We start from the raw sequence: 57671 nt of genomic DNA on the forward strand, positions 1-57671 counted from the left end.
CCGGAATCGAACCAGGGACACGAGGATTTTCAATCCTCTGCTCTACCAACTGAGCTATCGAGGCACTTAAACAGTGCAAATTAAAAATCTTACCTGATTTTTAATGCAACTCCCACAAGACACTTCTTAGTGAGCTATCTGGGCGTGCGGCGTATTAAACGAGTTTTGCCCTTACAAGTCAACTTTTTTTTTATCCTTTGCAACTGTTTGAACGGTTTTCAAACAACTAGCGACGTTTCTCGTTAATGCAGTGCATTTATTCAACAAAAGACTTTAAAAAACGTAGTGAATTATTTTTTTTAGGTGTTACGATTGGTATATAACTTTCGGTACAGGCTTACCGTTCTAATAATACCACGATAGGAAAATTCATGCAGGGTAAGTTTTCTCCAGCAATCAAAGGCTTACTACCTTTATTTTTAGTTAGTAACCTTATAACTGCCACATTATTTATAGTCGCCTATTCGCTTTACTCACAAAGCAATACTGAGCACAAAGAAGTTAACCCTGTTTCAACCATCAAGGTAACAAAACTTGCTGAGCGTCTTGAGCAACCCATAGTAGAAGCACTAACTATACACGAGCAAGACAAAGTCAAATCACTTCTTGATACCGCAAGCTTACTCAATAATAATTTTAAATATACCCTGCACCGCTTTAATCCGAACAATAAAACCGAGTTGGTTTATAGCAATAATAGTAATTTAATTGAGCCTTTAGCTATTAATGAGTATGTAAAGGAGCAAGGCATATTACATCATGTTATTTCAGTAAATGGGGAGGTAATTGCTGAGCTTATTATTGAGCAAAAACAACCTTTAATTGCATCATCTACACAAAACTTATTTATGAATGCGTACCTTGCCGCTATTGTTGCTCTGATAGTGCTGTTTGCGTTAGCTATTACGTTTAATAAGCATATTAATAAACGATTACATAAAAATACCGACTCTCTCACTCAAGAACTCAAAGCAATTACACAAAATGATAACTATCAAAGCACGCTTAATGAGCGACTCGAAGGCGGATTAGAAACCGTTGCTCAACAAATTAACTTGCTGCTAAAAAAAGTAAGTACGGTTCAAGCTGACGATCAGGCTGCACAAAAAGAATTAAAAAAACTACAAACTAGCCTTGAAACAGAAGTACAAAGCAGAACATTTGAATTAGAAAAGCAAACTCAAAAAGCATTAAAAGCCAGCGAAACTAAAACCACCTTTTTAGCCACTATGAGTCATGAAATAAGAACACCAATGAATGGCGTAATTGGCACTATTGATTTACTTCGTCAAACAGAGCTTGATGGTGCCCAGCAACGTTTAAGTACTATTATTCGTGAATCAGCATTTTCGTTATTAAGTATTTTAGATGATATTTTAGATTTTTCTAAAATTGAGGCTGGAAAGCTCAATATAGATCCAGTTCCGTTTTCCGTTGCCGATACGCTAGAAGAAGTTGCTAAGGTGTTATCGTCGGTTGCTAAAAATCGCCACCTAGAACTCGATTTATCAATTGCCCCCGATATACCCAACAACCTTAAGGGTGACTCTGTTAGAGTGCGCCAAGTGCTATATAACTTATGTAGTAATGCCATCAAGTTTACCAGCACCAATGGTACAACCCAGGGGAAAGTAAGAATATCAGTAGAAGTAGCACATAACACCGCCGATCACTTTACATTGCGTTTTTGCGTAAGTGATAACGGTAAAGGAATGAGTCAATCTCAGTTGAGAAAAATCTTTAACCCGTTCACCCAAGCAGAAAGCTCAATTACGCGAGAGTTCGGTGGTACAGGGCTTGGGCTTTCAATTTGTAAAAGCTTAACTGAGCTAATGCTTGGTACCATTCATGTAACAAGTCATGAAGGGATAGGTAGTGAGTTTACTGTTGAACTGCCCTTTTCAACCGCAGGTAAAATTGAATTTGCCAATAAAAATACACTTAATGGTAAACATGTCATTGTTGTTAGTAACAACGCAGAACGCGGCAAAGTAATTTACCGTTACTTGTCATTTATGGGAGCTAAAATAACCTATGCTCATGAGCAGCAAGATATAGAAGCTCATCAAGAAACCAAGGATATTATTTGGGTTGTTGATGGTATTGATGACATGAGTAGTATTAGTACCCTACTAAGAAGTTTACTTTACTCATTAGAAGATAATAACCAACAAATGGTGGTATTAAGTAAGTTAGATGAAGCGGTTATTAACCATAAAAATATTTTTTATATTAACGCCTCCCCTTTGTGTAAATCTAACTTTATGCTTTCAATTTTAGTGGCTGCCGGCTTACATAAGCCTAAGCAAATTAAAAAAGCCAGAACGATGAATCACTACCTAAGTTCAGAAGAGGCACTCGCTGCAAATAGGCTGGTATTATTGGTAGAAGATAACCGATTGAACCAAGAGGTACTCACCGAACAACTACATATACTAGGTTACAGTGTAGAGGTAGCTAATAACGGTGAAGAAGGTTTAGATATGTGGCGTAAAAATAGCTACTCGCTCATTTTAACCGATTTACATATGCCAAAAATGTCTGGCTACGACATGGTTGAAAAAATTAGAGAAGAAGCTTCATTACTCGAATCAATTGACGCACAACCTTATATTATTGCTGTTACTGCCAATGCTCTAAAGGGAGAGAGAGAGCGATGTTTAGCAGTGGGTATTAACGACTTTATTACTAAACCTATTGAGCTTAATTCACTTGAAGACACATTAAAGCAATGGAGTGATTTATACAGCGAACAACCACAACAGGTGAATTCGGCCGAAAAGTCTGTTATGCCTATAGATATGGAATCAGCGAATAAGTACATAAATGGCGATGATGCTAAAATAATCCGCTTCTTTAAAATGTATTTAGAACAGAGCCAAGAACAAATTAAAGCGATTAACTTTGCTGTGTTGCAAAGTAACAAAGCTGAAATTTTATCTGCCTGCCATCAATTAAAATCTATATCAAAAACAGTAGGAGCTAATATTGTTGCTGATTTAGCGCAGTCATTTGAAGATAAGTGCAAGAGCGATGAAGTAAGTGCTGATGAGTTAATTAAGATGAGAGATGGGCTCGAAATTGAATTCTCAAGAGCAGCGCAGTTCTTAAAAGAGCAAATTAAAAATAATGAGGAACAGAACGAACTTATTTAACTAAATAGTATATGTTACTAAGAACGTTTGCTAACGCAATAAAAAAGGGCTTATAGCCCTTTTTTATTAATTAACCTAAGCACAGTTAATTTATTTTTCTACTGGCTTATAACCTTCAATCTCAACTTCTTTACCTTCAAATAAAAAGCCAACCATTTGCTCTTCTAAAAAAGTACGATGCTCTGGATCCATCATGTTTAAATGCTTTTCATTGATCAGCATAGTTTGTTTATGCTGCCATTGCCCCCAGGCTTCTTTAGAAATATTATTAAAAATTTTCTCACCAAGTTCACCAGGGTATAACTGAAAACCAAGGCCTTCGGCCTCTTTTTGTAACTTTTGACAAAATACTGTACGTGCCATGATTGTTCCCCTTAATGCTAAATATATCGCTATTCTATACTATTGCCGTAATTTGTTTAACCAACTTTTTAGTCGGTGCAGCTAACCCTACTTCTATTGATTGATCGAGTGGATACCATACCAACTGCTTGTCATTAACAACATCAGGAGCTTTTTCAATATTAAGTACATGCGGGTTAATCGTAAGCTCAAAATGTGAAAATACATGAGTAAAAGGCGCTACTTCATTAAGGTCACTTTTAAGCCCTTGTTGCGCTAAAAAAGTTTCGAGCTCGCTGTACTCATTAAATTCAAAAAATCCAAACAATCCGCCCCAGATACCACTGTTTGGGCGTTTTTCCATAAGCACTTTGTCGTTATGTTTAATAATTAACTGGTGGCAACTTTTTTTAGGCACTGCTTTTTTAGGTTTAGAGTGAGGGAACTCCTTAACTTTACCTGCGTTAAACGCACCACAACGACTATTTAACGGGCACGCCTCACAATCAAAGCGGCTGCGCGAACATAAGCTTGCACCTAAATCCATCATAGCTTGATTAAACTCTGTTACATTATTTTTAGGAGTGAGTTGTTCACTTAAATGCCAAAGCTGATTTTCTACCTTTTTGACTCCATACCAACCTTCAACCATGAAAAACCGAGCAAGCACTCTTTTAACATTACCATCAAGAATAGGGTAATGCTGCCCCAAAGATAATGATAAAACAGCACCAGCAGTAGAGCGCCCTATTCCGGGTAAATCCATTACTTCTTCAAGCGTGCTAGGAAACTGACCTTGGTATTTATCTCGAACTATTTTAGCGGTTTTATGTAAATTGCGTGCACGAGCGTAATAACCTAAACCTGTCCAATGATGCAAAACTTGATCTTCATCAGCATTTGCTAAAGCAATAATATCGGGAAAGCTTTGCATAAACTTTTCAAAATAAGGAATAACAGTGACAACCTGAGTTTGCTGTAACATCACCTCAGATACCCACACTTTATAAGGCGTTTTAGCTAATTGCCATGGTAACGTTTTGCGCCCATGAAGGTGATACCAGTCAACTACTTGGTTGGAAAACCAAGCTGACTGCTGTTTTTTTAAATCCAACATATTTAATTTTTTACTAATGCTCAATGGCGGCTCAGTCTATTGTAGTGACTGAAAAGATCAAGCTATAACGCCCTAATGCTTGTCAACCTAGCGCTGGTCAGGGATAATACGCAACCATTTTTAAACACATTGTTTTGTCAGGCCAATAATATGAGTGAATCAAGTAACAACAACCTTGAGCAAGCTAAGCAAGAAGGTAAGTATATCCGCACTATTCGCAGTTTTGTAAAACGCGAAGGCCGATTAACCAAAGGCCAAGCTGCTGCAATCGAAAAATGCTGGCCAACAATGGGGCTTGAACATAAAAACGGCCGACTTGATTTAAGCGAAGTTTTTGGCAATGACAATGATGTAGTGCTAGAAATTGGTTTTGGTATGGGTAAGTCATTAGTTGAAATGGCAAAAAATGCACCACACCTTAACTTTATCGGCATAGAAGTTCATCGCCCAGGCGTTGGCGCATGTTTAATGGATGCTGACGAAGCTGGCGTTACTAATCTGCGCGTATTTGAACACGATGCAGTAGAAGTTCTTGCTGATTGTATAAGCGATGAAAGCTTATCAACCTTGCAGTTATTTTTTCCTGATCCATGGCACAAAAAGCGTCACCACAAGCGTCGCATAGTACAAACTGAGTTTGCTGAAAAACTCCGCTCTAAATTAAAAATCGGTGGCGTATTTCACATGGCAACCGATTGGGAAAACTATGCAGAGCATATGTTAGAAGTAATGCAAGCAGCTCCAGGTTACAAAAACCAATCTGAGACTAACGACTATGTACCTCGTCCTGATTTACGTCCTTTGACTAAATTTGAACAGCGTGGTCAGCGTTTAGGTCATGGCGTATGGGATTTAATGTTCGAACGTACTAAGTAACCGTTAATTAAATAATCAAGTAAGGTAAAGCCATTTATGAGCGTATTAACCAATCCGAGCCTACTATTACTTCGTAACAGTGAAGAGTTAAAAGGTAAATCAATATTGGTGGTCAACTTTGTTCAAGATGGCTTTTTAAATGAGCTAAAAACGCTCAATCCACAAAGTAAAATAACCGCTTTTAGTTATAACCACGCTAATGGTGAATTTGCAAAAAACATATCGGGTATTGACGTAACCATCAGCCACACAATTAATTCGGGCGATTATGATTTGGTAATACTTTATTACCCTAAATCTAAACCTGAGCTATTAATGGCGTTAGACAACATACGTGCTGTGATAAGCAAAGATGCAGAGCTACTCGTTGTTGGCGAAAACAAGAGCGGTGTTAAGTCAATTGAAAAGCAACTCGCCGGTAAGGCTGAATTTAGTAATAAAATAGACTCAGCAAAACACTGTGTTTTATATTCATTTTCAGAGCTCACTATTAATAGCGCGTTTGATATTAGCACTTACCATAAAGAGTTTACGGTATGTGTGAGCGATATTGAGTTTACAGCAGTCAGTATTCCTGGTGTGTTTAACCATGGTGCACTAGATGCTGGAACGAAAATGCTATTAGAGAATGCTCCTAACTTAAAACATGGGAAAGTCCTTGATTTTGGTTGTGGCGCAGGACTTATTGCTACTTTTTTAGGGCTAAAAAATCCAGCACTGACATTTACCTGTAGTGACGTAAGTGCACTTGCAGCCTATGCAACAACGCAAACGCTTAAGCTAAATAATGTAAACGGTGAAGCCATACTCAGTGATGGTTTAAATAATATTACTGGCAAGTTTGATTTAATTATTAGCAACCCGCCATTTCATACCGGGATTGCAACTGACTACAGCGTTGCGGAATCTTTTTTAACCCATGCAAAGCAACATTTGACTAAGGCAGGCAAACTGACCATAGTGGCTAATAGCTTTTTGAAATATCCACCAATTTTAGAAACCCAATTTGATAGCTACCACACAGTGTTCAAAAACAACAAATTTGCCGTATACAGTAGCTAAAATAAGTTATTAATATCCTGTCAAAACATAAATATGGGCTATATTAGCCACATATTTATGTTTCATAAGAAGATTAGCTAAAAATAAAAAGTGTAATTAAGCTAATCTTTTTAATTCACTTTTTTCTGTTTTTGCTAAACTATTATCATTAGACTCACAATTGACACGGATGACCTTCTCGCAATGCCCAAAACTGTAGAGCAAAATAGCATTCGTAGCATATTGTTTAAAACCATCATGCTTATAACAGCTATCTGTTTGTTATTATCGCTTTCAATTTCTACCTATTTAAGTGCGCAAGAGCAAAAAAAACAGCTCATTAGCAAACTTGTGTTGGTATCAGAGATCATTGCATTCGACGCGATGCCCTCATTGCTAAATAAAAATAGGCCTGCAGAAGAAAGGCGCTTAAAGCTGCTTCAACAAGTATCATCCGTCACAAATTTACATATTTACGCCTTAGATGAGCAATCTAACAAGCCAGTCTTTTTTACCAGCTTTAATGCCCGAAAATCACCACCAGTCCCCATTAAAACAGATAATATTAATGATTTTTCTGAACCACAGGTTAGTGACGAGTATATTGAGTACATTACCCCAATACTCAATAATGAACAGCTGCTCGGCTATGTATATATTAGAGGCAGCTTAGATAACTTAAATCAACTAATAACTAAAAAGATTATAATCGATATCGTTATTATGGCTTTAATACTTATTTTTATTTCTTTGATTATTTTAAGGCTACAAAAAAGGATAGCCAGTCCAATAGAAAACTTAAGCTTGTTGTTGCAAAACATAGCTAAAAAACATAATTACTATGCACGTGCGCCTTTAACGAACCTAACTGAAATAACTCGGCTTTCTAATAGCTTAAATGTAATGCTTGCACGTACACAAAGGCAAATAGAACGCCATGAAGAAGATAAACAAGAAATTAAGCAGCTAAACTCAAACCTTGAAGAGAAAGTAAGTCAACGCACTATCGCACTCAGAGAGGCTAATAAAGAGCTGTTATCCACTCTGGAAAAGATGCACCAATACCAAACTCAAATTGTCGAAAACAAAAAAATGGCTTCATTGGGGCAAATGGTGGCAGGGGTTGCCCATGAGGTAAATACACCGATTGGACTTGGTATTACAGGCTCTACTCTATTGCGGGATAAACTCGCGGAACTGCAGGTTAAATTTCATAATAAATCACTAACTGCGAGTCAATTTGAACAATTTACTAACGATGGTATCGAAAACTTAGACTTAATATATAGCAGCTTAAACCGCGTTGCAGAGCTCATTTCTAACTTTAAAAAAGTTGCAGTGATCAAAGATGATGAAATAACCAGCACTGTTAATATACAACAATTAATTAGTGATACTCTAATGTCTATGGGGCAAGAACTAAAAATTAAAAACCCTAAAGTCCTTATAAATTGTCCATCAGATTTAACCGTCGAAAGTAAAAAAGGGCCACTTCAGCAAGTTTTTCATCAGTTAATTTTAAATTCCCTGTTACACGGATTTGTAGCTGGCGGTGACAATGAAGTGCAGATTGATATTGTAGCAACAGAAACAAAAACACAAATTACCTACACAGATAACGGCCTAGGTGTTGAAAGCAATATACGAGCAAAAATATTTGACCCATTTGTAACATCAAAGCGCGGCCAAGGAGCCAGTGGCTTAGGAATGCATTTAGTTTACAATTTAGTGACTCAAGCTTTGGCTGGGGAAATTGTGTTAGATACCGAGTATCAGCAAGGGGCCCGATTTATTATTACACTTTTTTAAAAAGCGAAATAACTCTTATTCCCCTCTTGAATTACAACTTTATGACCATACTAATACATAGCCAACTAAACAGTTGTATCATTAATGCTGTATTTCCACACAATTAATGAACTTAATTGTGTTTAACATATCACATACATTGATGAAAAGTTGGAAAGTGATATAATTCCGTTTTGAATTAGTCTGATTATTTTAAGTATCTTTAGGTGGTTGATGGATGTATCAATTATTAAAGGGAAATGGCTTCGACTCTATAATTCAAATTATACATCCAACGTTAAGTATCAATTAAGCCGCGGTTTTTAATAATACGTCATAGTAGGTTTTGGCGCGCAGCTGTTTATATCTAATCTGTTTTTACTTGTTAACATTTAGATATAATCCTATAATTCTAGTAGTCGGCTCTGATGATCACGCCGATTTTATAAATAAAACACACTCCAAAAAGGTTAATTAAAGATGCAAACGCCAGTCATTCTGATCGTAGAGGATGAAGACGTAACTAGACTAAACCTCGTTAGTTTATTTGAAGCTGAAGGTTACAAAGTTATTGAAGCCATTGATGGCGATGATATGCATGATAAGCTTACAAATAACGATGACGTCAATCTTGTAGTTATGGACATCAACCTGCCAGGTAAAAACGGGCTTATTTTAGCTCGCGAGTTACGCCAAAAACGTAAAGTTGGTCTTATTTTCTTAACAGGCCGTGACAACGATGTAGACCGTATTTTAGGTCTTGAAATTGGTGCTGATGACTATATTACTAAGCCTTTCAACCCACGAGAATTAACTATTCGTGCACGTAACTTAATTACGCGTACTGCATTAGGTGGTGAAGAATCAGCTATTGAAACCAATGGCGTGATCACCTTTAACGGTTGGGAACTTGACGAAAACAGTCGTTGCCTTACTTCTCCCAATGGAGATGCAAAACGCCTACCTAAAGGCGAGTACAGAGCACTGCGTTTAATGCTTGACTCTCCAGGTCGTATATTCAGCCGTGAGCAACTAATTAAGCACATGACTGGCCGTGAGCTTCGCGCTAACGACCGTACAGTTGATGTTACCATTCGTCGTATCCGTAAGCACTTTGAAAGCGACAACTCAACGTCTGAGTTAATCAGCACCATTCATGGTGAAGGTTACCGCTTCATTGGTAAAATCGACAGCTAATTAGTTTTTACTCTAATTGCTGTAAAAATAAATGAAGGGCCTGTTGTCCTTCATTTATTTTGTCTGCTAATTCATCAAGCCAGACTGTTAATACTTCATCACTTTGCTCCAGCGCACCATGTTCCATTTGCTTTGCATGCAACTGCACATCATTCAGACCAACCGACCCAGCGGCACCTTTTAACTTATGCGCAACGGATTTGTACTCTTCTCTGTCTGCTGCTTTTAATGATCCTAATAGTTCTTGTTGATATTGCGGATTTAGCTTTGCAAACAACTGACTACTACGTTTAAATACTTCAACGCCCATCGAGTTTACAAAGTCTTCAATGGTTTCAACATCTAGCAAGTCAGTATTAATTTGATTTAATAACTCTTGATTAACTACTCGTTGAGGAGCCTCAACTTGCGCTTGTTGAATGCCAAAGAGTTCAGCGAGCATATTATCTAACTTACTGGTGTTTATCGGTTTAGCTAACGCCCCTTGAATAGAAATCCCCTCAAGCTCCTCTTCAGCACTGCGAACATTGGCGGTAAGTGCCACAATAGGAAGTGGGTCAAAATGGCTTTGTGCGCGAATTTGTCTTGCTACTTCATCACCATTAATATCAGGCAACTGCATATCAAGTAATACTAAATCTAGGTCATCTTCGGTTTCTACAAACGATAAAGCATCTTCTCCCGTTTCAGCCCACAGTACTTCATGTCCACGTTGTTCTAATAGGTTAGTTGCAATTTCAGCATTAAGTGGCACATCTTCCACTAATAAAATATATAAGCTACGCCCTACATAACTATGTTCGGTAGGAGCACTACATAAATTCAGCGGAATTTGAACGGTAAAGCAACTTCCCTCTCCGGGAGTACTATTAACAGTTATAATGCCTTTCATAGCACTTACTAACGCTTTTGTTACGGCTAAGCCAATACCTGAACCAATCGCATTGGTCCCTTTAAGGTCGGGCGCTTTGTAGTACATATCAAAAATACGGGTAAGTTGTTCTTGCGGGATCCCTTCACCGGTATCGAGTATTTTTATAATAAGCCATGGGCCATCTTCGCGGTTTTCTCTAGCACAATCTAAGGTGACACTACCGTGCTGGGTAAATTTAACCGCATTATTAATTAAGTTCCATACTACTTGGCGTAAACGTGTAGGATCAAGTAAAGCGTATATATCAAGCATTCCAGAGCGTTTTACTTCAAAAGAAAGTTCTTTTTGCTCCGCAATAAGGCCTGCAAAGTTAACCACGTCATTAATAAAGTCAGACACATTAATTTCGTTAGCGGCAATATCGAGTTGCTCACGGTCAATTTTATCTAAATCTATAATATCGTTAAATATATTACCCAGCGTTTCGGCGCTTGAAAACACCGTATTACACCAGCTACGCTGCTGTTTATTAAGTTCAGTATCCAATAGCATTCGGGTTAAACCGACGATACCATTGAGCGGAGTGCGTAATTCATGGCTCAATGTGGCAATAAATTTCCCTTTATCTTTATAAGCAGTTTCCAGTGCCTGCGCGGCTTCTTTACGGCTGGTAATATCACGGCCAAAGGCTAGTAGACCAATGTAATCGCCCTGCTCATTTATAAAGGGGAGTTTTCTGAGTTCAAACCATCTTATTTCACCATTTACAGAATACTCTACATCAATAGTTAAACCTTGATGAGTGCGTTCAACCTGCTCATCGGTTCTTAATACTTCTGATAAAAAGTGGCTTGGAAATATTTCTTCTGCGGCTTTGCCAATTAATTCGCCACTGGTTTTGCCCATCACCTCTTCAAACATTTTATTACAACCGGCAAACACCCCGTTGTTATCGCGGTAATAAAATAAATCTGGTGAGGAGTCTACAATGGAGCGTAATAACATGCCTTGCTGCGCGAGTTCTTGTTGCGTTTTTTTACGCTCTGCAATTTCACGTCTAAGCTCTTCTATTGCTCTATGCTTAGCATGAAAGGCCATTTTACGTTCATCAATTTCAATGTTTAAACGATTAATATTGTCTTTGAGAGTTTGATTTAAAAGCTTTTCTTGTTTTGTGGCACTATCTAAATAGGCATAAGAGGCATCAAGTTGCCGAATAGAGTTAAGCAGTACGCTAATCACCAGAGGGGAAACAACTGAGGTAAAAAATACTACAGCCAATATATCAACTAAGTTCACTTCCCCAATGGCAACATAGTAAAACATACTCGACAAAACCAGCGATACTGTCAGTAATAATGCATAGCAAATAGCTGCAGTTTTAAACTCACCAAAACGAGTTATTGAACTGGAAAGAACTCGAACCCACGGGTTCAAAGAAGAATCTGTCATATATCAGTGTTTCTCTTAGCTAAATGCTTAAGTAAGTATGATTAAAGGCTAATTTTAGCATTTTCTATCAGCGATTTTCATGTTGTGCGATAAAAACAACAAAATTTCATGTTTGGCGTTATTTGCCGCATTTCAGCAACTCTTTATTTAGTGTAAAATGTGACGTTTTAAATATTGCAAATAACGAGTAACGTATCATGCAAACGACTATGCCAGATATTGCTAACACGGCTGCCGCATTACAAACAGGTAAATTAGACTGGGTAGGAATGGGCGATATAGAGCTGCCTTTTATTTTTGAATCTCTTGATTTAGCTCCAGTTACCGTTAATGCAAAAGCACGCGCTTTTGTTAATTTACACCAAGAAGACGCCAAAGGCATCCACATGTCGCGTCTGTTTTTAGCACTTGATCACCTCTCAACTGAGCAGCAGGTCAACCCGCACACCTTAGCACAAGCATTAGATACCTTTATCACCAGCCATGAAGGCTTAAGCGATAAAGCACAAATCGAATTTAAATTTGAATTACCACTGCGCCGTAAATCATTACTTAGTGGCAAAGCCGGCTGGAAAAGCTACCCAGTTGTACTTACCAGTACCATAAATCAAGGCGTCATTAGTTTTGAACTCAGTGTTGATGTTACTTACTCATCAACCTGCCCCTGCTCTGCAGCCCTTGCTCGTCAACTTATCCAAAATGCGTTTAGCGAAAAGTTTGCTCAAGAAACACTAACTCAATCTGAGGTTTTAGAGTGGCTTGGAACAACTCAAGGCATTGTAGCAACCCCGCATTCACAGCGCTCTATTGCTAATGTTAAAGTAAAACTAGATCAAAACATTCAAGAGTTTGATGTGGTTAACTTAATAAACTTACTAGAAGATGAGCTTAAAACACCAGTACAAGCTGCGGTAAAACGTGAAGACGAACAAGAGTTTGCCCGTTTAAATGGTCAAAACCTGATGTTTTGTGAAGACGCAGCACGAAAAATTAAAACGACGTTAGAGTCAAAAGAGTTTAGCGATTACTTCCTGCAAATTAACCATTATGAGTCTTTACATGCTCATGATGCCGTCGCTATTGCCGTAAAAGGTATTGAAGGCGGTTATAAAGCATAATAGCGCTCATCCCCATTCGCTAATAAAATAGCCATAACAACCATTTGGGCACATAAATTGCTTTAGAAAAGCAGTGTCAATTTGTTGTTATGGAGTTACCGTATGGAATTCGCTTTATTATTAATATTAGTGCTAGTTGTTGGGGCATCTGTGGTTGCGTCAAAATTTAATGATGACGGCGGAAACCCTTATCCTTTTACTCGTAAGCAAAGTGTATTTACCCAAGTAGAAGGGGCGTTTCTAGGCTTATTAGAACGCGCTGTTGGCGATCAATATAAAATTGTTAGTCGCGTTAAACTAATCGATGTGATTGACTGTAAACAAGGTCTATCTGTCAAATCTAAACGTGCGGCATTGGCTAAAGCAAAAAATAAACAGCTCGACTTTGTACTAGTCGACAAAGAAAAAATGACCATAGTGGCAGCGGTTGACTTAGTTAATAACGCCAACAAAGATGGTCACAAAGCACAACGTGATTGGTTTGTTAACGGTGCATTAGAAGCCGCTGGCATTCCACATATTCGTATGAAAGTGAAATCAGGCTACCGCCCGAGTGAAGTTCGCGATGCCATTATGTTTAAATTAGGCAAACCTGCTAAATCACAATCTTCGCGCCCGACTCGTACTAGAGTCCATAAGCCTGCGGTATTATCACCTTCTCAAGCAAAAGCACATTCAACTGCCCTTGCTGAAATATAACTACTGAGTTAAAGCAATGTATTAAAGCGAGCATTTTAAATGACTCGCTTTTTTGTTTTTTATAGCAGACTTCACGTATAATCAGCCTATTCAAATTTAGGAATTTAACACTATGAATGTTGGTATTATTGGCGCCATGGAGCCAGAAGTTAAAATTTTGCGCGAAGCGATGCAAAATCCACAGGTTTTAACCAAAGCAGGCTTTACGTTTTATACTGGTGAGCTTGCAGGTAATACTGTTACTTTAGTGCAATCAGGCATTGGTAAAGTCGCTTCAACTATTGCAACCACTTTACTTATCGATAACTTTAAACCTGATTGTGTTATTAACACAGGCTCTGCCGGTGGTTTCGATCCTTCGCTTAACGTTGGCGACGTGGTAATTTCATCAGAGGTTCGTCATCACGATGTAGATGTAACCGCATTTGGTTACGAAATTGGCCAAGTACCACAAATGCCAGCAGGCTTTGCAGCGCACCCTAAACTAGTAGAAGCCGCCGAGCAAACAATTGCACAAATTAGCGAAGTAAAAACGCTTGTTGGTTTAATTTGTACTGGTGACTCATTTATGTGTGACCCTGTTCGCATTGAAAAAGCACGCAATGACTTCCCTACAATGCTAGCAGTAGAAATGGAAGGTGCGTCAATTGCACAAACGTGTTTTGCACTTAACACACCATTTGTTGTTATTCGCTCAATGTCTGATATTGCTGGCAAAGAGTCACCGCAATCATTTGAAGAGTACTTAGAAACAGCCTCTATTAATTCATCAAAAATGGTTGTGGCATTACTAGAAAAGTTAACGGCGGTTACGCTGTAAATGCTCAATAATATTGTTCAAAATCATTTGGACTTTATTGTATTTATTTGTGCGCTCCTAGTTGAGCGCTTTTTACCTTTAGTTAGCTGGTATCACCCTAACCATATACTTTCTGCAATTTTTAACGCAATTGGCCAGCGTGTTTATAAAAAAACAGACAGCAAACAATATCATTATTTAGCCGCTTCATTAGCAAGCACACTTGTTCTAACTGTGATTATGATTATTGTCGTTTTGCTGCTGGAGTTTGCCTTTTACCCTGAACTACTATCCGGTCTTATTTTATACTTATGCCTAGAAAGCAGTAGCATAAATAAAAAAGCGATACGTATTGCGAAATTGACCAAAAAAAATCAAAAATCAACTGCTCGAGAATTATTAAAACCACTAGTAGCCCGTGAAGTTAAGGCACTTTCAAACCCAGGGATTATTAAAGCGGTTATGGAAAGTGTCATACTAAGAACGGCCCGTCATTATTTTGTGGTAATTTTCATTTTTTTACTAGTGGGCCCCATTGCTACTCTCGCCTACCGCTTGCTTACCTTAATCCAACAAGCATGGCGCACTGATATAGCTCCCGACAGCTCTTTTTTGAAACCGCTTAAACTAATTCTTTTTATTATTGAATACATACCCATGCGGTTACTCGCGCTGACAATAGCTTCACTTAAAGCCAGTAAGAAAAGCATGCATTATATTAAGCATTATGGCCGCCATTTTTATCAAACCAATACAGGCTGGTTACTAAGTGTGTACTCAGCATCTTTAGGGGTGCAACTTGGTGGGCCTGCTATTTATATTAAGCAGCGTTTCAATAAAATGCGGGTCGGTGTAGAACGCTTGCCAAGTGCTGATGATGTGCCAAAGCTACTCAACACCCTAAATCAAGCCCGTTTTTTTTGGCTACTAATTATTGTTAGCGTTGAAATTATTAGGGCTGTTCTAACTTTTTGATCAGTTATAAAAAAACCAGCCGAAGCTGGTTTTTATACTCTATGAAGTTTTAGGCTACAGTAATATTTGCAAACTTACGTTTACCTACTTGGTAAATAGCGGTTGTTCCTTTTGCTACTTCCAATTTGGTATCGGTAATTTTTTCTTCGCCGTTAAGCTTTACTGCGCCTTGTTTGATCATACGCATGGCCTCTGAAGTACTCGCCACTAAGCCAGCTTCTTTTAGCAAGTTAGCTATTAGAATAGTGTCTTCATCAATGTTAACTGTCAGCTCTGGAATTTCATCAGGTAGTGCTTTTTTCTGAAAGCGCTGAATAAAGTCATCATGAGCAGCTTGCGCATCGGCTTCGCTATGGAAACGTGCAATTAACTCTTTCGCTAATTCAATCTTAATATCGCGCGGGTTAGTGCCTTGCTCTACACGCTGTTTTTGCGCTGCAATTTGCTCAATAGAAAGGCTACTTAGCAAGTCATAGTAACGCCACATTAGTACATCACTAATTGACATGATTTTACCAAACATGTCGCTAGGCGTATCAGTAATACCTATGTAGTTTCCTAGTGACTTTGACATTTTCTGAACGCCATCAGTCCCTTCAAGTAAAGGCATCATTAGTACGGTTTGAGGTTTTTGACCTTCATCTTTTTGCAGCTCACGACCCATTAATAGGTTAAAGCGTTGATCGGTGCCGCCTAGCTCAACATCAGACTCAAGTGCAACTGAATCCCAACCCTGTACTAGTGGATATAAAAACTCATGGATTGCGATAGATTGACCGCCAGCATAGCGCTTTTTAAAGTCATCACGCTCAAGCATGCGTGCCACAGTTTGGCGCGCTGCCAATTTTATCATTCCAGCCGCGCCCAACTTCTCCATCCACGTAGAGTTAAAAGCAACAGTTGTTTTAGCTGGGTCTAAAATTTTGAAAACCTGTTCTTTATAGGTTTCAGCATTAGCAAGCACATCATCACGAGTCAGTGGCTTACGGGTAACATTTTTGCCCGTTGGATCGCCTATCATACCGGTAAAGTCACCAATTAAGAAAATAACCTCATGACCTAAATCTTGAAAGGTTTTCATTTTATTAATTAGTACAGTGTGACCTAGGTGCAAATCTGGAGCCGTAGGATCGAAACCAGCTTTAATTTTTAGCTTTTTCCCCGACTTTAATTTTTCAACCAACTCATCTTCAATTAATATCTCTTCTGCACCGCGTTTTATCTCTGCTAGAGCGGTTTGTAAATCCACTGTGTGTTACTCCAAAAAATTCTGACAACGAAGGGGGTGTATATGCTCACGATTTATTGCTAGCGCGTTTTAACAAAACAAATAAAACTATTTAGCTAACATAACAAATTTCCACTTAATTAGAACAACTTTTTTAACTAATCGCTGCACCAACTAAAATGCAGGGCGTACGTTCTAAAATGGGATATAAAAGAGCGATTAATAATACACTAAAGGTGTTTATAAAAGCCCAAAAAACAGTTTATAAATTAATCACTTCTCGCTATTAAATCGTTTTAAAAGCTAATTTAACATTACGATGAAAAAGCAAAGTATCCAAGGATATAAAATAGTGCTGTTATTCAACTTTAAACACAAACAGCCTGAATACCCTATGATTTTAGCTTAATTTAACGCGAGTTTAAATCTACAAAATACTAGTATTCATAGATTATTCGTTATATCCTGCAATATAATCTATTTATTATCTTGACAGCAGAAAAAGGCACGTTATGGTCCACGTGGTTAACACGCTCCCCAAAAAACACAAAATGCTTATTCTAGGTTTGGTTTCTGCTATTGTTGCCTTAGCCTTTTTACCTTCTGAAAAAGCCACTGCATCCAAAGACAATAGCGAGAACACGCTAGAAATTGGTAAGCGTTACGAATTACAAATAAAAGTAGGTGAAAACGAAAAACTCACCGACTTAAATTCAGAGCATGCAGCGCAAAAACTTCCAGAATATGATTTTGTCGATCACCTTGTTAAAAATGGTGACAATTTAGCGAACATTTTTAAGCGCGCTGGTTTTTCTGCGCAAACGCTTTACAAACTGGTTAACACAAATGCTGAAACACGCAAGCTTACCAAAATTCATCCAGGTGAAACACTAAGCTTTGCTACTGCAAAAGATGGTTCGTTGGCTCAGTTACGTTACGTTATATCTAAAACAGATACCTTATATGTCACCCTTAATGACGAAGGCCAATACGATACTTCAATTGACAGCAAAGAAATAGAAACACTGAGCAAAACCGCCGGTGGGGAAATTTCTAGCAGTTTTTGGACGTCAGCGATCGCTGCAGGTTTAAGTGAACGCCAAATCATGAACTTTGCCGATATATTTGGTTGGGACGTGGATTTTGCAAATGACATCCGTAAAGGTGATGAATTTGGCTTAATATATGAATCTCATTTTGTTGACGGTGAATTTATTGGCACCGGTAAAATTATTGCCGCAGAATTTATAAACCAAGGCGAACGTTACACAGCAATTCGACACACAGACGGTAATTTTTATACCCCTGAAGGGCGTAGTATGAAAAAAGCCTTCTTACGTGCACCTGTTAACTTTAAATATATTAGCTCAAGCTTTAATCCTCGCCGCTTACACCCTGTTACAGGACAAGTAAAAGCACACCGAGGTATTGACTACGCTGCGCGTACAGGCACGCCTGTTGTATCATCAGGTAATGGTAAAGTTATCAAAGCGGGCTACAGTAAATATAACGGTAATTACGTATTTATAAGCCACGGTACACAATACGTTACTAAGTACTTGCACCTTAACAAACGCCTAGTTAGAACAGGGCAAAAAATCAAACAAGGTGAGAAAATTGGTACTGTAGGCTCAACAGGTCGAGTAACTGGGGCACATTTACATTATGAGTTTTTAGTTAACGGTGTTCATCGTAATCCCAAAACTGTGAAACTACCTAAATCTGAGCCATTACCACGCTCAGAGCTTGCTAAGTTTAAGCCTATTGCTGATAACTTTATTGCGCAACTTGAGCGTAACAGAGAGCTTCAGTTGGCACTTAAATAAAGAGTTTAATAATTAAATAAAAAAGCCTTTGCAGGGATAACCCGCAAAGGCTTTTTTGTATGTGATGATTATACCAACCAGCATAGATATTTGAATAGTTTCACGAATTACCCATTGTATCTAAGCTGCTTGGTGCTAAATTTCAGAGTTAATTTACGAGTACATAAATAAGCTGCACAACCAAAGAGATCATCACCAGTGGCCAAATATACTTACTATATTTAGTAGCGCTCTCAAGCCCCATTTTACTTTGGTATTTTTCCAGTAACGGAATAATGATCACCAAAGCAATGACTAAGCTAATTAAAATAACAAATATGTTCATATCATCACCCTACACTAGGTTATGGTAAAGCGCAGCCTTTCGCGCTGATATATAGCTCATACCAATGCTCACGACTTAAGTTAACATTAACCGCATCACAGGATGCTTTTATACGCTCTATATTAGTAGTGCCAATAATTGGTTGAATTGATGCTGGGTGGCGCAACAACCATGCTAATACGATAGCTTCAGCTGTTGTACCATAAAGTATGGCAAGCTTACTGACTAAAATACTGGTATTAATATCTGCAGGCGAGGCCTTTGATAAATCACCACCAGAGTATAAGCCTTGGCATAAACTGCCCCAACTTTGAATCTGAATTTCATGCTCACGGCAATATTCAATATTGCCTGGGGTAAAGTTAATATCCTTGCCATCAGCATTACCCACATAAACGCCTTCATCAACCCATTGATGTTTTTGTAAACTCGCTTCGATTTGATTTGCCACAATCGGCATATCTAAAGCGCGTTGCAAAAACCGTATTTGATATTGCGACATATTAGACACCGCAAAATGACGCACTTTGCCACTTTCTTTTAAACAACTAAATACTTGTGCAACTTCCTCTACTTCCATTAAAGGATCTGGGCGATGCAGCATAAGTATATCTAAATATTCGGTATTTAATCGCTTTAATGAGCCCTCTACTGAGCGCTCAATCCAATCAGCTGAAAAGTCATAACGTTGTGGGTTTTTATCATCAGCAAAGCGAATACCACACTTAGACTGAATATACATTTTCTCTCTAAGTTCTGGTCGCTCAGCCAGAGCTTGACCAAAAACATGTTCGGCTTTGCCTAAGGTATAAATATCAGCATGATCGAAAAAATTAATTCCGCCTTCAATGGCGGCATCTATGCATGAATGAGTTTGTTGTAAATGCGCACTGGTAATCGCATCTTTATTCCATGCGCCTCCCAAACCCATACAGCCGAAAACAAGTTTGCTTACATTCGGGAGATATTTTGCCAGCGGAGTGTGTAACATTTTGACAGCCCTTTAAAAAATGAAGAGTGATTACTTTAAACAAAAAACCCTATACAAGAAACCGCTTAAGTCAAAACAGTGAATTTTATGCAAAAAAAAGCGCAGTAAACTGCGCTAATAGGTTGAGTCTAAATTATATTTAACCCACAAGAGCGAGTAAAATACCTGCCGCAACAGCACTACCAAGCACCCCTGCAACATTAGGCCCCATGGCATGCATTAATAAGAAGTTATGCGGGTTATTTTCAAGCCCAACCTTATTAACAACACGTGCTGCCATAGGCACAGCGGATACACCCGCAGCACCAATTAATGGGTTTATGGGGGTTTTTGATATCTTATTTAAGCCTTTAGCCATAAATACACCTGAGGCTGTACCAATAGCAAACGCCAGTGCACCCAGTACCAAAATACCAATAGTTTCTACTGTTAAGAACTGCTCGGCAGCAAGTTTAGAGCCCACTGCAAGTCCTAGAAATATAGTGGTGATATTAATGATTTCGTTTTGCGCACTGTTGCTGAGCCTATCAACTACACCCGACTCACGCATTAAGTTACCTAAACAGAACATACCAACCAGCGGAATTGCCGCAGGTAAGAATATAGCAGTTAAGGTAAGCACCATCAGTGGGAAAATAATTTTTTCCTTTTTAGATACTTTACGCAGTTCTGGCATTTGAATTTTGCGTTCTTCAGGCGTTGTAAACGCACGCATGATAGGTGGCTGAATAATAGGAACCAACGCCATGTACGAGTACGCAGCCACCGCTATAGCGCCCAGTAAATCAGGGGCCAGCTTTGACGCTAAAAAGATAGCGGTTGGCCCATCTGCACCACCAATAATCGCAATTGCAGAAGCATCTTGTAAGCTAAATTCAAATCCAGGAATAAAGTTAAGTAAAATAGCGCCAAATAACGTCGCAAAAATACCAAACTGCGCTGCCGCACCTAATAGCAACATACGCGGGTTGGCAATCAAGGCACTAAAATCAGTTAAGGCCCCCACTCCCATAAATATTAATAGCGGAAAAATACCGGTATCAATACCAACATAATAAACATAGTAAAGTAAGCCACCTGGATCTGATAAACCAGCTACTGGAATATTAGTTAAAATAGCTCCGAAACCAATGGGCAGTAGTAATAACGGCTCAAAGTTTTTGGCAATTGCTAAAAATAATAGCAAACAACCAACGGCAATCATGATCAGCCCAGGAAATGTAAAGTTAGCAATGCCTGTGGCATGCCAGAGGTTTAAAATACCATCCATCCTCTATTTACTCCTTAAGCTAGTGCAATCATTGCATCGCCGGTTGACACTGAATCGCCCTCAGAAACAAGCACCTCAGCAATCGTACCGGTATGCATGGCGCGTACTTCGGTTTCCATTTTCATGGCTTCCATAATAATTACCACATCACCTTCATTGACTACCTGACCGGGTTTTACTTTAATTTTAAAAATATTACCGGCCAGTGGTGCATTTAGAGTTTCACCCGAGGCAACCGATGCTGACTGTGGAATATGCTCTGAGTCTTTTAACGTCACCTCTTTAAGCTCACCACCTTGAGCAACCACGACATCGTATACTTTACCGTCTACTTTAACGCTGTATTGCTCTGCCTTAACGCTTTTATTGTTTGCCGCTGATTTTTCAGGTGCTTTATTGGCGTTATCATCAGCGCTAGGAACAGGCTCAAATGCATCAGGATTGTTACGGTTTTTAATAAATTTCAAACCAATCTGCGGAAATAATGCATAGGTAAGCACATCATCAATTTGCTCATCGGCTAAAGTTAGCCCTTGCTCCTGCGCAAGCTTGCTTAACTCAGCTTCTAAAGTTTCAAGTTCAGGTTTAATAATATCTGCAGGGCGACAGGTAATTGCTTCACTGCCATCAAGTACGCGCTCTTGAAGCTCTTTATTCATTGGTGCAGGTGTTGAACCATACTCACCTTTTAATACGCCAGCAGTTTCTTTGGTAATGGTTTTATAACGCTCACCAGTGAGTACATTTAATACCGCTTGAGTACCAACAATTTGTGAGGTAGGTGTAACGAGTGGAATAAAGCCTAAATCTTCACGTACTCGTGGAATTTCAAGTAGCACTTCGTTTAGTTTATCAGCAGCACCTTGCTCTTTAAGCTGGTTTTCCATGTTAGTTAACATACCACCTGGTACTTGGGCTAATAAAATTCGGCCATCGACACCTTTTAAGCTGCCTTCAAACGCAGCGTACTTTTTACGTACGTCTCTAAAGTAAGCGGCAATTTCTTCTAGGTGGTTTAAATCAAGCCCGGTGTCACGCTCGGTCCCTTCAACGATTGCAGCAATTGTTTCAGTTGCTGAATGGCCATAAGTCATGCTCATAGACGATACAGCTGTGTCGAGCATATCAATGCCGGCATCAATCGCTTTTTGATAAGTAGCGGTGCTTAAACCCGTTGTTGCATGGCATTGCATAGCAATAGGTATGGAAACCGTTTCTTTTAACGCTTTAATGAGTTCTTCTGCATCGTAAGGCTTAAGCAATCCCGCCATATCTTTAATACAAATTGAATGACAACCCAATTCTTCAAGCTGCTTAGCAAGTGTTAACCACATATCTAATGTATGTACAGGGCTTACTGTGTAAGAAATTGTACCTTGTGCATGTGCCCCTACTTTAACCGCCGCTTTTATGGCAGTTTCTAAGTTACGTACATCATTCATGGCATCAAAAATACGAAATACGTCTACGCCATTTTTGTGAGCGCGCTCAACAAACTTCTCAACCACATCATCAGCATAATGGCGATATCCCAATAAGTTCTGACCACGAAGTAGCATTTGCTGTGGTGTATTTGGCATCGCTTTTTTAAGCGCGCGAATACGCTCCCATGGATCTTCACCTAAATAACGAATACATGAATCAAAGGTAGCTCCCCCCCAAGATTCTATAGACCAATAACCTGCGTCATCAATTTTTTTTGCAATAGGTAACATGTCGTCTAATCGCATGCGGGTAGCTAAGAGCGACTGATGTGCGTCACGAAGTACGAGTTCTGTTATTTTTAATTTAGCCATTGGTATGCTCCTCTAATTATTATTTGTTTTGTACTGAGCAATGGCAGCACTAATTGCAGCGATGTGCTCATTTGGCACACCTTGAGATTTAAAAGATGGTGTTCTCTGTGATGCTTCTAGTTCTGGCTGAGAAAACTTGCTAGCCAGCTTAGACATGAGTGTCACTGCACCAATCAATAAAGAAAGAAATACAAACACACCCACCATGCCTGTTAGCATTAAATTGCCTGCAGTTGTGAGTAAAGCCCCTATATCCATAATTCTCCCCTGTTTAAAACCAAATACATAAAAAATCGGTTTATTTAAATAACTATTCACCAATAGTAACAAAAACTATTCTTTTGTCTACACGTTGTAAATTGGTAAAACCAATTAATCTAAAAGTAACATATCACCAATAAGGTTAACACCACCTAAAATAGCTTATTTAACCCAGATATATAGATGCTAAAAATGTTCGTTATAAACAAAGAATATATAAAAACACTAATACTTTGTAAAAACACATATAAAACAAACCTATTGTGCTAACCCACTAATAACCTTCAAAACAAATGTTAATTGGTCTTACCAAAATAAAAAAAGCAACAACTATTTATTATCTCATCAGAGACAACTGTGAATAAGTTACCGATAAGATCGTAAAAATTACCAACTCAATATAAAGCCAATCGCGAAAAAACAAAATAAGCCATTGATTTAAAACAAAATAAAATACTGGCACATTACTCGCTTATATAAAAACAACACTTTAACACTTAGATAAATCAAGGAGATGACAATGTTACGCTGGACAATTACATTTTTGGTGATCGCACTAATCGCAGCCGTTTTAGGATTTGGTGGTATTGCAGGAGCCGCAGCAGGAATTGCTAAGATCATATTTTTTATCTTTTTAGTTTTACTGGTTATTTCACTTGTCTCTGGCGCTTTACGTGGTAAAAGCCCCAGGTAGATAAGAAACAACGAACTCTCTTTTTAAATTTATATACAAGGAATTACATTATGAAATCATCAACACTTAAAGCAGCAGCTATTGGTCTATTCGCAAGTGCATTTATTATGGGTTGTGAAGACAATCATGCAGAAGAAGCCGGTGAGCGTATTGACGAAGCCGTGACAGATGTTCAAAACAAGGTAGAAGATACCTGTGAAGAAGTAAAAGAAGGCGTTAATGCCGAAGAGACAAATTGCTAATATTATTTATTTAGCTAAGAAACGACCTACGGGTCGTTTTTTTATGCCTAAAATATAAATAGTTTCTAGTCATTTCCCCTTTTAAGCTGCGCATTAGGCTAAAATAATAAAAAATAGCTTTTAAGTGCAAACACATGGTCTTTACAACAACTTATAAACTCGATAAACCTTATTTTTATGAATGCTTCGACCAATCGCTGCCTTATAGTAAGCGTTCACAACCTAAATACTTTTTATTGGCGCTACTTGTGGTTTTAGGGTTATTTGGCATTTATGGTTTAGGCGATCATTACCTTGGTACATTCTTGCTTATGTTAGCTTTACTTGAATGTATTGCCTTTTATTATCGTCGTCCTTGGTGGGTAACAAGACAAATGCTTAGCAGAGCATCTGGTTCTGAAGTCACTCTCACCTTCGACGAGGACGGAATAAAATCAACCAATCATTACAAGAATTACCAGTTAGCTTGGCACGACATTAATGAAGTAATTACTACAGATTGCGGCCTATTGTTAAAAAGTAAAAGCGGTATGCAATACATTTCTAAGGCAATACTCGACGAAGAAACGATTGATTTTATACACAAAAAAGCCACTCAATGAGTGGCTTTTACAAATGTCATAGTTATTAACTAGCACATTTTATACTATGTTGATTAAGCATTGCCCGGATTAGGGTTAGACTTTTCAGCTTGTATGCGCATGTAAATTTCTTCACGATGAACTGATACGTCTTTAGGTGCGTTAACACCGATACGAACTTGATTTCCTTTAACACCCAGAACAGTAACGGTTACTTCGTCACCAATCATCAGGGTCTCGCCTACTCTACGAGTTAGTATTAGCATTCTCTTGCTCCCATGTTCCAATAAAATTATAAGATTCCGCACACACATTTTAATTAAAATTAGACTAAAAAGTAAGTAAAAACTCTCAATCTATTCATTTTCTGTTAAAAATGTCTTATGTAATGCACGAACAGCCAGCTCGAGGTATTTTTCATCTATTAAAACTGAAATCTTTATCTCTGAGGTTGAAACAAACATCACATCAATATTCTCTTGTGCTAACGAATCAAAAAATAAACTCGCTACCCCAGAATGAGATTTCATCCCCATACCTACAGCTGACACTTTCGCCACATTAGTTAATCCGTCAATTGCCTGTGCGTCAAATTGCTGTTGCTCAGCCGTTAACAAATCAAGTGCGTTTAAATAATCATTTAAATGCACAGTAAAAGCATAGTCGACTTTTTCAACTTTATGATTAATTTGATTAATCATATCTATTTCGATGCCATTATCTGCAAAAAGTTTCAAAATTTTTGCAAGCGCTTTAGTGCCTTGCGGTACTCCATGTACCTTAATCAAACACTCGTCTCGATTAAATGCAATACCCGACACAACGTTACTCGCCACATCGCTCTCCTCAAAACTAATTAATGTACCTTCATCAGGTTTAAAGCTAGATAACACTCTTAATGGTACATTGTGCTTACCAGCCGACTCTACAGAGCGAATATGTAGCACTTTAGCACCTAAACTAGCCAGCTCAAGCATTTCGGCAAAGGTTACATGGCTTAAACGTCGTGCATTAGGTTCAATACGAGGATCTGTTGTATATACGCCATCAACATCAGTATAGATCTGACATTCATCCGCTTTTATTGCACCCGCTATTTCAACCGCAGAGGTATCGGTGCCACCACGCCCAAGCGTAGTCACGTTGCCCTCAATATCGCGCCCCTGAAAGCCGGCAATAATAGCAATACGGTTATGTTCAAGTTCATGTTTTAAACGCGTTGCAGCCACGTCCTCTACACGGGCTTTACCGAACATGTTATCGGTTAATATATTCACCTGATCGGCTAACAAGCTTACCGCAGAATGGCCGCGTTTAATAATCGCCATCGCTAATAAAGCTATAGAGACTTGTTCACCGGTACTGAGTAATACATCGAGTTCACGACTACTCGGGCGAGAGTCGATTTGTTTGGCAAGATTAATTAAGCGATTGGTTTCTCCCGACATTGCCGAAAGCACCACCACCACTTGGTGGCCTTGTTGCTTAGTTTTAACAACAAGGTCGGCGACCGCTTCAATACGCTCTATTGAGCCTACCGAAGTGCCGCCAAATTTTTGAACTATAAGTGCCACTTAAGCTTAAGTACGCTCAGTTAACCAAGCTGTTACGCTATCAAGTGCTGCAGTTAAGTTTTGTGGCTCAGAACCACCCGCTTGCGCCATATCTGGACGACCGCCGCCTTTACCACCTACTTGGCCTGCCATGTGGTTAACTAACTCACCCGCTTTTACTTTACCGGTCAAGTCTTTAGTTACACCCGCAATTAGGCTTACTTTATCACCGCTGGCAACACCTAAAGCAATAACGCCTGAGCCAATCTTATTTTTAAGATCATCAACCATGCCACGAAGCGCTTTTGATTCAGTTCCTTCAACGTTGGCAACTAACAATTTAACCCCATTAATTTCAACCACTGAATCAAGTAACGATGCACCTGCCGCACTGGCTAGTTTATCGTTAAGTTGGGCAACTTGCTTTTCAAGTCCTTTCGACTTTTCAAGTAAGGCAGTTACTTTTTCAAGTACTGACGCACTGTCACCTTTTACAAGCGCTGCAACATCTGCTAATTGCTGTTCTTGTTCATTAACATAAGCGATTGCTTCTGCACCGGTTACCGCCTCAATACGACGAACACCGGCAGCAATACCGCTTTCAGATACAATTTTGAATAAACCAATGTCACCTGCACGCTCTACGTGTGTACCACCACAAAGCTCAATTGAGTAATCACCTATGGTTACTACACGTACTTCGTCATCGTACTTTTCGCCAAACAATGCCATAGCACCTTTTGCTTTAGCATCATCAATTGCCATTAGCTCAGTATTAAGTGCAAAGTTACGACGAATTTCGTCATTTACTACACGTTCAATTTCGCGCAGTTCTTGTTTGGTCACCGCTTCAAAATGTGAGAAGTCAAAACGCAGACGATCTGGCTGCACAAGTGAGCCTTTTTGCGATACGTGCTCACCTAAAAGCTGACGCAATGCTTCATGTAAAATGTGCGTAGCTGTGTGATTTTTCTTAATGCTTTCACGACGCGCATCGTCAATTGTCGCATCCACTTTATCGTTAACGCCAATACGCCCTTGTACTGTTCCATGATGAGCAAAAGCATTACCCAATTTAGTGGTATTCGTTACATTAAACTCACCACCGGCAACAGTAATTGTTCCGCTATCACCAATTTGGCCGCCTGATTCAGCGTAAAACGGAGTACGGTCTAAAACAATAATACCTTGCTGACCATCTTCTAATAACGATACAGATTCGCCACCGGCAAAAATTTCTACTACAGTGCCACGGTAATGATTACTATCGTAGCCTTTAAAATCAGTGTGCTTATCTGATTTTAATTGCTCATTATAATCTGCACCAAATTTGCCCGCTTGCTGTGCTGTTTTACGTTGCACTGCCATACATGCTTCAAAACCTTGATGGTCAATGGTCATTTGGCGTTCACGCGCTACATCAGCTGTTAAATCGGCAGGGAAACCATAGGTATCGTAAAGCTTAAATACTAAGTCACCTGGGATCACATCCCCGGTTAAATCACTTAGGCTTTCTTCTAAAATAGCTAAACCACGCTCAAGCGTTTTACCAAACTGCTCTTCTTCAATACGTAGTACTTTTTCAATAATTTCTTGTTGCTTAGCAAGCTCTGGGTACGCTTGACCCATTTGCTCAATAAGTGCAGCAACCAATTTATAGAAAAACGCGCCTTTAGCACCTAACTTATTACCGTGACGTACTGCACGACGAATAATACGACGCAATACATAACCACGGCCTTCGTTTGATGGCATAACCCCATCTGAAATTAAAAACGCACACGAACGAATATGATCCGCAACCACGCGAAGCGACTTATCATCCATATCTTGTGCATTAGTAACGCTTGCAGCGGCGGCAATTAAGCCTTGGAATAAATCGATTTCGTAGTTTGAATGCACACCTTGTAAAATAGCTGAAATACGCTCAAGGCCCATACCAGTATCAACAGATTGCTTAGGAAGTGGCTCCATAGTCCCGTCGCTTTGACGGTTGTATTGCATAAATACTAAGTTCCAAATTTCAATGAAACGGTCGCCATCTTCTTCAGGAGTGCCCGGAGGACCACCCCAAATGTGCTCACCGTGATCATAAAATATTTCAGAACATGGACCACAAGGGCCGGTATCACCCATAGACCAAAAATTATCGCTCGTTGCAATACGAATAATACGATCTTCAGGTAAACCTATATCGTTAGCCCAGTAGCCAAAGGCTTCTTCGTCATCATGGTAAATGGTCACTAACAGCTTTTCTTTTGGTAGTTTTACAACCTCAGTTAAAAACTCCCACGCAAATTTAATTGCATCTTGCTTAAAGTAATCACCAAAGCTGAAATTACCTAGCATTTCGAAAAAGGTATGATGACGTGCTGTGTAACCAACATTTTCTAAATCGTTGTGTTTACCACCAGCACGCACACAACGCTGAGAGCTAGTTGCGCGTGTATAAGGGCGGCTTTCGGCGCCTAAAAATACATCTTTAAATTGCACCATACCGGCATTATTAAATAACAACGTGGCATCGTTACCCGGTATAAGCGAACTAGAAGGAACAACTTGATGTTGTTTGCTGGCAAAAAAGTCTAAAAACTGTTGCCTAATTTGTGCGGTAGTCATGTGCTGCATGTGAAAGTCTCACCTGTATTTACTGTGCTTGCATTGCAAAATTTATTTGATCATAGCTAAAACCTCGATACATTAAGTAGCGCACGCGCTTAGCTTTTTCTTTGTACTCGAGGTCTGCCGGTGTCGTTGAATATTTTTTGTTGTACGCTTCCTGCGCGAGCTCAAACCAATCTATTTCCAGCTCATCAACCACTGTTTCAAGCAGTGCTCTATTAATCCCTTTACTCATGGCCTCACTTTGAATTCGCTTTAAGCCATGGCATTTAAATATGTGTTTTCTGACAAACCCTTCACAGTAACGCTGCTCGTTAATAAAATTGTGCTTTTCACACCAATCAAGCAGGTTTTCTATGAACTCGTCGGTTGCTTCTCTTTGCTGTAACTTTTGGGTTAACTCACGGCGCGAATACTCTTGCCGACCAAGCAACCAAAGCACATAGTTTTTTAACTTTTGTTTTAACGTATCATCCATTAAGCGTCAAAGCGTCCGCTTTGCTCGCTACTTAAAGGCTTAATGTTACTGTCATCACTTGGTGGCACAACGGGCATAAAAATAGCCTGATAAGATACAAAGAAACTAATGTAGCAAATTGGCATTAAAATCAACAGCGGTAGTAGCGATAAGAACATCGACAACACCATTAATAATGCGCAAATAATACCATAAACACTTAATGGTAAAATATTATAATAAAACACCATAAACGAACTTTTTAAGGCATTTAAAATACGTTGCTCTTTATTAAAATAAACCAGCGGTACTGCGTAGGCAAACGAAGTAAAGTAAATAGAGAGCGCAATTAAAAACAATGCCACGTTAGCAAGCGAAATACTCTCAAGCATTTGACTAACAGCGGTGTTTGGATCTAGGCCAGGCTGTGTCATAACCGCCATTGCATCAGCAAATAACCCATTGGCGAGCAAGGCAATTAAAATACCGGCACCCATTTGATAAAGCGCTAAGCGAAATAAGCCTAAGCGATTTCCTTTGGCTGAAAAGGGCTTCAAAATATCGGCTAACATAATTTTTCCGCCCTGCTGCTTGGTAAGCACGGCTTGATAAAAACCAGCGGTTAAAAATGGTGTAGCCAATGCTGCAGCTATTTGTAATACCGGCAAAAATAACGACAACAAGCCAACAATGCCAATAAACAAATGCATAAAAATAAAAGTTAATGGCTGAGTTTTAAAAATTAGCCAACCCGCTTTAAACCATTTTAATGCCGCATCAGCTTTAAAAATTCGTAATTGTGTAGACATACTTGCTCTTAATTAAAACAAAACACGCCGAGTATAACTCGGCGCTGGTTGGTATTACATAGGTGGCGGCGATAAATGCCGTTAATATTAGGGTCTGTTGCCCTTTACGGATTAAAATTTGTTCAAACTAGGGGCGGTTTAATCGCGGCGCGAGGTTTGTAACCTAGTGGGCTAAGTAAAAACCGAGCAAAGCTTCCGCGTCCTGCTCACGCCCCTTACCTACATCCATGTAGGCAACAAAGAGTAAATCGCCCCTAGGCAGAACCCTTCGGGCAGCGCCTGTTTGGCATTGATGCTGCGTTATCGCCTATTTATGGGGAATAACCACACCACATAGGCTCTGCCTTGCCTAAATACCAAACAGACTGCTGCAAATTCAACCTTGAAAGGTCAACAGACCCTAAGGTTTTTTAATTTTCTTAATATCTAGCATGTGAGAGCCATGCTTAATCTTTGTCTCTAAATACGCTTTATTACCTGAAAGCCCAGCTTTAATGTGAGCATGAGTACCCACAACAGAATCAACTTCTATACCTGCATCTTTTAATGCATTGAGCTTTTTAGGGTTATTAGTCATTAATTTAACGTGCTTTAAATTAAGCGCATTGAGCATTAACACTGCATCTGAAAAGTCACGTAAGTCATCAGCAAAACCTAAATGGTTATTAGCTTCGTAAGTATTCATACCTTGTGATTGCAGTACATACGCATCAATTTTATTATATAAACCAATACCACGCCCTTCTTGGCGTAAATAAAGTAAAATACCGCCCTGCTCATGCATCATTTCAATACACTCGTTTAACTGCTCACCACAATCACAGCGTGACGAATGAAATACATCACCGGTTAAACATTCAGAATGCATACGAATAAGTGGGACACCTTGCTGGGTATCGGCGTTATTAAATACTAAAGCAACATGCTCTTGGCCATCTTTTAAGCCACTAAACGAGATAATTTCTGCAGGAATATCACTATTTTTGCCAACATTAAGCTGGACTCTTGCTCTTACTTGCGCCACGACCAATCCAAATATTAAAAAACTACGACACGATAAAGTGATAATATCACAAAAGTTCAAAATTGGATCGTAGTACACCCTAAGTAATGTCAAATATATTGCGACGACAGCGGCTATTTTCAATATGTAAGCATAAATATATTAGCAACGAATATTTACCTTGGTTTACCTAAAATGATGACATACACATAAGGATTTGCTAATTTACCACCGACAAATAATAGGGATCATTATGAAACTAAATAAACGTGTATTACTGATGGGCTTAAGTTTATCTGTATTAAGCACCATGTCATTTGCCGAACAAGCAAGTAACGCTCAAGCCGTTTTTAACGACGCGTATCAAAATTACTTAAATGCGGTTAAAACCAAGAAAAATATGCAACAAGCCGCGGAGCAGGCCTACACATTAGGTAAAGCTGTTTACGGTGATAATTCAGATAACACCGCAAACTTAGCTATAAACTATGCTAAATCAATTAATGGCTATGGTAAAAAATGGATTGAAAAACGTTTTTCACTATATCAACAAGCCTACACTATTTCAGTTAACAACCATGGTAACAAATCGTTAGAAACCGTTGATTCTTTAGTTGGTATGGCTAATTTTGCCCCCTCAGCTCAAAAAGCGGACTATTATTTAGATCAAGTAATTGCAATAGCAAATACAGAAAATAAACCTAAATTTTTGGCCGATATGAAATTAGAAGCGGCAACCATATTAGCCAATAAATTCAGCTACGAAAAATACCGTGAAGCTAAAAACTACTTGGAAGAGGCCGATGAGTATTACCAGGCTAACTTACCTAAAAACTCGGTTGAACAAATAAAAGCTGACTTTTTAATGGCGTCGTTTGCTGAGGGTAGAAAAAGATACGATCAAGCAATTGAACGGCTTAATCGCGTAGTAAAGGTGTTTGATGAAAACTTAAGTTACGATCACAGCGCTGAGCTTACCGCACACTCAAGATTAATTGGCTTGTATGAAAAAAAAGGCAAAAGCGATGAAGCCACTAAGCACTGTATCGCGATTGCTAAAATGGTGCCGTGGAAAGAAAGCCAAGAGCAAACGCCGCTATACCGCGTTAACCCTAAATACCCTAAAAACAAAGCGCGATTTAGTAAAGATGGCAGTGTAGTTATGGAGTTTCAAGTAGATGAGTCTGGCTTTGTAAAAAATCCGCAAGTAATTAGTTCTGAGGGTGGCGTGGCCTTTGAAAAATCAGCAGTAGAAGCATTAGCGCAATGGCGCTATGCTCCTAAGTTTGAGCATGGAAAAGCGGTTGCAGCAACTTCCAAAGTACAGCTCGACTTTAAAGTAAACCGTTAATAACATACCAAAGGCGCTTCAAGCGCCTTTTAATTTATCATTATAGCTATTTTAACTTAGCTAAAATGTTATCGCTGGCGGCCTCTATTAAATCAAGTACCTTTTCAAAGCCATCATCACCGCCATAGTAAGGATCGGGAATTGCGCTTTGTGCTTGCTCGCCATACTCTAAAAACAACGCAAGCTTGTACTGCAAATGTTCAGGGCAACGTGCGGTTAAATCCGACAGGTTTTGTTTATCGGCTGCTAAAATAAGGTCAAACTCGCTAAAATCACTACTACGCACCTTGCGCGAAAAAATACCTTTAAAACTATAACCGCGTTTTTCACCAGCCTGCATTGAGCGCCTATCTGGTTGATTACCTTCGTGATGACCAATAGTCCCTGCCGAGTCCACTAGCAGATCAATATCTAACTTTTTAGCGCGAGCTTTTAATACCGCCTCAGCCGTCGGAGATCGACAAATATTACCTAAACAAACAATCAGTACTTTTTTCACTTATGGCTCCCTAAGCTTTGCTAAAAATCGGTGATGAACGTTATTTTAATGAAGCTAATATTTTTTGTTCGCCTTCAAGCATGCTCTGCATAGCGGTCCCCTGTTTTACACGGCTATGTAAAGTAGCAAGCTTAGGCCAGCGCGACTCATCAAGTTGCTCACCGCCATGCTCCATATTCATTAACTGGCAGCTCACTGCAATGTCGGCAAGAGTAAAGCTGTTACCAACAAAGAATTCGTTATTCCCTAAATAACCTTCTAAATAATCAAATAAAGGCGGTAATTTTTCATTTAATGCACTTTGCACTAAGGCTTCATCGATTGGCTTTTGCATTGTAGGAGCAATAATACGCTGCTGAAATACCGTAAATGTTGTCATTGGAGCCAGCTCGTAATCTGCGTATTTTTCTAGCCAGCGAACAGCTGCACGTTGCTCTATAGTATCACCGAGTAAAGCCGATGAATTAAGGTGTTTTTCATCAAGATATTGGCAAATAACGCTAGAATCCGCCAAGTTTAACTCGCCATCTTTTAGCGCCGGAATACGCCCTAACGGATTAACTTCTAAAAACCAGTCAGGCTGATTAAACGGCGAGACTATTTCGAGTTTATAGTCCAGTTGCTTAAGCGCTAAACACACACGTACTTTACGCACATAAGGAGAAAGCGGGACACCATAAAGAATTATGCTCATTGTTATTCCTATAAATTAAAACCACTTTAAAACTGCTTTAAAATTGCATCATTGTAGTCATCAGCATTTAAGGTTAAGTTGAACTTGGCCGCAACGCTATCTAACTCGGCTTGTTTAATCGCTAAATCATCCATAGTGATGGTGTTATCGTCAAGCTGCCATAATAATCGTGAGCCCGCATAACTATATTGAATCGCCAATAATGCATCGGGGTTACCTTCTCGTCCCGCCGTTTTTAGCTTAGCCATTTTACGAGTGATTTTATTAAGCGCTTTTTTAAGCTCCCACACATACACCACCTCACTCATAAAAGGATGTGTTCGGTATTTATTTAACAACCAGCCTATGCCAATACTCGTAACAATTACGCCTAATAAGTTCCAATGAAAATGACTGCCACTTTCATCGGGAAATAATGCAATTAAGGTTTGTGAAATTGCTAAACTGCCCACAGCTAAACCTGCTGCACAGCCGACAATAACGCGATTTAAATGTTTACGATAACGTGCTTTATCTATTTGAATAAGTTGCATAGCTGCCTAAAAGTAAAAAACTAAAAAATACACAGCCCCATTGTAGCTAAACCCATCACAGAGTTAAGACTCTTTTTTAATAAAATACCCGTAGTTTTTGATTTAGCGCCTGTTTTATACTGCTTTCAACATAAAACCAACCAACGATTTTATTTGCACCCACATATTAGGCATAGGATAGTAGGCAACAAATACGACTTAGTATAGGAACATCATGATAAAAACACTGATTGCCACAAGTTTAATATTTTCTTCTTTTAGTACTTTAGCCAATTTAAACACACCGCTAACCCCAGAAGAATTGCGAATTGAAAAAGCCAGCCAAGCGATGCCAGCCGTACTAAGCGCTTTTGCCAGCGAAGTTAATCAATTTGAGCAGCAATTCAAGTCACTCTCAAGCTATGCACAAGCCGTAGATGCCGTTAATGACTACTCAAAACGATTATGGTTTAGTGCAAAAAAACGCATCGCTACAACGCAAAACTTAGATGATCGCGCGCTTTATTGGGCTCGCTTACAATCAAGTAAAATAATTCGTACCACAAAACCTGCATTTTCGCTGAGCGCCGCGCAGCAAACAGTGTTATTAACATTGCTAGAAAACGGAAGCCGAGGTCGCACAGACCTAAGCTACTCACAAAACACCACTAAAAAGATACTACTAACTGGGTTTGACCCATTTTTACTTGATAGAAATATAAACCAAAGTAACCCATCAGGCGTGGCTGCGTTGCTTCTTGATGGCCAAGTAATAAACTATAAAGGGATTAGTGCTGAAATAAACACTGTAATGGTGCCTGTGCGTTATGAAGACTTTGATCAAGGCATTATAGAATCCTTACTTGCCCCTTATTACGCTCTTAATAAAGTTGATATGGTCGTTACCGTTAGCATGGGCCGTAAAGACTTTGATCTTGAACGCTTTCCGGGTAAGCGCCGCAGTGTAATAGCGCCCGACAATGCCAATATAGTGTATGGCGGTACCAAAACAGCGCCGCTCATTCCAAGCTTAAACGACCGCCCATTACCCGGTACTGAGTTTGTAGAATTTAGTTTACCTGTTAGCACTATGCTAAAGGCAAAAGGCCCTTTTGCGATTAATGATAATCATCATGTTATTACCCTCAAAAAAGACTTTGAGCCTAGCAGTTTTGACGAATTAAAAGAGGCAACTGCAGTACGTGGCGGTGGCGGTGGTTACCTGTCTAACGAAATTTCGTATCGCAGTATTCGGCTGCGTAATCAGCTAAATTCAGATATTCCGACTGGGCATATTCACACTCCTCGAATTGCCCAGTTTGAACCCGAAACCGAAGCTAAAATAGTTAAGCAAATTCAAGCTATGTTAGAGCAAAGTTTAGTCGCGCTCTAACATCGTTTGCTTTTTTAGCGTTAAAACATCAATTAAATAGTAAAGCGTAGGAGCACTTAAGTACTTCTACGCTTTATTGCTTTTAAACCGCTAAAAAAGCATGCTGCAATTGCATTAAAATTAAAAGTGCTTAGTATCAGCTTTGGCTATTTTGTAATAAAAACTCATTACTTTAATTATTAACTAGATCTTCACAAATTGTGTTCTATGCTCATTTGAGGTTCAGACCTTATTACAGGGACATAGTAATGCTCACAATTAACCACTTTTTTAATTCATTAAACTTAACAAAAAAACTTATCTCCGCCTTTTTAGTTGTTGCCCTAGTGCCAATAACAATAATTATTATTGTCGCAATTAATACAGCTTCAAACTCGATGACAGAACAGGTTTATTCGCGTTTAGACGCTGTGAGTAAAGTAAAACAAAGCGCTGTTAAACGCTATTTTAACAACATTGAAAAAAAGCTTAATGCGCTGCAAGCAAATCCAGAAATGGCCAATATTGCGACAAAGTTTATAGATGGATTTAATGATACCTCCCCTTCAACCTCATCAGAGTCTCTAAATCGCTTTTATAAAGAGTCTTTTGCTCCAAAATTTAAACAGCTAAACCCAACAGATACAGTTTCTGCATCTCTATTAAAGCAAATGAATCCAAAAAGTATTGAGCTGCAATCTCGTTATCTAGCTAATAACCCAAACCCAATTGGTGAAAAACAAAAACTAACCACCACCGAGCAATCAGACTCTTACGAGCAAGCGCACCGCCAATATCATCCTTATCTACGCGATATGACTAATATAAATAAGTTCTACGATATTTTCATTATCGACCCAGCAAATGGCAATATTGTTTACTCTGTTTATAAAGAAGTAGACTTTGCAACATCGCTGCAAACAGGTCCCTACGCTAAAAGTAATTTAGCGAACCTATTTAGACAATTAAAAGATAGCAGCAACCCACAAAAAATTGCTTTTGCAGATTATAAACAGTACTCCCCTTCATATAATGCCCCTGCAAGCTTTATAGGAAAGCCTATTGTTGTTGATGGTAAAATGGTTGCTATTTTAGCTGCCCAATTATCGATTGAAGATATTAATTCAATTATGAAAGAACGCGACGGGTTGGGCGAAAGCGGAGAAACCTACCTTGTTGGCCCTGAAGGGTTAATGCGCTCTGACTCGTATATTGATCCGAAAAACCACTCTGTAGAAAGCTCATTTAGAAACCCAAATAAAGGCACTGTAAATACCTTATCTGTAATCAAAGCACTAAAAAATGAAAAAGGGCAGCATGTTATAAATGACTATAACAATGAAATGGTGCTATCTGCATTTGCACCTGTAAATGTATTTAATGTTCGCTGGGCACTTATAGCAGAAATGGACGAACAAGAAGCTTTTGAGTCAATAACGACTCTTTCCCAACAACTCATTGTGATACTTTTCATCACTATTTTCATTGTTACCATTGCCGCATATTGGTTTGCGAAAACACTCACAAAACCAATACATGCACTAGCTGATACGATGAAAAAAGTTGAACAACAAGGTGACTTTTCATTACGAGCAACAGTCTATTCAAGCGATGAAATAGGCGTTAGCACTCAAGCATTTAACACTCTCCTTGATGCTCTACAGTTATCTATTAGTGAAACAAATCGCGTTATGAACCAAATGGCTGCGGGTAAATTTGATCAACGTATTGAAGCACCATGTCGAGGAGAGTTAGATACGTTAAAACAAGCAACCAACGATTGCGCAAGTTCACTAAACGGGGCAATAAACGAATTAAATAACATTGCGATTGCTATGGCTGATGGTCAATTTGATATTCAAATTAATGCCTCAATGTCAGGCGAATTAGGCACCTTAAAAAGTAATATTAACCAATCGCTTTCCTCAATAAACAACACAATGAATAGTATCGTAGATATTATGGCTAACGTAGAGCAAGGTAACTTTAAAGAGCAAATTACCTATCCAGCTAAAGGAAAACTTGCCCAGCTAAAAGACAGCGTGAATAACTCAGTGAATAGCTTAAGTATTGCCATAGATGGTATTAGTGACGTTATGAGTGCATTACGACAGGGCCAGTTTTCAGCGCAATTAGATGCCCCCTTAGCTGGACAGCTTGATATCTTAAAACAAGATATTAATTCCAGTATGGCTAATTTAAATAATGTAATGAATGAAATAGGTGAAGTCATGTCCTTTGTTAGTAAAGGTGACTTTAAAAAAATGATTAAAGGTGAAGCCAGCGGTCAACTTGAGCAGTTAAAAAGTAACATCAATACATCAATCACTGCTATTGATAATGCTCTAACTGAAATTTCATCAGTCATGCTAGCAATTAGTCAGGGGCGCTTTGATCATACTATTTCATCGACTATGACAGGCCAGCTAAATAGTTTAAAAACAGATATAAACCACTCGGTAACAAACCTTGAACATGTCATAAATGATCTTAATCAAGTAATGGCTGCAATGGCAAATGGCGATTTTTCTCATCAATTAAAACAACCATTGCAAGGCCAATTGGAAGATTTAAAAAATAATGTTAATGAGTCTACCTCATTAGTTTCATTAGCTATAAATGAAGTAAGTAGCGTTTTGTCAAACTTAGCTAAAGGTGACCTTACCAAAAATATAGAGGGGCAATATCAAGGCGTATTCAACACCCTAAAAAACGACACCAACGCGACCATATTTAAATTAACCAATGTCATTCAAGAAATTCAAGTATCAGCTGGCCAGGTTATGCAAAATGCAGGTGAAATAGCTTCAAGTAATACTGAAATAAGTAAACGCACAGAAGAGCAAGCAGCCAACCTTGAAGAGGCAAGCTCAAGTACTGAGCAAATGCTAGATGAGCTAACTAAAGTATCTGAACAATCAAAAAGTGCCGTGGCATTGGCAAGCAATGCAGAGCAAATTGCTGAAGAAGGAAACCAATTATCAATACAGACTGTTAGCGCGATTGATGAAGTAAATGAAGCCAGTAAAGACATTAACGAAATACTTTCGGTTATTGACAACCTCGCTTTTCAAACTAACTTGCTATCACTTAATGCCGCCGTAGAAGCAGCTAGGGCTGGCGACCACGGAAGAGGCTTTGCTGTAGTCGCTAATGAAGTCGGTGATTTAGCGGGGCGTAGTGCTAAGTCAGCAAAGCAAATAAAGAGTATTATTGTAAACAGTAATCAAAAAATAGCACTTGGAACTGAATTAGCCGACACCTCAGGGAAAAAACTAAAACACATAATGCAAGCTGTTAGCGATGTTAGTAAAAATATAATACATATAGCGCACTCAACCTCCGCACAAGAGCAAGCAATTAAAGAGGTTAATCTTGTTGTACAACGGTTAACGGGGCTAACTCAGGCTAACTCAGCGATTACAGAAGAAACAATGGCGGCTGCGCGTCAAATGGCAGAACAAGCTACCGAGATGAGAGTACAACTTAATTACTTTCATCTAGAAAAGGAGCAATAATAACCTAAAGGCGCTGCTAGTGATTCTGCTAACGCTATGCCTTTTTTAACTTGAGAAACGCTATGAGCCATTATAAAAATGACTCATCATAAAGTTACGTCACTTTACCCGCTAAATTAAAACGTGGCTGGGTATATAGCTGGCTTTTAACTACCTCAGCTAAAATAGTTGCTGCCTGCCAAATCTCTTCAAACGAGGTGTAAAGAGGTGTAAAACCAAAACGTAAAATATTAGGCGCACGAAAATCTGCAATTACCCCTTTTTCAATTAACGCTTGGCATATAGCAAACGCATCGGTATGTGAAAATGCTAGTTGGCTGCCTCTTTGGCTCGAATCCTCAGTAGAACATAAGCGTAAATCACTTAAGCATGAATGTGTTTGTACTAATTTAATAAATACGTCAGCAAGTGCAATCGACTTTTCTCTTACTTGAGAAATGTCTACGTCTTGCCATACATCAAGCGCAGCATCTAAAGCACTCATCGCAATCACACTGGGTGTACCGCATAAATACTGATTTATAGTATCAGCACCTTGATATATTGCATCAAAAGCAAATGGTTTGGCATGACCCATCCAACCTGATAAGGGTTGCTTTACAGCAGCTTGGTGGCGTTTAGCCACATATAAAAATGCAGGTGAGCCTGGGCCACCGTTTAAGTATTTATAGCCACAGCCAACGGCAAAATCAGCATTACAGTTATCAAGTTCAACCGGTAAAGCTCCCGCACTATGGGCTAGATCCCATATCACCAAAATGCCTTTCTCGTGGGCTAACTGGGTAAGCTTTTGCATATCCAGCAACTGACCGGTTCTAAAGTTGACCTGCGTTAATAGCAACACAGCCACTGAATCATTAAGGTTTTGCTCAATACTTTGCTCTGCCACTAATTTAAGCTGACATAAGTCGGGGCCTAATAGCTCACTTAGCCCCTGTACCATGTATAAGTCAGTAGGAAAGTTATCCTCGGTGGATAACACCACATTTCGCTCAGGGTTTAACGATAATGCACTACTTAACAGTTTAAATAAGTTAACTGAAATCGAGTCACAACAAATCACTTGGCCTTTTGATGCGCCAATAATCGGCGCTATTTTCTCTCCTACCTGAGTTGGTAAATCAATCCATTGGTGATCATTCCAACTTCTAATTAAATGGCTACCCCATTGCTGACTTACCACCTCAGCTACGCGCGATTTTACGGCTTTAGGCAAAGCCCCTAATGAGTTACCATCAAGATAAATAGTGTCTGCGGGTAAATCAAATTCATCACGTTTATTAGCCAGCGGATCGGCTTTATCAAGCGCTACAATCTCATTAAAAATCATTATTACTTCTCATTCAAATTTTGTATTAGTGTCTTAAATGCCTCAGAACCTGGGTGGATCCAATCAAAATGCCCCACACCATCTAGCATAACCACAGGTCGTTTAAGCTGCTCTAAATTAAAAGCAGGCACGATGGTATCTTGATCACCTTGTAAAATAATACTCTGCGGATGAAGCGACTGCTCGCTCGGGTTAGCTTGCGTGTAAGCCTTGGGTTTATCAGTTGGCATACCTTGCATAAAATCCTTTGTCACTTTTTGACAGCTGTTATTACCGCGTGCATACGCTTTTATATCAGTAATAGGGGCTAAGCCAATAACCCCTTTGAGCTGATCAATTTCACCACCAGCAAGCAGAGCTAAATGCCCACCAGCGGAGTGTCCTACCGCAACCGAGTCAGCTAATTTAAACTCGCCATTATTATATTTACTTACCGCTAAAATTCCGGCTTTTACATCATTAAACGTTGTAGGCCAGCCACCACCGCTTGCGCCGCTTCTTCTATACTCTAAAGACCATACGTTAAAACCAGCTTGTGCAAGCCCCGTACTTAACGCGTAGGTATGTTTAATATCGTATGCACTTAGCCAACAACCACCATGAAGTAAAATAACTAACGGGTTTTGCGGCTGTATTTGTTTTGCGCGCCAAAGTAATGCGAACTGCGATTCATTATCCCCATATGCTATTTTTTCATCCGCAGGGTTAAATCCCAATGAAGCCACACTTGCGTATGCCACATTATTATTTACATCAGGAAATTCAATTGTCTGCGCGTTGGCATTAACCAAAAAAGGCCATACAACTAAAAATAAAACTATTAAGCTCTTCAAAATAAAAGACTTCCTTTTATAACCTTAAAAGCGGTATGACCAAAAAAACGCCAGCAGCCATTTATAAAAATTATAATACGACCTACCAGCGTTATTGCGTCATTATTAATAAAATAAATAGGGTATTTATTGGTGTTTAAAAATCGTGCCTTCTTTCATTACAAAATCGACATCCATTAAAGCGCTAATATCGCTAAGTGGGCTGGTGTCCAAAGCAATAATATCAGCAAACTTACCAGGCTCTATGGTGCCCAAGCGCTGGCTCATATCAATTAAATCAGCAGCATTGACGGTTGCCGATTTTAAAATATCAGCAGGTGTCATACCTGCTTGATGCATTAATACCGCTTCTTTTGCGTTAATGCCGTGCTTAGATACGCCACTGTCGGTACCAAATGCAATGTTTACCCCGGCCTTATAAGCCTTAGTAAAATTGTTGAGCATATCGCCCCCTACCCTAATTGCTTTGCTTTTAATTGGCGCAGACATAAAGTCACTGTTTTTTGCTAACCCAACTACGGTGTACCCAGCAAGCAAAGTAGGGACTAAATAAGCCCCTGTTTCTTTAAATAATTTAATGCCTTCATCATCGGTGTAACTACCGTGCTCTATGCTATCAACGCCCGCACGTAATGCTGCATTAATACCTTGAGCGGCATGCGCATGACTAGCTACTTTTCGCCCTAAACCATGCGCTGTATCAACTACAGCTTTAAGTTCATCGTCTTGCATTTGCTGCCCTGTGCCCGTAGTAGTATCCGAAAGCACGCCACCGGTAGAAGCAACTTTAATTAAATCAGCCCCGTATTTAATTGCATAGCGAGTTTTTTTACGGCATTCAATAGCACCATCACACACTGTTGGCGGTGTTTTTATGGTGAGTAAATCAGGGCTCATACCATCAACATCTAAGTGTCCGCCAGTAATAGTAACGCCAGCACCAGCAATAATACGCGGCCCATCAACCCAGCCATTTTCTACGCCTTTACGTAATGCATACATTTGCTCGCTTTGACTTCCCACATCACGCACAGTAGTAAAGCCCGCCATAAGAGTTTTGTTAGCAAAATGCACACTGCGCATTGCTACATCTGCATCAGACATTTCCACCAACTCTTTTTTGTTATTTGGCCCAAGCTCACCTTGTAAATGCACATGCATATCCATAAGCCCTGGCATAACAAAGCGGGTCGATAAATCGATTAACTGAGCATCATCGCCAAAACGAGTGATGGGTAAAAAACCCGCAGATACCGAGAGTACTTTGCCATTTTCTATTACTATAGTTTGTTTTTGTTGTGGTTTTTCTCCGGGAATAGCCAATAACTCTCCTGCATGAATTACTTTAGTATTTGCATGTGCACTAGTAGCACAGAGATTAGCAGCGAAAAAAAACGAGGTAACAACACTCAATCGAAATATGCTCATTAAACTCTCCAGTGATTCGTTCTGCGTTAACAACAACGAAATAACGTTAAAATATTGTTATACAACCAATACCTTATCAGGAAAGTGATAAAAACAAACCTGAAATACACTTTTAGTAAGAATTCTGACCACTATTAAGACTGTCTTGAACTGAAAAAAATAAAAGAAGGTGTCTATACTCAACCTTATTGTTGTAATACTTTTCATATGTAGGGAGCTTATGGATATTAAAGACATAAATATTGCGCTGCTAGAAAAGTGTAATTTTCTTTTAATGGTATTTGATAATAATAATCAGCTTAGTTATCTTTCTCCAAGGTGGTCAGAGCTAAATGTTGCAGCTAAAAAAGTACCCACCATTGAAAGCCTTTATGGCTGTAGTACTACTGAAAGCAAAGCTCTATTACAACAACAAATTCTCGCACTAAAATCGCAACATAATGAGTTAGACCAATTTGATATTGAACTAACATTAGCAACCGATTACTCCATTAAACTAAATTGTTGCTTACACAGCGTGCAGCAAAACCAACACCAACATATGGTTTTAGTTTTTAACCAGCACTTTGCCCAAGTGTCGTCTGTTATTAGCAATAACGAATTACAAACCATCATAGAAAATGCCGGCGAAGTTTTAAAGGTAGGCTATTGGCAACTCGACTGTAAAACTAACCAATTATTTTGGACCGATGAAATTTATACCATTCATGGTGTTTCACCGAGTAACTATTCCCCTCAACTAGATACTGCAATAAATTTTTATCATGAAGATGACAAATCCAAAATAACAGATGCGGTCGAGCAAGCTCTTGCATGCGGACAAGAATGGAGTTGTATAAAGCTTCGTGTTGTAGACGACGATCTACAAGAGCGCACTGTAATATCAAGCGGCAATGTATCGAGAGATTTAAACGGTGAAATCACGAAGCTATATGGCATTTTTCAAGACATATCAGGGAGTGAAAAAATAGCTCTGGAGCGGGACTTTTTAGTTACTGCACTCAAAGAAACCACAGTAGGAATGGTGATTGCCGATAAAGACAAGCGTGTTATTTGGGTAAATGGCTCATTTGAAAGAATTACAGGCTACCCACTGAATCAAGTAGAAGGTAAAAAGCTTGGCTCTATTTTACAAGGTGAAAAAACTGATGCCAACACAATAGAGCAACTCAAAATTCATCTTAAAAAAGGGCTCCCCATAACTACACGAATTTTAAACTACACAAAAAGTGGCGACCCTTATTGGAATGAACTGGCCATATCACCCATTTTTAGAGATGGAAAAGTAGCTTATTATTTTGCTGTTCAAAACGACGTAACCAAAGAAATAAACATAGAACACAAACTGATCGCGCTTAATACCAGTTTAGAGCAGCGTATTCAGGCGCGTACTCAAGAGCTCTCTTCTCTTAATCAAGAGCTAGAAAAACAAGCCAATATAGACCCACTTACAGGCTGTTTAAATAGACGGACTTTATACAGAACACTCAGCGATGAGCTATTAAAAACGCAGAATAAAAATACCTATATTTCGTTATTAATGCTCGACATAGACCATTTTAAAGCAATAAATGATAACTATGGTCACGAAGCTGGCGATTTAAGCTTAAAAGAGCTTACCAATACATTACGCGCTTTAACCAGAAAGCAAGATTTTGTATTTCGCCTGGGCGGTGAAGAGTTTTTAATTATTATGCCCAACACAAACAAAGCAGAAGCCAAGCAAGCCGCTGAGCGAATAAAACACGCAGTAAATGAACATAAAGTTTACTATCGCAATTTTAATATTAGCTTTACGGTAAGTATTGGGCTACTTACTCATGATGGTTCTATCAGCTTACAAAACAGCTTAAAATATGTTGATGACTATTTATACGAGGCAAAAACGAAAGGCCGTAATAGAATTGTTGATTGAGCAGTTTTAAATCAATTAGCAAAAACTGTTAAGGTCATATAAGCTAACTACTTGAGCATAATAATTTAATTGCATTTTACGCTCGCGCATCCATTATTATTTTTATTCAATTACTCATTGTTAGGCATATCAAAAACAAGGTTACATAATGATAAAAGCGTCAACACCTGAAGATGAACTATCACGGCTAAAAGACCTATATGAGTATGACGTTTTAGACACTGAAGCTGAGAAATCCTTTGACGACTTAACCCTGCTTGCATCTGATATTTGTGAAACGCCAATCTCACTAATAAGTCTTGTTGCTCCCGACAGGCAATGGTTTAAATCAAAGCAAGGTATTGATGTAGACGAAACCGCACGGGATATCTCGTTTTGTTCTCACGCAATTTTAGAAAACCAAGTGTTCGAAGTTCAAAATGCACTTACTGATACCCGCTTTCACGATAATCCCTTGGTTACAAACGACCCAAATATTCGCTTTTATGCAGGTGCACCTCTTATAACTCCTAGAGGCAATGCTATTGGTACGTTATGTGTTATTAGCGATAAGCCAAAAAAGCTCTCAAGCAAACAGATAAATGCACTCACGGTTTTGAGCAAAGAAGTTATTGCGCAATTAGAGCTTAGACTTAATAATAAAAAGCTAGTGATGGCATTAGAAAAACAAAAAGCACACAATAAAGAACTAGAAAAGTTAAAAGAAGAAGCTGATACAGCCAACAACACAAAAAGTAAATTTTTAGCAAATATGACTCATGAGTTGAGAACCCCATTACATGGGATTTTAAATTTAGCTGAGTTTGCCATATCAGAAGGCACAACAGAGGAAAAAGATAACACCTTAAAAAGTATATTAAAGTCAGCACATTACTTATCAAATATTGTAAACGATATTTTAGACTTTTCTAAAATTGAGGCTGGTAAATTAGAGATTGAACATATCAACTTCAATCTTAATGACGTTATTAGCGATGTAATAAAACCCCAGTTACAGCAAGCGTCTGCTAAAGGTATAAAACTTATTAAGTCGGTAGATCCTAAAATAGCAGAGAATTTAAAAGGCGATCCTCTTCGGGTTTCGCAAATTTTAAATAACCTATGCTCAAATGCGATTAAATTTACCAAAACTGGCCAAGTCGAACTCAAAGTAAGTATTAAAAGCAGTACATTGCAAACACAATTACTCAAATTTGAAGTTATTGATACAGGCCTTGGCATTAATGAGACTGTTCAAGAACATTTATTTAAAGAGTTTCATCAGGCAGACTCATCAACTTCAAGAGAATATGGGGGTACAGGTTTAGGCTTATCAATTTGTGCTCGCTTAAGTGAATTAATGCAGGGGAAGCTTAGCTTTACCAGCAAAATAGGTAAGGGCTCCACATTTACCTATGAGCAAAGCTTTGAGCTTGCTTTATTACCATCAGTAGCAAAGCAGGGCTCTGATATAACAAACCTGAAAGGTTGTACTGTATTAATTGCCGAAGATAATAAAATAAATCAGCTTATTATCGTTAAAATGCTCAAAGCACATAATGCTAATTTAATTATCGCAGAGGATGGTAAAGAATGTGTTAAGTACTTCAAAGAGCACTCGGTAGACTTAATTTTCATGGATATACAAATGCCTGAAATGGATGGCATAAAAGCCACACAGGCTATTAGAGCACTCCCTGCAGGTAAAACAGTTCCAATTATAGCTATGACAGCAAATACCCTAAAACAAGACATTGAGCATTATTTAGGTATTGGTATGGATGGCTACTTAACTAAACCGTTTGATAAAGCTAAGCTCAATAGCTTACTCAATGTTTATAATCCTAAAAACCTCAACTTAAAAAACTTAGCAGTAAAAATTAGCGATCCTAATGTTTCTAGTAACAGGAAACTAAAGCAAATATGCAAAGAGTTAAAAGCGCTTATTCCCAATGCTAATCGAGTCAGTCTGTGGTTATTTAATAAAGATTACAGTGCATTAAATTGCTTAGCTTGCCTTGATGAAAATGATGTTGTTTCAAATGGAACTGTTCTATACACAGAAAACTCCCCTGCTTATTTCAACTATATTTTAACCAATCAAGTACTCGACGCCTCCGACGCCAGAAATAACGAAGTAACCAAGCCATTCTCTCACTCTTACTTTGAGCCGCTCAATATTTATTCTTTACTTGATTACATCTATATACTTGATAGCAAACCATTAGGTGTTATTTGTTGTGAAAGTGTAGGCTCAAAGGTAACTTGGAGCCATGCTGATAAAGAGTCGTTAATCAAAGTCGCAGACGTTACTAACTTGTTTTTATCTAAACAAATAAAGCATGAGTAAAACAGGCCTATTTAGAGGCTAAAATTGCCACTAAATAGGGATAAAACTTATTATCTGCCCTTCATATTAAGCCTGCTCTGACTCACGCTGGGTTTGATGTTTATCTGATTTAACTGGCTTTATTTTAAAGAAAAACGTATACACAACAGGAACAAATCCTAATGTTAAAATTGTTCCCATTGCAAGACCAAACGCAATAGTACTTGCTTGACCATAAAACAAAACATCTTTAGATAAAATAAGTGGCATTAAGCCTATTATCGTTGTGCAAGTAGACATCAAAATAGGGCGTAAACGCCTTAAAGAAGCATTGATTACCGCCTCAAAGTTTTGTTGATTAGACTGCTCTGCGGTTTGTTGCTCTGAGTACTCTATCTGTTTACGTTCAATATTTATTCGGTCTATTAAAATCACCGCATTATTAATGATAATACCGGCAAGCGCATATAAACCTAAAATAACCATAAACCCAAAGTTTGCTTGCATAACCAACAAACCAAAAGCAGCACCAATAATAATTAGGGGTACGGTTAAAAATACAATACTGGTTGCACGGTAAGAGCGAAACTGCGCAATAATAATAAACACCATAATGGCAATACACAGCGGTAAATTAGCTAAAATAGCAGCTTGCGATTCCGCGGAGTCTCCAATCACCCCGTCGTATTCAATTTTATATCCAGGTGGTAATTTTTCTTTTATTTTAGCAAGCTTCTCTTCAAGTAAGGGCACCATACTTTGCGCCGACATAATTTGATTTTTAGCTTGTACCGTTACGGTACGAAATAAATTTTCACGCGCAATGCGGGCAAACTGCGTTTCATAGCGAATCTCGGCCACTTGCATTAAAGGAACACTGACGCCTCTAGCAGAAGAATAAATACTTACACTATTGATCCGATCTAAATCGTAACGCTCCCTGTCTTGTGCCCTTAATACAATAGGGAATATATCATCACCTTCACGAAACTCGGATATTATGCGTCCAGAAAAATAGGTTTCTAACGCTTGGGCAACATCATTTGAGCTAATTCCGGCACGACGAGCATTTTGCTGATTAACCTCAAGTTTAAGTGTCGTAATGCGGTTTTCCCAATCGCTTTTAATATCAAACGTGCCATCTACATTTCGCAACAAAGTTTTAATTTCATCGCTAACAGAATAAATATAATCACTATCAGGACCTTTAACTTGAATCTCTATTAGTGAAGAATCAGATGGCCCTAAGAACATTTTCGTAACACGCCCCATCACACCAGGGAAATCTTGAGCAAACATCTCTCGCACTCTCTTTAATGTAGGATCGGCGAACTTTCGTTCACCTACATCAATCATAAAAAATGCTTTTGAAGGTTCGGGGTCGATAGGTGTAAGTGATAAAACAAACCGAGGACCACCAAATCCAGCATAGGCCGCATATTTTTCAATATGTGGAAAGTGTTCTTTATCATCCAATTTTTTTGAAATAGCCTGCACCGCTGCGTCAGTTTTACGCATTGAAGTACCCGCTGGCATATCAAGGTACACTAAAATTTGTGCTCGGTCAGAATCTGGAAAAAACTTTGCAGGCACTAGACTCATAGCCCAGCCCCCTGCCAAAAATAGTCCTAAAATAACAACAACAAACGCAATACGCGCACGCATAATTTGTCGTAATGCTTTTTCGTAAACCGGGGTGAGGCTATCAAAAAAGCGATTAATTTTACGTCGAACAATATTTTGCTTTTGCCTCGTTTCTTTTTTAACAAAGCGATGACATAAATAAGTAGTAAATGTCAGGCTTAGCGCCCAAGAAGTAAGTAATGCAATTAGCACCACCAAGGAGATCGAGCGCGTATATTCACCGGCACTACTTTGTGCCAACATAAGAGGTAAAAACACAAGAATAGTTGTTAATGATGAAGTTAAAGACGGTATCGCAAGAGTGCCGGAGGTATTACGTACAGCTGTATCACGCGTTTCGCCATCTTCGATACGCTTTTTAAAATCTTCAGCCATTATTATGCCATCATCAACCAAAAGACCAAGCGCAATAATTAAAGTAGCTAGCGACATACGCTCTAATGGAATACCCATAAAGTTCATAACTGAAAGCGTGATTAAAATCGCTGCTGGCACAATCGAGCCCACAATCAGACCAGTGCGTAAGCCTAAAAACATCACTACCACAATTGATACTATAACGATGGTTTGCAAAACACTAAAAGTCACACCAAATACTGCATCTTCAACCACATCGGCTTGGCGCGTAATATTTTTTAATTGATAGCCTGCAGGAATAGTTTGGTTAATTTGAGCTGTCATCGCTTCTATTTTAGGAGTGAACTTAAGCACATCCGCTTGTTCATCCTTAGATATGGCAAAAATAATGGCTTGGCGATTATTGTAATAACTTGTTCTTGATGGGGGATCGACCACTTTACGGCTTATTTTAGCAATATCGCGCAACAATATTGTTTCAGGCTGGTTAGGCACACTGATAAGTGTATTTCTAATATCGGCAAGGTTTTGGTAATTTCCTGAAGGTTGAATAATAAAGTTTTTGCCATTGGCGTCAATAACCCCACTAGGGCGTATAATATTTTGGTTTTTCAAAGCGGCAATTAATTGTTCAGGTGCAATACCCAGTTGAGCGAGCTTAGCATTTTCAATTTCAATAAAAATACGCTCTTGTTGAATGCCCAAAATATCAATTTTTTTAGTGCCCTCAACTTGATGCAGCATATCAGCAATGTGTTGCGCCACATCTTGGCGATCGCCCATACTGTAGGCAGGATCAGCAATAAGTGCCACTGTTAATACGGCAACATCACCAAAATCATCGTTTACTACATAAGGCAATGTCCCATTGGGTAAGTCATCACGCACTGCGTTTATTTGATCGCGCAGTTTATCCCATTGTTGATCAAACTCACTTTGCTCAACACTTTGCTTAAGCTCAGCGTGAATAATAGAACGACCAGGAATAGATACTGAGCGAATTTCGGCAATACTGGGCATTTCACGAATAGCTTCTTCGAGTGTTTTAGTGATCAACAACTCTACTTTTTTCGCGCTCATCCCCGGATAAGCTGTTGTGACAACAGCTTCGCGAATTTTTATTTTAGGGTCTTCTTGCTTTGGTAGTTGATAATAACTAAAGGCGCCAAATAACATAAGGCCAAAAACAATAGCTAACATAAGGCGATTATGATCAAGAGCAAGCTCTGAAATAGTAGGGATCTTCATTGTTTTAAATCTCCGTCACGGGTTATGGGTTAAGTCGCTTAATTTCGCCTTCGATAAGCGTTACTTTTTGCCCATCGTGTAAAAAAGCCATTCCCGCGTTAACAATTTGTTCCCCCTCTTTTAAATCTCCTTTAATTTGCGCTTTTTGCGCAAAAAATTTCATTACATCCACTGTTGTTTTTTGTAAAACGTAGCCAGCTTGTTGTGAGTCAGCTTGCGCTGTTGTTATCAGTTTAAAAACAAAGTGTTGGTTATTTTCTTTTGCCATGATTGCACTTACAGGCACCATAAAACCATCGCTTTCTCCCTGCTGTTGTTTAAATTGCACTTCTGCACTCATACCCGTTCTGATACCTGCGATATCATTAGCTGAGATTTTTAAAATAATAGGAAAAGCATTCGCTCCTTGAGCAGCTGAGCCAATTTCTTTAATTTTAGCATTCAACGATTTATCTAAAGCTGAAATAGTTACCTTTGCCGGTTTATCAATAGTTAACGAGGAGAGAAGCCCTTCAGGCGCAAGCGCTGAGACTTCAAAACTTTCTTTACCTTGGATTAAAAGTGCCGAGATATTAGGGCTAACTTGTTGCGAAGGTTCAATATTACGTTTTGAGATAGTCCCAGCATAGGGCGCGATCAATGTAGTATCTTTTAACTTTTCTTTTGCCATCGCTAATCGCACTTGAGCAATATCGACTTTATCCTTGGCGCTCTCATATTGAGACTTTGCAGCATCGTATTGCGCGCCAGACACCGCACCATCATCAACCAGTGACGCTTTACGTTCAAAATCCTGCTTAACATTTAGCATCGTAGCCTTTGCATTAGAGACCTGTCCTTTGGCCTCCTGCACTGCCAATAAATACTTTGTTTGTTCTAGTTTGGCGAGGGGCTCACCTTTATCAAAAGCTTCACCAATATCAAAAAAAACGTCTTCAACCTTTCCGCTAACCTCAAATGTTAAGGTCGTTGTATCTGCAGGTTGAATAACACCTGACAAAATACGACTATCAAACGAGTTAGTTTTTTTTAACTCAATGGCAGAAACAGGTTTTAATTTTTGCTCAGGAACTTGCTCTTCAGAGCACCCTGACAGCATAAAAATAATAACTAAAAAAACAACTATATGATTCATAATTTCCCTTGATAAATAGTGTATTCAAACCGATTGAACTACTAAACTAACCACAATCAGTCTTCACTATGAGCCATCTAATTTAAAGTATGGCTAACATTGTTATCACCCTGAAAGCTTGGGTATAATGCATTATTCCGGCTGTATTCTTAGCCTCTAAATTGGATCTTCTCCCATGAAAAAACTATCTGCTGTGCAAGTTAAACAACAAGCACTCGTCCTCAATGTTGCTGACAAAATAGAAGAGCAAGGCCGTGCTGAAATTCCAGGTATGCTGCAGTGCTGGTTTGATGTGGAATATCATTTATTTCCGGGCTCTTTACTAATGTGTTTTCAGTTTGAAAACCAACAGGCACTAACTGCGGCAGAGCCTGAGTTATTAAAATGGCAAAAGCGCTTAAGCGGTGCAATGCTTAAAAAAGGCGTAATTTTAAAAGATATGCGTAAACATTTAGTATTTACCATAAAAGGACCAGACGACTAAACCACTTATTTTGTAAGCGCACTCTACTTTGGTGCGCTCTCCAGATTAAACTTATTAACGTGTTCAATTAGCTCAGGAAAAAACGCTAAAAACAGTCCATCTAGCTCACTATAATGTCGGGTTATATCTTCAGCGGTGCCTGCAAAATTATTAGTAAAGCGAACCCGTTTAGCAATATTATCAAGCGCCCGCCCAACCCCATCAACGCTTTCATACTCTTTAAACCAATCGTTTTGTGTCATACTGGTTACTACACGTTGCATTCGTGTAGGCATTACAGGTATACGCTTATCCAAAAGCGCATAACTGGTTTGCTTAAAATCAATCAGTGATTGGTTATTAAACTGCTGCCAATGCTGAATCAGAAAATGATCAAACACCACATCAACAGCCACGCCTGCAAAGCGCCTGCGCTTGGATGAAAAAAGCTGTTTAGCTTCTTTAACTAAAGGATGTGCATCAGTAAATTTATCCACTAAATAATGGTTATCTAGCGCACTTTTAACACTTGTCGGTATGTATGTTAGCTGTCGTTGACCACCAAAATCTCCCAGTAAGTTGCCAAAATGAGAATCAGCCGTAGGCTTTGCTAAATAAAGGTGGGCTAAATAATTCATTGGTTCCCATATAGATTAATATACTAAGCTCAGGTAGTTTTAAAAATCAAACGCGTAAAAAGATGGAACGCAGTTCCACCTTTATACTTTTTAGATACTTATAGTGCATCCTGAAATATTACGCTTTTGAAACCTTGCTTGCACCAGCATTATCAAGAATTTCTTCAATACTATTTTTGTTATCGCTGTTATATTTAACACCGACGAGTATTGAACCCTTCTCAATTGCGTCTTCATAATACTTAATTTCATGTTCTGGAATAAATGCGCCGATTGCTGCACCGAGAGTCCCACCAACGGCAGCACCGGCGCCACCAGCTGCAAGTGCTGAAACCAAAGGACCTGCGACTAATAAGCCTGCACCACCCGAAGCGACTGCACCAACAGCGGTAAAACCACCAATAATTGCCGCTAACACGCCACCAGATGCAGCGCCCAGCAAACCGCCCTCTGAAGCTTTGGTACCTTCATCTACAGCAAAGTCTTCCTTTGTATACGAGTCGTTAGCAACAATGCTTATATCCGCCTCACTTACACCTAAAGCTTCTAATCTATAAATGGCTAATGTTGCTTGTGATGCATTATCGAATAACCCAGTAATAACAGTACTCATAATAACTCCTTTATTTGTTTAAGAAAGTACGCTTAGTAATTAGCAACATTCAAACCAAAGTTTTAATCCTTTAAAATCAGAAAGATAAATAAAAAAAGCAAAGTAGAACTCTACGTTTTAAAGTAAAAGTTGCTAGAAGTTGTAAAAAGTTCACACACATAGGTATAACTCAAGCGATTGAAATATGAGTAGAATTACAAAGAGATTAACGTTATTAGCTTTGCTCTTCTAAAAATATCAACAACCCACGCTCATAGCGACTTAGGTACTTAGTCTTACGGGGTAGTTTGTCTAAGTTATTAAAGTCCTTTAGAGCTTCCTTACCTCCTTTACACAGCTCAATCAACTTTGGATGAATATATGAATTACGAGCTATTGCTGGGGTATTCCCTAAATTACTTGAAACGCTATCTAACATATCTTTAAGCGAAAGCTGGCCGTTTGATTTATGTAAGACTTCAAATGCCAAAACACTGGCCCGCCATGTTCTAAAATGTTTTGCACTAAACTGCTCACCCATAACACTTTGAATAAACTCATTCACTTCTTTGGAGGTAACATCACAACACTCGCCTTCATCGATATATTGGAATAAGCTCTGCCCAGGCAAATCTTGCAACTGCTGTATGATAGAGCTAAGCACTTTATCTGTTATATTCACTTCTCTTTGCTTACCGGATTTTGCTTTATACTTTAAGCGAATATTTTTACCCGTTAGTTTTGCATGCCGGCTACGTAATGTCGTAGCACCAAAACTATTGTTATGTTTGGCATTTTTTTTAGAACCAACGCGCAGAGCTCCAAGGTCCATTAAACGTACAACGGCTGCAATTGTGCGCTGGCAATCAAGTTCATTACCTCGCAAATATTCCGATAGTTTTGCTCTTAACAAAGGCAGTTTATTTCCAAATAAAACACATGCTTCAAACTTTTTAAGCTCTTGCTGCTCCCTAAACTCGGGATGATAAAAGTATTGCTTGCGGTCTTTGTTGTCGTAGCCAGTAGCTAAAATATGCCCATTTTCTTCTGGGCATAACCATACATCTTTGTATGCGGGGGGAAAAGCGAGACTGTCTAACCGCTCTATTTCATCTTTATCATGTATTTTCTTTCCTGCAGGATCATAATAAACCCATTGGTTTTCATGCCTCTTTCGAGTAATACCCGGCAAGTTATCATCGACATAAATTAGTTTCATTTTATTCCTTTAAATTTTTGTAATCCTCAAATCAAACGGTGCCATCAATAACAAGGGCTAGTTCTCACTAGCCCCAATTTATGCGATTTATCGGCTCCAATACCTAAGATTACGAATTTTTGAGACAAACTCACTTGCGGAAATTTTATTTAAATCCAACCAGCCATCATCAAGCTGTCCATTTAAACCCGTAGCCTCGATTAAAGGAGTTGCTTTATCACTAAAGCCGATATACTTCATATGTGCATAAGCATCACTGACAAAATCTTTCGCCTCCGGTATTTCAGCAAACTTTTTAGCGCCTTCATTAGTGGTAAGCAGAACTATTGCGTCGTAAAGCACCGAAGGACCGCCATTAATCACTTGATCGGCCTCAACAATCTCGCCATTACTATTTTTAGCACCACCAACTTGAGCCGCAATAACTTCATGACTTGCACCTTCCTCTTTAAGGCTTTGTGTTAATAAATTAAAGGTTTCTGCATCAAAACCATCACTTACTAATATACCAAGCTTCCTGCCTTTAAATGTATTGGGCGCATTTTTTAAAATACTTAGCGCATCAGATACTGGTAAATCTTGACGGGTATCAAGCGCAGCTTCTGCGGCATCTGGCATAGTTTGTAAACCTAAACCCAATGCAACTTGCTCAGCAAGCTTGTTATCAATGTTTAACAGATGAGAAACCACGCGTTCTCTGATACGTAAATGCTCTACTTTAGATAACTCAAAAATCAAAGCATCTTGAATATGCGTTTGCTCAATGTCAGTTTGACTTAAATAGAATTGGCGCGCTTGGCTATAGTGATCACTAAATGTTTCTGAGCGATAGCGTAATTTACCCCCGTCAGTTTCAGATTCTGAGCTTTTGAATCCGTGTACAGGGCACTCTCGCGGGTTGTTTTCACCCCCGCTGAATGAATTAGGTTCGTAATTAACCCGGCCTTTGGGGTTCTGCATTGCCATGTGGCCATCTTGAAGAAAATGTCTCATCGGGCATTTTGGTGCATTAATAGGAATTTGTGTGAAATTAGGCCCACCTAGGCGTTTGGTTTGTGTATCTAGGTAAGAAAAATTACGGCCTTGCAATAAAGGATCGGGAGTAAAATCAAGCCCAGGCACTATATTTTGAGTACAAAATGCAACCTGTTCGGTTTCTGCGAAGAAGTTGTCTACGACTCGATTGAGTACCATTTTACCAATAACTTTAACTGGTACTTGCTCTTCGGGTATCAGTTTAGTGGCATCAAAAACATCGAACTCGAACTCTTCAGCAAATTTTTGATCAAATACTTGAATGCCCAGCTCCCATTCCGGATAGTCACCATTATTAATTGATTCCCACATATCACGACGATGAAAATCAGGATCAGCGCCATTTAATTTCAATGCCTCATTCCAAACCACTGACTGCATACCGCCTTTAGGTTTCCAGTGGAACTTAACAAATTTTTCTTCACCTTGTGCATTAATAAACTTAAAAGTATGAACGCCAAACCCTTCCATAAACCTTAATGAGCGCGGGATAGCTCTATCTGACATTGCCCACATAACCATGTGCATGGATTCTGGCGACAAACTTACAAAATCCCAAAAATTATCGTGTGCTGTTTGCGCTTGTGGGAAACCACGATCTGGTTCTGCTTTTGCGCTATGTATAAGATCGGGAAACTTCATCGCGTCTTGAATGAAAAAAACTGGGATATTATTACCTACCAGATCCCAATTACCTTCCTGCGTATAAAACTTAACGGCAAAACCTCGCACATCACGTGCTAAATCAGGCGAGCCCTGATTACCCGCCACTGTTGAAAAGCGTGCAAAAACAGGTGTTTTTTCACCTTTACGTTGAAAAATATCAGCAGAAGTCAAATCATCTAAAGCATCATACGTTTCAAAGTAACCATGTGCTCCATACCCTCTTGCGTGAACAACTCGCTCAGGAATTCGCTCGTGATCAAAGTGAAACAACTTTTCTCGTAACACATGATCTTCCAATAGTCCTGGTCCGCGTTGACCTGCTTTTAATGAATTTTGATTGTCACTGATAGGGCAACCTTGTGCGGTTGTCATTACGGGATGGTCTTTATTAGCTTTTTGATGAAGCTCTCCTGCATGTCCTTTATTATTTGCATACTTAAATGACTCTGCCATAACTTTTCTTCCTTAAATAATTTTTTGATTGCTATATTTTTATAGGGTTAAAAAACAATAACCAAGCAAAAAAAAGACCACCTATAAATATTTTTAAAATCAATAATTAAGAAAGAAATGAAAATATTTCACCAATACAAACTATAAAAATTACACAACAAATGTAAGCTTTCCTCAGAGCATCATTTTATTAAATTACTAAGCAATCAGCTTGTTCTGATTTTCATTATTACTGTATTTTTACAATGATAGATTTAGTGAGAACTTTGTCTGTATTGAGGGTTAAGAAAGGTTTGAACGCAAGATGCTACTCAGCTTTTTTCTTGTTTAAAATAGCGTTCTGCTTTTGCACATGTAAGTTTAGATAATGAAAATTTACTCCCTTTATCTGGGCATAGTTTCTTTAAAAGACTTACTGCATAACGCCACAACTTGGCAAAGTAAATAACTCTTATTCCTCAGTAACACCTAGCGCAGATTGATAACTCAAATGATAAAACACCTTAAGTAATAACATCTGTCTCTGCGGATGAGTGATAGATTTGACCTAGTAAATTATTAGATATGACAATATAAAAGATTTTTAAAAAATGATAAAAACATCTTTATTCCTTTAAAAACCTATTTAATTATAATTACTTAGTCAATTACCTAATTCAGTTATTGGCTGCCTTAATATTAAAATATTGATGCTAATATACTTCAAAACTATCTAACCAATTACAATTGTATTTTGATAATTCAGTAAAGAGTCAGGCCAACTTTGTTATCACTGTTGCTGCATTTTTTCGGTGCTGCTTGAGTCGTAAAACGCCTTGCTTAGCCTTTAATATTAAATGCTATTTTCTATTGCAACCAAGGCTACTCACGCATTATGACAACGACTTTTTTAAGTAAGCCACAGCAAGTCGCGCTGCAACAAGCACTGTTTAGCAGTAAGCTGTTAAACAGTAAGATAGTAACAAGTGGTAACCCACCATCACAAAAGCAACAAGCCTATGGGCGTATAGCTGTAATGCTCTATCGCTTTAATTTACAAAAAATCAAATGGCCCTCTTTTTTAAAAACAGCTATAAACACTGCAAGCAATGAGTGCTCGTGGTTAACCCGTGAAATTATCAGATGCCAGCAAAGCTACAAAGCTCAACCTAATGACGCCTTAGTAATTGAACAGAATGCATTTTTCAGTGGTATTTTTAGCGAAGAACTCGCCTACATTGACGCTTTACTTGGAACAGAAGCACAGCCTGAGTAAGGTGATGGGGCAAGCACCTTTAAGCCTGCCCCAAGGGTAAGTTAAAAGTTATATTTTAAGCTCAGTTTATAATTGACTGGCTCACCTGGTTGAGTCCAAATTGCAGAGTAAGAAT

General features: G+C 38.8%; 48 protein-coding genes (1 of these 48 running past the window's edge). 20 read left to right on the forward strand and 28 right to left on the reverse strand.

Annotated features, from left to right (window positions below):
* Positions 1-371: 371 nt before the first annotated feature.
* Positions 372-3155, forward strand: a complete 2784-nt coding sequence (locus MTF66_RS14540; protein ID WP_138622820.1) for an ATP-binding protein — start codon at positions 372-374, stop codon at positions 3153-3155.
* 90 nt (positions 3156-3245) lie between these two features.
* Here the strand turns inward: MTF66_RS14540 and MTF66_RS14545 are convergent, their stop codons facing one another.
* Both MTF66_RS14545 and mutY read right to left on the reverse strand, forming a co-directional pair.
* Positions 3246-3518, reverse strand: coding sequence for an oxidative damage protection protein (locus MTF66_RS14545; protein ID WP_008110439.1), 273 nt, complete (start codon positions 3516-3518; stop codon positions 3246-3248).
* 34 nt (positions 3519-3552) lie between these two features.
* Positions 3553-4614: an A/G-specific adenine glycosylase gene (gene mutY, locus MTF66_RS14550; RefSeq protein WP_138622818.1), complete on the reverse strand. Its 1062-nt coding sequence runs from the start codon at positions 4612-4614 to the stop codon at positions 3553-3555.
* A gap of 150 nt (positions 4615-4764) precedes the next feature.
* Here mutY and trmB point away from each other — a divergent pair, with 150 nt between their 5' ends.
* The 4 genes from trmB to arcA all read left to right on the forward strand — a co-directional run bounded on the left by trmB (position 4765) and on the right by arcA (position 9516).
* On the forward strand, positions 4765-5490 hold the full coding sequence (trmB, locus tag MTF66_RS14555) for a tRNA (guanosine(46)-N7)-methyltransferase TrmB (protein ID WP_138622816.1): 726 nt from the start codon (positions 4765-4767) through the stop codon (positions 5488-5490).
* Between the two features lie 36 nt (positions 5491-5526).
* Complete coding sequence (locus tag MTF66_RS14560) at positions 5527-6552, forward strand: methyltransferase (RefSeq protein WP_138622814.1); 1026 nt, start codon at positions 5527-5529, stop codon at positions 6550-6552.
* A 183-nt stretch (positions 6553-6735) separates the two neighbouring features.
* A complete protein-coding gene (locus MTF66_RS14565) occupies positions 6736-8340 on the forward strand; it encodes an ATP-binding protein (protein WP_138622812.1) in 1605 nt (534 codons plus the stop codon).
* 459 nt (positions 8341-8799) lie between these two features.
* Positions 8800-9516, forward strand: a complete 717-nt coding sequence (gene arcA / locus MTF66_RS14570; RefSeq protein ID WP_008110444.1) for a two-component system response regulator ArcA — start codon at positions 8800-8802, stop codon at positions 9514-9516.
* Between the two features lie 7 nt (positions 9517-9523).
* On the opposite strand, the gene arcB is transcribed toward arcA, so the two are convergent.
* Complete coding sequence (gene arcB / locus MTF66_RS14575; RefSeq protein ID WP_138570914.1) at positions 9524-11842, reverse strand: aerobic respiration two-component sensor histidine kinase ArcB; 2319 nt, start codon at positions 11840-11842, stop codon at positions 9524-9526.
* Positions 11843-12039: 197 nt separating this feature from the next.
* On the opposite strand from arcB, the gene folE2 reads away from it, so the two are divergent.
* The 4 genes from folE2 to MTF66_RS14595 all read left to right on the forward strand — a co-directional run bounded on the left by folE2 (position 12040) and on the right by MTF66_RS14595 (position 15433).
* On the forward strand, positions 12040-12960 hold the full coding sequence (gene folE2 / locus MTF66_RS14580; protein ID WP_010390830.1) for a GTP cyclohydrolase FolE2: 921 nt from the start codon (positions 12040-12042) through the stop codon (positions 12958-12960).
* 102 nt (positions 12961-13062) lie between these two features.
* A complete protein-coding gene (locus MTF66_RS14585) occupies positions 13063-13659 on the forward strand; it encodes a DUF2726 domain-containing protein (RefSeq protein WP_010390829.1) in 597 nt (198 codons plus the stop codon).
* A 112-nt stretch (positions 13660-13771) separates the two neighbouring features.
* Positions 13772-14479: a 5'-methylthioadenosine/S-adenosylhomocysteine nucleosidase gene (gene mtnN, locus MTF66_RS14590; protein ID WP_010390828.1), complete on the forward strand. Its 708-nt coding sequence runs from the start codon at positions 13772-13774 to the stop codon at positions 14477-14479.
* Positions 14480-15433 carry a regulatory signaling modulator protein AmpE gene (locus tag MTF66_RS14595; RefSeq protein ID WP_138622808.1) on the forward strand — a complete coding sequence of 318 codons (954 nt, stop codon included), beginning with the start codon at positions 14480-14482 and terminating at the stop codon, positions 15431-15433.
* A gap of 49 nt (positions 15434-15482) precedes the next feature.
* Here the strand turns inward: MTF66_RS14595 and tyrS are convergent, their stop codons facing one another.
* The gene (gene tyrS, locus MTF66_RS14600; RefSeq protein ID WP_010390824.1) at positions 15483-16682 is read right to left on the reverse strand and encodes a tyrosine--tRNA ligase; all 1200 of its coding nucleotides are present in this window, start codon (positions 16680-16682) and stop codon (positions 15483-15485) included.
* A 491-nt stretch (positions 16683-17173) separates the two neighbouring features.
* Here tyrS and MTF66_RS14605 point away from each other — a divergent pair, with 491 nt between their 5' ends.
* On the forward strand, positions 17174-18487 hold the full coding sequence (locus tag MTF66_RS14605) for a peptidoglycan DD-metalloendopeptidase family protein (RefSeq protein ID WP_010390821.1): 1314 nt from the start codon (positions 17174-17176) through the stop codon (positions 18485-18487).
* A 148-nt stretch (positions 18488-18635) separates the two neighbouring features.
* On the opposite strand, the gene MTF66_RS14610 is transcribed toward MTF66_RS14605, so the two are convergent.
* From MTF66_RS14610 to MTF66_RS14630, 5 genes are all read right to left on the reverse strand, one after another.
* Complete coding sequence (locus MTF66_RS14610; RefSeq protein WP_010390817.1) at positions 18636-18812, reverse strand: hypothetical protein; 177 nt, start codon at positions 18810-18812, stop codon at positions 18636-18638.
* Positions 18813-18831: 19 nt separating this feature from the next.
* Positions 18832-19803: an aldo/keto reductase family oxidoreductase gene (locus MTF66_RS14615; RefSeq protein WP_010390816.1), complete on the reverse strand. Its 972-nt coding sequence runs from the start codon at positions 19801-19803 to the stop codon at positions 18832-18834.
* 139 nt (positions 19804-19942) lie between these two features.
* On the reverse strand, positions 19943-21073 hold the full coding sequence (locus MTF66_RS14620; RefSeq protein ID WP_008115142.1) for a sodium ion-translocating decarboxylase subunit beta: 1131 nt from the start codon (positions 21071-21073) through the stop codon (positions 19943-19945).
* Between the two features lie 14 nt (positions 21074-21087).
* On the reverse strand, positions 21088-22869 hold the full coding sequence (gene oadA, locus MTF66_RS14625; protein ID WP_010390815.1) for a sodium-extruding oxaloacetate decarboxylase subunit alpha: 1782 nt from the start codon (positions 22867-22869) through the stop codon (positions 21088-21090).
* 12 nt (positions 22870-22881) lie between these two features.
* Positions 22882-23127, reverse strand: coding sequence for an OadG family protein (locus MTF66_RS14630; RefSeq protein WP_010390814.1), 246 nt, complete (start codon positions 23125-23127; stop codon positions 22882-22884).
* Positions 23128-23650: 523 nt separating this feature from the next.
* On the opposite strand from MTF66_RS14630, the gene MTF66_RS14635 reads away from it, so the two are divergent.
* The 3 genes from MTF66_RS14635 to MTF66_RS14645 all read left to right on the forward strand — a co-directional run bounded on the left by MTF66_RS14635 (position 23651) and on the right by MTF66_RS14645 (position 24668).
* Complete coding sequence (locus tag MTF66_RS14635) at positions 23651-23824, forward strand: DUF1328 domain-containing protein (RefSeq protein ID WP_002961939.1); 174 nt, start codon at positions 23651-23653, stop codon at positions 23822-23824.
* 50 nt (positions 23825-23874) lie between these two features.
* Positions 23875-24066 carry a hypothetical protein gene (locus tag MTF66_RS14640; protein ID WP_008115136.1) on the forward strand — a complete coding sequence of 64 codons (192 nt, stop codon included), beginning with the start codon at positions 23875-23877 and terminating at the stop codon, positions 24064-24066.
* A 134-nt stretch (positions 24067-24200) separates the two neighbouring features.
* On the forward strand, positions 24201-24668 hold the full coding sequence (locus MTF66_RS14645; RefSeq protein ID WP_054202264.1) for a YcxB family protein: 468 nt from the start codon (positions 24201-24203) through the stop codon (positions 24666-24668).
* Between the two features lie 53 nt (positions 24669-24721).
* On the opposite strand, the gene csrA is transcribed toward MTF66_RS14645, so the two are convergent.
* The 6 genes from csrA to ribA form a co-directional block, all read right to left on the reverse strand.
* Positions 24722-24913 carry a carbon storage regulator CsrA gene (gene csrA, locus MTF66_RS14650; RefSeq protein WP_004587515.1) on the reverse strand — a complete coding sequence of 64 codons (192 nt, stop codon included), beginning with the start codon at positions 24911-24913 and terminating at the stop codon, positions 24722-24724.
* Between the two features lie 90 nt (positions 24914-25003).
* On the reverse strand, positions 25004-26221 hold the full coding sequence (locus MTF66_RS14655) for an aspartate kinase (RefSeq protein WP_055013358.1): 1218 nt from the start codon (positions 26219-26221) through the stop codon (positions 25004-25006).
* Positions 26222-26227: 6 nt separating this feature from the next.
* Positions 26228-28828, reverse strand: a complete 2601-nt coding sequence (gene alaS, locus MTF66_RS14660) for an alanine--tRNA ligase (protein WP_054202266.1) — start codon at positions 28826-28828, stop codon at positions 26228-26230.
* Positions 28829-28847: 19 nt separating this feature from the next.
* The gene (locus MTF66_RS14665; RefSeq protein WP_138622806.1) at positions 28848-29300 is read right to left on the reverse strand and encodes a regulatory protein RecX; all 453 of its coding nucleotides are present in this window, start codon (positions 29298-29300) and stop codon (positions 28848-28850) included.
* Positions 29300-30088, reverse strand: coding sequence for a BPSS1780 family membrane protein (locus MTF66_RS14670; protein ID WP_010390805.1), 789 nt, complete (start codon positions 30086-30088; stop codon positions 29300-29302). Before MTF66_RS14670 ends, MTF66_RS14665 begins: the two co-directional genes overlap by 1 nt.
* 400 nt (positions 30089-30488) lie before the next feature.
* A complete protein-coding gene (gene ribA, locus MTF66_RS14675) occupies positions 30489-31112 on the reverse strand; it encodes a GTP cyclohydrolase II (protein WP_010390804.1) in 624 nt (207 codons plus the stop codon).
* Between the two features lie 232 nt (positions 31113-31344).
* Between ribA and MTF66_RS14680 the strand changes: the two genes are divergently transcribed.
* Complete coding sequence (locus MTF66_RS14680) at positions 31345-32442, forward strand: TonB family protein (protein ID WP_138622312.1); 1098 nt, start codon at positions 31345-31347, stop codon at positions 32440-32442.
* A 46-nt stretch (positions 32443-32488) separates the two neighbouring features.
* Here MTF66_RS14680 and MTF66_RS14685 read toward each other — a convergent pair whose 3' ends face one another.
* Genes MTF66_RS14685 through MTF66_RS14695 form a run of 3 tightly spaced genes read right to left on the reverse strand, consistent with a single transcriptional unit; the run spans position 32489 to position 34168 of the window.
* A complete protein-coding gene (locus tag MTF66_RS14685) occupies positions 32489-32941 on the reverse strand; it encodes a low molecular weight protein-tyrosine-phosphatase (RefSeq protein ID WP_076919286.1) in 453 nt (150 codons plus the stop codon).
* Between the two features lie 40 nt (positions 32942-32981).
* Positions 32982-33635: a glutathione S-transferase family protein gene (locus tag MTF66_RS14690; protein WP_138622310.1), complete on the reverse strand. Its 654-nt coding sequence runs from the start codon at positions 33633-33635 to the stop codon at positions 32982-32984.
* Between the two features lie 26 nt (positions 33636-33661).
* Positions 33662-34168 carry a DUF3087 domain-containing protein gene (locus tag MTF66_RS14695; RefSeq protein WP_248527576.1) on the reverse strand — a complete coding sequence of 169 codons (507 nt, stop codon included), beginning with the start codon at positions 34166-34168 and terminating at the stop codon, positions 33662-33664.
* 214 nt (positions 34169-34382) lie between these two features.
* On the opposite strand from MTF66_RS14695, the gene MTF66_RS14700 reads away from it, so the two are divergent.
* Both MTF66_RS14700 and MTF66_RS14705 read left to right on the forward strand, forming a co-directional pair.
* Entirely contained in the window at positions 34383-35540 is a 1158-nt protein-coding gene (locus MTF66_RS14700; protein WP_248527577.1) for a hypothetical protein, read from the forward strand.
* A gap of 248 nt (positions 35541-35788) precedes the next feature.
* On the forward strand, positions 35789-39037 hold the full coding sequence (locus MTF66_RS14705; protein ID WP_138622304.1) for a methyl-accepting chemotaxis protein: 3249 nt from the start codon (positions 35789-35791) through the stop codon (positions 39035-39037).
* 94 nt (positions 39038-39131) lie between these two features.
* On the opposite strand, the gene kynU is transcribed toward MTF66_RS14705, so the two are convergent.
* The 3 genes from kynU to MTF66_RS14720 form a co-directional block, all read right to left on the reverse strand.
* Positions 39132-40367, reverse strand: coding sequence for a kynureninase (kynU, locus tag MTF66_RS14710; RefSeq protein WP_138622302.1), 1236 nt, complete (start codon positions 40365-40367; stop codon positions 39132-39134).
* 2 nt (positions 40368-40369) lie between these two features.
* The gene (locus tag MTF66_RS14715) at positions 40370-41200 is read right to left on the reverse strand and encodes an alpha/beta hydrolase (RefSeq protein ID WP_138622300.1); all 831 of its coding nucleotides are present in this window, start codon (positions 41198-41200) and stop codon (positions 40370-40372) included.
* Positions 41201-41326: 126 nt separating this feature from the next.
* Complete coding sequence (locus tag MTF66_RS14720; RefSeq protein WP_138622298.1) at positions 41327-42628, reverse strand: amidohydrolase family protein; 1302 nt, start codon at positions 42626-42628, stop codon at positions 41327-41329.
* A 220-nt stretch (positions 42629-42848) separates the two neighbouring features.
* Between MTF66_RS14720 and MTF66_RS14725 the strand changes: the two genes are divergently transcribed.
* Together MTF66_RS14725 and MTF66_RS14730 are read left to right on the forward strand one after the other, a co-directional pair.
* Positions 42849-44543 (forward strand): sensor domain-containing diguanylate cyclase, encoded by a 1695-nt coding sequence (locus MTF66_RS14725; RefSeq protein WP_138622297.1) that lies wholly within the window; start codon positions 42849-42851, stop codon positions 44541-44543.
* Between the two features lie 148 nt (positions 44544-44691).
* A complete protein-coding gene (locus MTF66_RS14730; protein ID WP_138622295.1) occupies positions 44692-46872 on the forward strand; it encodes a response regulator in 2181 nt (726 codons plus the stop codon).
* 66 nt (positions 46873-46938) lie between these two features.
* Here the strand turns inward: MTF66_RS14730 and MTF66_RS14735 are convergent, their stop codons facing one another.
* Together MTF66_RS14735 and MTF66_RS14740 are read right to left on the reverse strand one after the other, a co-directional pair.
* Positions 46939-50100, reverse strand: a complete 3162-nt coding sequence (locus MTF66_RS14735) for an efflux RND transporter permease subunit (protein WP_248527578.1) — start codon at positions 50098-50100, stop codon at positions 46939-46941.
* 22 nt (positions 50101-50122) lie between these two features.
* On the reverse strand, positions 50123-51235 hold the full coding sequence (locus tag MTF66_RS14740; RefSeq protein WP_138622291.1) for an efflux RND transporter periplasmic adaptor subunit: 1113 nt from the start codon (positions 51233-51235) through the stop codon (positions 50123-50125).
* 175 nt (positions 51236-51410) lie between these two features.
* On the opposite strand from MTF66_RS14740, the gene MTF66_RS14745 reads away from it, so the two are divergent.
* The gene (locus MTF66_RS14745) at positions 51411-51719 is read left to right on the forward strand and encodes a hypothetical protein (RefSeq protein WP_138622289.1); all 309 of its coding nucleotides are present in this window, start codon (positions 51411-51413) and stop codon (positions 51717-51719) included.
* A gap of 23 nt (positions 51720-51742) precedes the next feature.
* Here MTF66_RS14745 and MTF66_RS14750 read toward each other — a convergent pair whose 3' ends face one another.
* The 4 genes from MTF66_RS14750 to MTF66_RS14765 all read right to left on the reverse strand — a co-directional run bounded on the left by MTF66_RS14750 (position 51743) and on the right by MTF66_RS14765 (position 56301).
* Positions 51743-52336, reverse strand: coding sequence for an ACP phosphodiesterase (locus MTF66_RS14750; protein ID WP_138622287.1), 594 nt, complete (start codon positions 52334-52336; stop codon positions 51743-51745).
* Between the two features lie 118 nt (positions 52337-52454).
* The gene (locus MTF66_RS14755) at positions 52455-52949 is read right to left on the reverse strand and encodes a general stress protein (RefSeq protein WP_010390780.1); all 495 of its coding nucleotides are present in this window, start codon (positions 52947-52949) and stop codon (positions 52455-52457) included.
* A gap of 214 nt (positions 52950-53163) precedes the next feature.
* Positions 53164-54147, reverse strand: a complete 984-nt coding sequence (locus MTF66_RS14760; RefSeq protein WP_138622285.1) for a DNA topoisomerase IB — start codon at positions 54145-54147, stop codon at positions 53164-53166.
* Between the two features lie 87 nt (positions 54148-54234).
* The gene (locus MTF66_RS14765) at positions 54235-56301 is read right to left on the reverse strand and encodes a catalase (RefSeq protein WP_138622283.1); all 2067 of its coding nucleotides are present in this window, start codon (positions 56299-56301) and stop codon (positions 54235-54237) included.
* Positions 56302-57175: 874 nt separating this feature from the next.
* Here MTF66_RS14765 and MTF66_RS14770 point away from each other — a divergent pair.
* On the forward strand, positions 57176-57556 hold the full coding sequence (locus tag MTF66_RS14770) for a hypothetical protein (RefSeq protein WP_138622281.1): 381 nt from the start codon (positions 57176-57178) through the stop codon (positions 57554-57556).
* 41 nt (positions 57557-57597) lie between these two features.
* Here the strand turns inward: MTF66_RS14770 and MTF66_RS14775 are convergent, their stop codons facing one another.
* Positions 57598-57671, reverse strand: partial view of a TonB-dependent siderophore receptor gene (locus MTF66_RS14775; protein WP_138622279.1) — the end only. 2035 nt of this gene lie beyond the right edge of the window; the window shows 74 of its 2109 coding nt (coding positions 2036-2109); its start codon lies beyond the right edge, outside the window; the stop codon is at positions 57598-57600.

The sequence above is a fragment of the Pseudoalteromonas sp. 2CM39R genome, assembly GCF_023161845.1.

Coding starts and splice junctions, on each gene's coding strand:
- MTF66_RS14665 (WP_138622806.1), bottom strand. CDS start 29,300: ATGGATGATACGTTAAAACAAAAGTTAAAAAACTATGTGCTTTGGTTG.
- MTF66_RS14615 (WP_010390816.1), bottom strand. CDS start 19,803: ATGTTACACACTCCGCTGGCAAAATATCTCCCGAATGTAAGCAAACTT.
- MTF66_RS14620 (WP_008115142.1), bottom strand. CDS start 21,073: ATGGATGGTATTTTAAACCTCTGGCATGCCACAGGCATTGCTAACTTT.
- MTF66_RS14765 (WP_138622283.1), bottom strand. CDS start 56,301: ATGGCAGAGTCATTTAAGTATGCAAATAATAAAGGACATGCAGGAGAG.
- MTF66_RS14760 (WP_138622285.1), bottom strand. CDS start 54,147: ATGAAACTAATTTATGTCGATGATAACTTGCCGGGTATTACTCGAAAG.
- kynU (WP_138622302.1), bottom strand. CDS start 40,367: ATGATTTTTAATGAGATTGTAGCGCTTGATAAAGCCGATCCGCTGGCT.
- MTF66_RS14640 (WP_008115136.1), top strand. CDS start 23,875: ATGAAATCATCAACACTTAAAGCAGCAGCTATTGGTCTATTCGCAAGT.
- MTF66_RS14610 (WP_010390817.1), bottom strand. CDS start 18,812: ATGAACATATTTGTTATTTTAATTAGCTTAGTCATTGCTTTGGTGATC.
- MTF66_RS14545 (WP_008110439.1), bottom strand. CDS start 3,518: ATGGCACGTACAGTATTTTGTCAAAAGTTACAAAAAGAGGCCGAAGGC.
- arcA (WP_008110444.1), top strand. CDS start 8,800: ATGCAAACGCCAGTCATTCTGATCGTAGAGGATGAAGACGTAACTAGA.
- MTF66_RS14560 (WP_138622814.1), top strand. CDS start 5,527: ATGAGCGTATTAACCAATCCGAGCCTACTATTACTTCGTAACAGTGAA.
- MTF66_RS14725 (WP_138622297.1), top strand. CDS start 42,849: ATGGATATTAAAGACATAAATATTGCGCTGCTAGAAAAGTGTAATTTT.
- MTF66_RS14595 (WP_138622808.1), top strand. CDS start 14,480: ATGCTCAATAATATTGTTCAAAATCATTTGGACTTTATTGTATTTATT.
- MTF66_RS14770 (WP_138622281.1), top strand. CDS start 57,176: ATGACAACGACTTTTTTAAGTAAGCCACAGCAAGTCGCGCTGCAACAA.
- alaS (WP_054202266.1), bottom strand. CDS start 28,828: ATGCAGCACATGACTACCGCACAAATTAGGCAACAGTTTTTAGACTTT.
- MTF66_RS14705 (WP_138622304.1), top strand. CDS start 35,789: ATGCTCACAATTAACCACTTTTTTAATTCATTAAACTTAACAAAAAAA.
- csrA (WP_004587515.1), bottom strand. CDS start 24,913: ATGCTAATACTAACTCGTAGAGTAGGCGAGACCCTGATGATTGGTGAC.
- MTF66_RS14670 (WP_010390805.1), bottom strand. CDS start 30,088: ATGTCTACACAATTACGAATTTTTAAAGCTGATGCGGCATTAAAATGG.
- folE2 (WP_010390830.1), top strand. CDS start 12,040: ATGCAAACGACTATGCCAGATATTGCTAACACGGCTGCCGCATTACAA.
- MTF66_RS14735 (WP_248527578.1), bottom strand. CDS start 50,100: ATGAAGATCCCTACTATTTCAGAGCTTGCTCTTGATCATAATCGCCTT.
- MTF66_RS14565 (WP_138622812.1), top strand. CDS start 6,736: ATGCCCAAAACTGTAGAGCAAAATAGCATTCGTAGCATATTGTTTAAA.
- MTF66_RS14645 (WP_054202264.1), top strand. CDS start 24,201: ATGGTCTTTACAACAACTTATAAACTCGATAAACCTTATTTTTATGAA.
- oadA (WP_010390815.1), bottom strand. CDS start 22,869: ATGGCTAAATTAAAAATAACAGAACTCGTACTTCGTGACGCACATCAG.
- MTF66_RS14750 (WP_138622287.1), bottom strand. CDS start 52,336: ATGAATTATTTAGCCCACCTTTATTTAGCAAAGCCTACGGCTGATTCT.
- mtnN (WP_010390828.1), top strand. CDS start 13,772: ATGAATGTTGGTATTATTGGCGCCATGGAGCCAGAAGTTAAAATTTTG.
- MTF66_RS14730 (WP_138622295.1), top strand. CDS start 44,692: ATGATAAAAGCGTCAACACCTGAAGATGAACTATCACGGCTAAAAGAC.
- MTF66_RS14540 (WP_138622820.1), top strand. CDS start 372: ATGCAGGGTAAGTTTTCTCCAGCAATCAAAGGCTTACTACCTTTATTT.
- MTF66_RS14680 (WP_138622312.1), top strand. CDS start 31,345: ATGAAACTAAATAAACGTGTATTACTGATGGGCTTAAGTTTATCTGTA.
- mutY (WP_138622818.1), bottom strand. CDS start 4,614: ATGTTGGATTTAAAAAAACAGCAGTCAGCTTGGTTTTCCAACCAAGTA.
- MTF66_RS14740 (WP_138622291.1), bottom strand. CDS start 51,235: ATGAATCATATAGTTGTTTTTTTAGTTATTATTTTTATGCTGTCAGGG.
- MTF66_RS14700 (WP_248527577.1), top strand. CDS start 34,383: ATGATAAAAACACTGATTGCCACAAGTTTAATATTTTCTTCTTTTAGT.
- MTF66_RS14605 (WP_010390821.1), top strand. CDS start 17,174: ATGGTCCACGTGGTTAACACGCTCCCCAAAAAACACAAAATGCTTATT.
- MTF66_RS14635 (WP_002961939.1), top strand. CDS start 23,651: ATGTTACGCTGGACAATTACATTTTTGGTGATCGCACTAATCGCAGCC.
- MTF66_RS14720 (WP_138622298.1), bottom strand. CDS start 42,628: ATGAGCATATTTCGATTGAGTGTTGTTACCTCGTTTTTTTTCGCTGCT.
- arcB (WP_138570914.1), bottom strand. CDS start 11,842: ATGACAGATTCTTCTTTGAACCCGTGGGTTCGAGTTCTTTCCAGTTCA.
- MTF66_RS14690 (WP_138622310.1), bottom strand. CDS start 33,635: ATGAGCATAATTCTTTATGGTGTCCCGCTTTCTCCTTATGTGCGTAAA.
- MTF66_RS14745 (WP_138622289.1), top strand. CDS start 51,411: ATGAAAAAACTATCTGCTGTGCAAGTTAAACAACAAGCACTCGTCCTC.
- MTF66_RS14695 (WP_248527576.1), bottom strand. CDS start 34,168: ATGCAACTTATTCAAATAGATAAAGCACGTTATCGTAAACATTTAAAT.
- trmB (WP_138622816.1), top strand. CDS start 4,765: ATGAGTGAATCAAGTAACAACAACCTTGAGCAAGCTAAGCAAGAAGGT.
- MTF66_RS14755 (WP_010390780.1), bottom strand. CDS start 52,949: ATGAGTACTGTTATTACTGGGTTATTCGATAATGCATCACAAGCAACA.
- MTF66_RS14630 (WP_010390814.1), bottom strand. CDS start 23,127: ATGGATATAGGGGCTTTACTCACAACTGCAGGCAATTTAATGCTAACA.
- MTF66_RS14585 (WP_010390829.1), top strand. CDS start 13,063: ATGGAATTCGCTTTATTATTAATATTAGTGCTAGTTGTTGGGGCATCT.